40 protein-coding genes and 1 pseudogene are annotated in these 40,535 nt (G+C 73.8%); 24 read left to right on the forward strand and 17 right to left on the reverse strand.

Going from position 1 to position 40,535, the window contains the following annotated elements:
- Positions 1-80: 80 nt before the first annotated feature.
- From ACFPFQ_RS33060 to ACFPFQ_RS33090, 7 genes are all read left to right on the forward strand, one after another.
- Positions 81-506: an HIT family protein gene (locus ACFPFQ_RS33060; protein ID WP_379625965.1), complete on the forward strand. Its 426-nt coding sequence runs from the start codon at positions 81-83 to the stop codon at positions 504-506.
- Between the two features lie 9 nt (positions 507-515).
- Positions 516-1,148: a histidine phosphatase family protein gene (locus tag ACFPFQ_RS33065; protein WP_379625967.1), complete on the forward strand. Its 633-nt coding sequence runs from the start codon at positions 516-518 to the stop codon at positions 1,146-1,148.
- A 155-nt stretch (positions 1,149-1,303) separates the two neighbouring features.
- Positions 1,304-2,704: an MFS transporter gene (locus tag ACFPFQ_RS33070; RefSeq protein WP_379625968.1), complete on the forward strand. Its 1,401-nt coding sequence runs from the start codon at positions 1,304-1,306 to the stop codon at positions 2,702-2,704.
- Between the two features lie 105 nt (positions 2,705-2,809).
- A complete protein-coding gene (locus ACFPFQ_RS33075; protein ID WP_379625970.1) occupies positions 2,810-4,111 on the forward strand; it encodes a sensor domain-containing diguanylate cyclase in 1,302 nt (433 codons plus the stop codon).
- A 108-nt stretch (positions 4,112-4,219) separates the two neighbouring features.
- Positions 4,220-6,148 carry a 1-deoxy-D-xylulose-5-phosphate synthase gene (gene dxs, locus ACFPFQ_RS33080; protein WP_379625972.1) on the forward strand — a complete coding sequence of 643 codons (1,929 nt, stop codon included), beginning with the start codon at positions 4,220-4,222 and terminating at the stop codon, positions 6,146-6,148.
- Complete coding sequence (locus ACFPFQ_RS33085) at positions 6,148-6,813, forward strand: response regulator transcription factor (protein ID WP_379625974.1); 666 nt, start codon at positions 6,148-6,150, stop codon at positions 6,811-6,813. The genes dxs and ACFPFQ_RS33085 overlap by 1 nt, the downstream gene beginning before the upstream one ends.
- Positions 6,814-6,850: 37 nt before the next feature.
- Positions 6,851-7,933 (forward strand): sensor histidine kinase, encoded by a 1,083-nt coding sequence (locus ACFPFQ_RS33090; protein WP_379626028.1) that lies wholly within the window; start codon positions 6,851-6,853, stop codon positions 7,931-7,933.
- A 184-nt stretch (positions 7,934-8,117) separates the two neighbouring features.
- Here ACFPFQ_RS33090 and ACFPFQ_RS33095 read toward each other — a convergent pair whose 3' ends face one another.
- The 3 genes from ACFPFQ_RS33095 to ACFPFQ_RS33105 form a co-directional block, all read right to left on the reverse strand.
- Positions 8,118-9,362: an HRDC domain-containing protein gene (locus ACFPFQ_RS33095; protein ID WP_379626029.1), complete on the reverse strand. Its 1,245-nt coding sequence runs from the start codon at positions 9,360-9,362 to the stop codon at positions 8,118-8,120.
- Positions 9,359-10,012, reverse strand: coding sequence for a LuxR C-terminal-related transcriptional regulator (locus ACFPFQ_RS33100; RefSeq protein WP_379626031.1), 654 nt, complete (start codon positions 10,010-10,012; stop codon positions 9,359-9,361). Before ACFPFQ_RS33100 ends, ACFPFQ_RS33095 begins: the two co-directional genes overlap by 4 nt.
- Positions 10,013-10,320: 308 nt before the next feature.
- Entirely contained in the window at positions 10,321-10,926 is a 606-nt protein-coding gene (locus ACFPFQ_RS33105; RefSeq protein ID WP_379625976.1) for a DUF3000 domain-containing protein, read from the reverse strand.
- Between the two features lie 117 nt (positions 10,927-11,043).
- Between ACFPFQ_RS33105 and hemE the strand changes: the two genes are divergently transcribed.
- The 5 genes from hemE to ACFPFQ_RS33130 are packed head-to-tail and all read left to right on the forward strand — an operon-like array spanning position 11,044 to position 14,964.
- Positions 11,044-12,114 (forward strand): uroporphyrinogen decarboxylase, encoded by a 1,071-nt coding sequence (gene hemE / locus ACFPFQ_RS33110; RefSeq protein WP_379625977.1) that lies wholly within the window; start codon positions 11,044-11,046, stop codon positions 12,112-12,114.
- Positions 12,111-13,625 carry a protoporphyrinogen oxidase gene (gene hemG, locus ACFPFQ_RS33115; protein WP_379625979.1) on the forward strand — a complete coding sequence of 505 codons (1,515 nt, stop codon included), beginning with the start codon at positions 12,111-12,113 and terminating at the stop codon, positions 13,623-13,625. The genes hemE and hemG overlap by 4 nt, the downstream gene beginning before the upstream one ends.
- Positions 13,598-14,293, forward strand: a complete 696-nt coding sequence (gene hemQ / locus ACFPFQ_RS33120; protein ID WP_379625980.1) for a hydrogen peroxide-dependent heme synthase — start codon at positions 13,598-13,600, stop codon at positions 14,291-14,293. The genes hemG and hemQ overlap by 28 nt, the downstream gene beginning before the upstream one ends.
- 33 nt (positions 14,294-14,326) lie before the next feature.
- Positions 14,327-14,569 (forward strand): FitA-like ribbon-helix-helix domain-containing protein, encoded by a 243-nt coding sequence (locus ACFPFQ_RS33125; RefSeq protein ID WP_379625982.1) that lies wholly within the window; start codon positions 14,327-14,329, stop codon positions 14,567-14,569.
- Positions 14,569-14,964 (forward strand): type II toxin-antitoxin system VapC family toxin, encoded by a 396-nt coding sequence (locus ACFPFQ_RS33130; RefSeq protein ID WP_379625984.1) that lies wholly within the window; start codon positions 14,569-14,571, stop codon positions 14,962-14,964. Before ACFPFQ_RS33125 ends, ACFPFQ_RS33130 begins: the two co-directional genes overlap by 1 nt.
- Here the strand turns inward: ACFPFQ_RS33130 and msrB are convergent.
- From msrB to ACFPFQ_RS33145, 3 genes are all read right to left on the reverse strand, one after another.
- Positions 14,957-15,394 carry a peptide-methionine (R)-S-oxide reductase MsrB gene (msrB, locus tag ACFPFQ_RS33135; protein ID WP_379625986.1) on the reverse strand — a complete coding sequence of 146 codons (438 nt, stop codon included), beginning with the start codon at positions 15,392-15,394 and terminating at the stop codon, positions 14,957-14,959. The two genes, ACFPFQ_RS33130 and msrB, sit on opposite strands and share 8 nt — an antisense overlap.
- Before the next feature lie 79 nt (positions 15,395-15,473).
- Positions 15,474-15,779 (reverse strand): hypothetical protein, encoded by a 306-nt coding sequence (locus ACFPFQ_RS33140; protein ID WP_379625988.1) that lies wholly within the window; start codon positions 15,777-15,779, stop codon positions 15,474-15,476.
- Positions 15,780-15,801: 22 nt separating this feature from the next.
- The gene (locus ACFPFQ_RS33145) at positions 15,802-16,506 is read right to left on the reverse strand and encodes a TetR/AcrR family transcriptional regulator (RefSeq protein ID WP_379625990.1); all 705 of its coding nucleotides are present in this window, start codon (positions 16,504-16,506) and stop codon (positions 15,802-15,804) included.
- Between the two features lie 149 nt (positions 16,507-16,655).
- On the opposite strand from ACFPFQ_RS33145, the gene ligD reads away from it, so the two are divergent.
- The 4 genes from ligD (at position 16,656) to ACFPFQ_RS33165 (ending at position 22,422) form a co-directional block, all read left to right on the forward strand.
- Positions 16,656-17,699, forward strand: coding sequence for a non-homologous end-joining DNA ligase (ligD, locus tag ACFPFQ_RS33150; protein ID WP_379625992.1), 1,044 nt, complete (start codon positions 16,656-16,658; stop codon positions 17,697-17,699).
- A 62-nt stretch (positions 17,700-17,761) separates the two neighbouring features.
- Positions 17,762-18,487, forward strand: a complete 726-nt coding sequence (locus ACFPFQ_RS33155) for an ABC transporter ATP-binding protein (protein ID WP_379625994.1) — start codon at positions 17,762-17,764, stop codon at positions 18,485-18,487.
- Positions 18,484-20,064 carry a GAF domain-containing sensor histidine kinase gene (locus ACFPFQ_RS33160; protein WP_379625996.1) on the forward strand — a complete coding sequence of 527 codons (1,581 nt, stop codon included), beginning with the start codon at positions 18,484-18,486 and terminating at the stop codon, positions 20,062-20,064. The genes ACFPFQ_RS33155 and ACFPFQ_RS33160 overlap by 4 nt, the downstream gene beginning before the upstream one ends.
- A 12-nt stretch (positions 20,065-20,076) precedes the next feature.
- Entirely contained in the window at positions 20,077-22,422 is a 2,346-nt protein-coding gene (locus tag ACFPFQ_RS33165; RefSeq protein WP_379626033.1) for an ABC transporter permease, read from the forward strand.
- Positions 22,423-22,435: 13 nt separating this feature from the next.
- On the opposite strand, the gene ACFPFQ_RS33170 is transcribed toward ACFPFQ_RS33165, so the two are convergent.
- Positions 22,436-22,828, reverse strand: coding sequence for a response regulator (locus tag ACFPFQ_RS33170; protein ID WP_379625998.1), 393 nt, complete (start codon positions 22,826-22,828; stop codon positions 22,436-22,438).
- 176 nt (positions 22,829-23,004) lie between these two features.
- On the opposite strand from ACFPFQ_RS33170, the gene ACFPFQ_RS33175 reads away from it, so the two are divergent.
- Complete coding sequence (locus ACFPFQ_RS33175) at positions 23,005-24,549, forward strand: trypsin-like peptidase domain-containing protein (protein ID WP_379626000.1); 1,545 nt, start codon at positions 23,005-23,007, stop codon at positions 24,547-24,549.
- 54 nt (positions 24,550-24,603) lie between these two features.
- On the opposite strand, the gene ACFPFQ_RS33180 is transcribed toward ACFPFQ_RS33175, so the two are convergent.
- A complete protein-coding gene (locus ACFPFQ_RS33180) occupies positions 24,604-25,257 on the reverse strand; it encodes a LuxR C-terminal-related transcriptional regulator (protein WP_379626035.1) in 654 nt (217 codons plus the stop codon).
- A gap of 154 nt (positions 25,258-25,411) precedes the next feature.
- Here ACFPFQ_RS33180 and ACFPFQ_RS33185 point away from each other — a divergent pair, with 154 nt between their 5' ends.
- The gene (locus ACFPFQ_RS33185) at positions 25,412-26,143 is read left to right on the forward strand and encodes a hypothetical protein (protein ID WP_379626039.1); all 732 of its coding nucleotides are present in this window, start codon (positions 25,412-25,414) and stop codon (positions 26,141-26,143) included.
- Between the two features lie 474 nt (positions 26,144-26,617).
- Here the strand turns inward: ACFPFQ_RS33185 and ACFPFQ_RS33190 are convergent.
- The 3 genes and pseudogenes from ACFPFQ_RS33190 to ACFPFQ_RS33200 all read right to left on the reverse strand — a co-directional run.
- Positions 26,618-26,821, reverse strand: a pseudogene (locus ACFPFQ_RS33190) (histidine kinase dimerization/phosphoacceptor domain-containing protein); the annotation flags it as partial.
- A 30-nt stretch (positions 26,822-26,851) separates the two neighbouring features.
- Positions 26,852-27,274 (reverse strand): membrane protein insertion efficiency factor YidD, encoded by a 423-nt coding sequence (yidD, locus tag ACFPFQ_RS33195; protein WP_379626002.1) that lies wholly within the window; start codon positions 27,272-27,274, stop codon positions 26,852-26,854.
- Positions 27,275-27,347: 73 nt separating this feature from the next.
- The gene (locus tag ACFPFQ_RS33200) at positions 27,348-27,422 is read right to left on the reverse strand and encodes a hypothetical protein (RefSeq protein WP_379626037.1); all 75 of its coding nucleotides are present in this window, start codon (positions 27,420-27,422) and stop codon (positions 27,348-27,350) included.
- Here ACFPFQ_RS33200 and ACFPFQ_RS33205 point away from each other — a divergent pair.
- Positions 27,415-27,966, forward strand: coding sequence for a glycosyltransferase (locus tag ACFPFQ_RS33205; protein ID WP_379626004.1), 552 nt, complete (start codon positions 27,415-27,417; stop codon positions 27,964-27,966). The genes ACFPFQ_RS33200 and ACFPFQ_RS33205 overlap by 8 nt on opposite strands.
- Before the next feature lie 94 nt (positions 27,967-28,060).
- Complete coding sequence (locus ACFPFQ_RS33210; RefSeq protein WP_379626006.1) at positions 28,061-29,278, forward strand: thiolase family protein; 1,218 nt, start codon at positions 28,061-28,063, stop codon at positions 29,276-29,278.
- Between the two features lie 38 nt (positions 29,279-29,316).
- Here the strand turns inward: ACFPFQ_RS33210 and ACFPFQ_RS33215 are convergent, their stop codons facing one another.
- The 3 genes from ACFPFQ_RS33215 to ACFPFQ_RS33225 form a co-directional block, all read right to left on the reverse strand.
- Positions 29,317-29,973 carry a hypothetical protein gene (locus ACFPFQ_RS33215; RefSeq protein WP_379626008.1) on the reverse strand — a complete coding sequence of 219 codons (657 nt, stop codon included), beginning with the start codon at positions 29,971-29,973 and terminating at the stop codon, positions 29,317-29,319.
- Positions 29,970-30,719: a hypothetical protein gene (locus ACFPFQ_RS33220; RefSeq protein ID WP_379626010.1), complete on the reverse strand. Its 750-nt coding sequence runs from the start codon at positions 30,717-30,719 to the stop codon at positions 29,970-29,972. The genes ACFPFQ_RS33215 and ACFPFQ_RS33220 overlap by 4 nt, the downstream gene beginning before the upstream one ends.
- A gap of 191 nt (positions 30,720-30,910) precedes the next feature.
- Positions 30,911-31,612: a copper homeostasis protein CutC gene (locus ACFPFQ_RS33225; RefSeq protein WP_379626012.1), complete on the reverse strand. Its 702-nt coding sequence runs from the start codon at positions 31,610-31,612 to the stop codon at positions 30,911-30,913.
- 33 nt (positions 31,613-31,645) lie between these two features.
- Here ACFPFQ_RS33225 and ACFPFQ_RS33230 point away from each other — a divergent pair, with 33 nt between their 5' ends.
- Positions 31,646-32,545: an ROK family protein gene (locus ACFPFQ_RS33230; RefSeq protein WP_379626014.1), complete on the forward strand. Its 900-nt coding sequence runs from the start codon at positions 31,646-31,648 to the stop codon at positions 32,543-32,545.
- Positions 32,546-32,635: 90 nt separating this feature from the next.
- Here the strand turns inward: ACFPFQ_RS33230 and ACFPFQ_RS33235 are convergent, their stop codons facing one another.
- Positions 32,636-34,252, reverse strand: coding sequence for a serine/threonine-protein kinase (locus ACFPFQ_RS33235; protein ID WP_379626016.1), 1,617 nt, complete (start codon positions 34,250-34,252; stop codon positions 32,636-32,638).
- A 62-nt stretch (positions 34,253-34,314) separates the two neighbouring features.
- On the opposite strand from ACFPFQ_RS33235, the gene ACFPFQ_RS33240 reads away from it, so the two are divergent.
- The gene (locus tag ACFPFQ_RS33240) at positions 34,315-34,488 is read left to right on the forward strand and encodes a hypothetical protein (RefSeq protein ID WP_379626018.1); all 174 of its coding nucleotides are present in this window, start codon (positions 34,315-34,317) and stop codon (positions 34,486-34,488) included.
- A 387-nt stretch (positions 34,489-34,875) separates the two neighbouring features.
- On the opposite strand, the gene ACFPFQ_RS33245 is transcribed toward ACFPFQ_RS33240, so the two are convergent.
- The gene (locus ACFPFQ_RS33245; protein WP_379626020.1) at positions 34,876-36,222 is read right to left on the reverse strand and encodes a 6-phospho-beta-glucosidase; all 1,347 of its coding nucleotides are present in this window, start codon (positions 36,220-36,222) and stop codon (positions 34,876-34,878) included.
- A 10-nt stretch (positions 36,223-36,232) separates the two neighbouring features.
- Positions 36,233-37,009 carry a DeoR/GlpR family DNA-binding transcription regulator gene (locus ACFPFQ_RS33250; protein WP_379626022.1) on the reverse strand — a complete coding sequence of 259 codons (777 nt, stop codon included), beginning with the start codon at positions 37,007-37,009 and terminating at the stop codon, positions 36,233-36,235.
- Positions 37,010-37,163: 154 nt separating this feature from the next.
- Here ACFPFQ_RS33250 and ACFPFQ_RS33255 point away from each other — a divergent pair, with 154 nt between their 5' ends.
- Together ACFPFQ_RS33255 and ACFPFQ_RS33260 are read left to right on the forward strand one after the other, a co-directional pair.
- Positions 37,164-38,312, forward strand: a complete 1,149-nt coding sequence (locus tag ACFPFQ_RS33255) for a carbohydrate kinase family protein (RefSeq protein ID WP_379626024.1) — start codon at positions 37,164-37,166, stop codon at positions 38,310-38,312.
- A gap of 10 nt (positions 38,313-38,322) precedes the next feature.
- Positions 38,323-40,110: an IlvD/Edd family dehydratase gene (locus ACFPFQ_RS33260; protein WP_379626026.1), complete on the forward strand. Its 1,788-nt coding sequence runs from the start codon at positions 38,323-38,325 to the stop codon at positions 40,108-40,110.
- Positions 40,111-40,535: the final 425 nt, after the last annotated feature.

Consider the following 40,535-nt stretch of genomic DNA (forward strand, 5'->3'; position numbering starts at 1 on the left):
GGGGAAAGGGAGACTGCCGCAACTGATCTACCGCATCCCGTCCGAATACTAGCGGCGACACGCTACTAGGCTCATCGGCGATGAGCACCCTCTTCACGAAGATCATCAACGGCGAGCTGCCGGGCCGGTTCGTCTGGTCCGACGACCGCGCCGTCGGTTTCCTGTCGATCAACCCGCTCGGGCCGGGCCACACGCTGGTCGTGCCGCGCGCCGAGGTCGACCAGTGGATCGACGCCGATGCCGGGCTGATCGCGCACCTCACGGCCGTGTCGCGCGCCATCGGCGGGGCGGTGCGCACGATCTGGCAGCCCCCGCGCGTCGGGCTGCTCGTCGCCGGTTTCGAGGTGCCCCACCTGCACGTGCACGTGTTCCCGGCGTGGGACATGGCGGCGTTCGACTTCGCCAACGCGGCCCCGTCGGTGGACCAGGTCGAGCAGGACGGTCACCGCGACACGCTGCGGGCGGCGCTGCGCGACGCCGGGCACGGCGCGCACGTCCCCTCCTGAGGGCCTGACGTGCAGCTGGTCCTGATCCGCCACGCCCTGCCGGAACGCATCCACGGTCCCGCCGAGGGCGGTCCCGTCGCCGTCGGACCCGCCGATCCCGCGCTCACCGCGCTGGGGGAGCGGCAGGCCGCGCGACTGGTGGCCGCGCTCGGCACCGGCGTCGACGCGCTCTACAGCAGCCCGCTGGCCAGGGCGCGGGCCACCGCGGCGCCGCTGGCCGCAGCGCTGGGCCGCGAGCCCGAGATCGTCCACGACCTGCGCGAGTACGACGCCGACGCGGCGCACTACGTGCCGGTGCACGAGATGGCCGCGCTCGATCCGACCGCGTGGGACCGGATGCTCGCCGGCCTGCTCCCGGCCTCGGTCGACGTGCCCGCGTTCACCGCCCGCGTCGACGCGGCGCTGGAACGGATCATCGCCGCGCATCCGGGCCGCTCCACGGCCGTCGTGGTGGCGCACGCGGGCGTCGTCAACGCCTGGGTCGCGCACCTGCTCGGCATCGAGCGGCCGCTCGCGTTCCCGCTCGACTACGCCGGGATCACGCGCGTTCTCGCAGCTCGTGATGGTCGGCGTGTGGTGCGCACCGTCAACGAGACCCAGCACGTGGCCGACCTGCTCGACATGACAGCCGGTGTCGGGTAGCGCAGCGTCATCGGTGGCGCCGCGCTGCACCGATCGGTTGAGCCGCACCCGACTCTGCTGACCCGGCGCGCACGGGTGCCTACTGTCGGTGGACGCCCGGCTGGCAGGCCGGATTTTCGGGTCGAGGGGGGACACGGCCGGATGAGAAGCGCGGGATGAGACGCGGGAGCGCGAGCAGCGGCGGCATGGCGAAGGTCTTCGGCGTGCCCGAGTTCCGGGTGCTCTGGGCCGCCGAGCTGTTCTCGGTGGCGGGTGATCAGCTGGCGAGGGTGGCGCTGGCGGTGCTCGTGTACGGGCGCACGGGATCGGCGCTGTGGGCGGCGGTCACCTACGCGCTGACGTTCCTGCCCGCACTGCTGGGCGGCGTGCTGCTCTCAGGGCTCGCCGACCGGTTCCGGCGCCGCGAGGTCATGGTCGTGTGCGACGTGCTGCGCGCCGGGTTGCTCGCCGCGATGGCCGTGCCGGACCTGCCGTTGTGGGTCCTGTGCGCGCTGCTGGTGGTCGTCGTGCTGCTCGGCTCGCCCCACACCGCGGCGCAGGGCGCGCTGATGCCGGAGCTGCTGGCCGGGGACCTCTACGAACGCGGGCTCGCCGTCCGCCAGATCACCACCCAGACCGCGCAGCTCGCCGGCTTCGCCGCAGGTGGCGTGCTCGTCGCCGCGATCAGCCCGTCCGTGGCGCTGCTCGCGGACGCCGCCACGTTCCTGGCCTCGGCCGTGGTGGTCCGGCTCGGCATCACCGACCGGCCGCGGCCGGTGCCGCCCGACGGGCACCCCGAGGGGCCCTCCGGATGGCGGGGGGTCGTCGCGGGGCTCGTCGAGATCGTCCGGGACCCGCGGCGCAGCGCGCTCGTCGCGCTCGCGTGGATCGTGGGCTGCTACGTCGTCCCGGAGGCGCTGGCGGCGCCCTACGCCACCGAGCTGGGGGCCGGGGCGGCCGTCGTCGGGCTGTTGATGGCGGCCGATCCGCTCGGCAGCGTGCTGGGTGCCTGGCTGTTCGTCCGGTTCGTCCCGCCCGAGACGCGGGAACGGCTCGTCGGCGTGCTCGCCGTGGGCGCCGGGCTGCCGCTGGTGGCGTGCCTGCTGCGGCCCGGCCTCGCGGTCACCCTGGTGCTGTGGGGCCTGTCCGGGATGCTGGCCACCGCCTACCTCCTGCAGACGCAGGCCAGCTTCGTGCGGGCGACGCCCGACATCGGCCGCGGCCAGGCGATCGGGGTGGCGGCCTCGGGCATCATCGCCGCGCAGGGGCTGGCGGTGCTCGCCGCCGGGGCGTTCGCCGACGCGTGGGGTCCCGCCGTCGCGATCGCCCTCGTCGGGGGCGCGGGATCGGTACTCGCGCTGGTCGCCGCGGTGGCCTGGAGCCGGGCGCGCCACGGTGCCCACCGGTCGGACGGGAGCCGGAACGCGGGGAGCCGGGAGGTCGGCGGGGGTGGCCTCCCGAAAGGAGCCGTGAGCTCGGGGTTCCCCGCGGTCGTCCGCCCGGCGCCGGGGAACGGCCGCTCAGCGGCGGATTGCGAGAACGGCCGACCGTCACTGACGCACAGTGACCGATCGTGACCGCAGGACCACCCCCATGAGCGATCACCTCCCCCCTGACATGCCGGGCGGGCCTCACTAGCCTCGCAAACAACAACCGTGTGGCATGGCAGGAGGGACTCGGTCGTGGACGCTGCGCCGGGCTGGGCGCTCTGGAGGCTCCCCGTTCCCGCTGTCGCCGCCGTGATCGCCGTGGAGGCCGCGGCGATCGGGGTCGTGGTGCTCGCGGGCCGCGCGCCGCTGTCCTCCGCCCAGATCGGGCTCGCCGTCTTCCTGACGCTGCTGAGCATCGTGCACACGGAGCTCGCCACGGGCATCGAGCGGGTACGCAGGCGCACCGCCGAGACGTCCTACTTCGACCTCAGCTCGGTCTGGACGTTCGCGGCCGCGCTGCTGCTGCCACCCGCGCTCGCCGCCGCGGTGATCGTGGCCGTCTACGCGCACCTGTGGCAGCGGGTCTGGCGCCCGGCCAAGGTCCCGCTCTACCGCCACGTCTACACCACCGCAACAGTCGTGCTCGCGGCCGTCGCCGCGCACACGGTCGTCACGTTCGCCGGTGGACTGCCGCACGGTCCCGAGGACCTCGGCTCGGTCGTCGGCGTCGCGGTCGCCGTGCTGCTCTACGTGGCCGTCAACACCGCGCTCGTCGCACTCGCCATCTCGATGAGCGGGGTGAGCAGCGGCGGCAGCGCGGTGGGCCTCAAGGATCTGCTCGGCCGCTGGGACGACAACGCCCTCGAGGTGGCCACCCTCTGCATGGGCGCGCTGGCGGCCGTCGCGCTCGGGTCCGCGCCGGGGCTGATCGCGCTCGCGCTGCCGCCCATCCTCGTGCTGCACCGCGCGGTGCTGGTGCGCCAGCTCGAGGAGGTGGCCAGCACCGACTCCAAGACGGGGCTGCTCAACGCCGCGGCCTGGCAGCTGCAGGCCGGCCGCTCGGTGCGGCGGATGCAGCGCATGGGCGTCGGCGCCGGGGTGCTGATCCTCGATCTCGACCACTTCAAGGGTGTCAACGACGCACACGGCCACCTCGCGGGCGACGACGTGCTCAGCGCCGTGGCCGGGGAGCTGCGGGCCGGGGTGCGCGACAACGACCTGGTCGGCCGGTTCGGCGGCGAGGAGTTCGTCGTCATGCTCCCCGATCTGCCGATCGGGGCCGCGGGCCGCGCGGAGCTGCGCATGGTCGGGGAGCGACTGCGCGAGCGGGTGGAACGGCTCGATGTGGCGGTCGACACCCCCGACGGGATGCTCACCATCACCGGGTTGTCCGTCTCGATCGGCGGCGCCACCGTCCCGGCCGACGGCACGGTGCTCGAACAGGTGCTCAAGACGGCCGACGCGTCGCTCTACGCCGCCAAACGCGGGGGGCGCAACCTCGTGCAGATCGCCGGGCCCGTCGAGATCCCCGCTGCGCGCAAGCCCACGCCCTGAACGCGCAAGTGTGAGGGTTCGGTGTCGTGCCGAGCCGGCGTCCGGTCGCTTCCGTAAGCTGAGTTGGTGACCGATCCGGGTGCGGGAGAGCAAGGGAGTGGTCGTCGCGTGTTGCGATCCGTTCGGGGACCCGACGACCTCAAGGCGCTCGCACCTGAGCAGCTGGCGGGGCTGGCCGCGGAGATCCGCACCGAGCTGGTGGCGGCCGTGGCGCGCACCGGCGGGCACCTGGGGCCCAACCTCGGCGTCGTCGAGCTCACCATCGCGCTGCACCGGGTCTTCGACTCACCGCAGGACACGATCATCTGGGACGTCGGGCACCAGGCCTACGTCCACAAGATGCTCACCGGCCGCCACGACGGCTGGGAGCGGCTGAAGAAGGCAGGCGGCCTGTCGGGCTACCCGAGCCGGGCGGAGAGCCCCCACGACCACGTGGAGAACAGCCACGCGTCCACGTCGCTGTCGTGGGCCGACGGGATCGCGCGGGGCTACCAGCTCACCGGCCAGCACCGCCACGTCGTCGCGGTGATCGGCGACGGCGCGCTCACCGGCGGGATGGCGTGGGAAGCGCTGAACAACATCGCTGCCGCCAAGGACCGCAACCTCGTCATCGTCGTCAACGACAACGGGCGCTCCTACTCCCCGACGATCGGCGGGCTCGCCGACCGGCTCGCGTCCCTGCGGCTGCAGCCCGGCTACGAGCGGCTGCTGGAGGCAGGCAAGCAGGCCATCCGCCGCACACCGGTGGTGGGCGACGCGCTCTACGCGGGCATGCACGCGATCAAGGCGGGCGTGAAGGACGCGCTGAGCCCGCAGGAGCTGTTCGCCGACCTCGGACTCAAGTACTTCGGGCCGATCGACGGCCACGACGTCGCGGCGATGGAGTCGGCGCTGCGCCGGGCCCGGCGCTTCGGCGGACCGGTGATCGTCCACGCCGTCACCCGCAAGGGCGCCGGGTACGCGCCCGCCGAGAACGACGAGGCCGACCAGATGCACGGCCCGGCCGCGTTCGACCCCGAGACGGGGCTCCCCACCGCACCTCCGTCGGTGGGCTGGACCAGCATCTTCGCCGAGGAGATGCTCGAGCTGGGGGCCCGTCGCCCGGACGTCGTCGCGATCACCGCGGCGATGCTCGGCCCCGTCGGGCTCGCGCCGTTCGCGGAGCGGTTCCCGGAGCGCTGCATCGACGTCGGCATCGCCGAGCAGCATGCGGTCACGTCCGCAGCCGGGCTGGCCGACGCCGGCCTGCACCCCGTCGTCGCCCTCTACTCCACGTTCCTCAACCGCGCCTTCGACCAGGTGCTGATGGACGTCGCCCTGCACGACCGGCCCGTCACGTTCGTGCTGGACCGGGCCGGTATCACCGGCAACGACGGCCCGTCGCACAACGGGATGTGGGATCTGTCGATCCTCGGCGTCGTCCCGGGCATGCGGGTGGCCGCGCCGCGGGATGCGGCAACGCTGCGCGAGGAGCTCGCCGAGGCGGTGGCCGTCAGCGACGGTCCCACCGCCGTCCGGTTCCCCAAGGGCACCGTGATCGAGTCCGTCCCGGCCGTGCGCCGGGTCGGCGGGGTCGACGTGCTGCACGAGCCCCCCGCACTGGAGCACCCGTCGGTGCTGCTGGTCTGCGCGGGCGCCTTCGGTGAGCTCGGGGTCGCGGCCGCGCAGCGACTGGCGCAGCAGGGCGTTGCGGTCACCGTCGTCGACCCGCGCTGGGTGCTGCCGGTGCCGCCGGTGCTCGTCGCGCTGGCCCGCACCCACCGGCTCGTGGTCACCGTCGCCGACAGCGGCCGCCACGGCGGCTTCGGCTCCGCGCTCTCGGACGTGCTGCGCGCCGCCGAGTGCGACGTGCCGCAGCGCGATCTCGCGATCCCGCAGGAGTTCCTCGAGCACGGCAACCGGGCCGACCTGCTCGCCACCACCGGCCTCACCGCTCAGGACGTGGCGCGGCGGGTCACCGAGTGGGCTGCCGCGGTGGGCGCACACGGCAACGGGGTGCTGCGGCCGGTGGCCGAGCCGTCCGAACGGGCCCGCTGATGCGCGTGCTCGTGGTCGAGGACGAGCAGGCGCTCGCCGACGCGGTCGCCCGCGGGCTGCGCCGGGAGGGCATGGCCGTCGACGTCGCCTACGACGGCGACGACGGCAGCGAGAAGTCGTCCATCACGCGCTACGACGTGGTGGTGCTCGACCGCGACCTGCCCGGGATGGGCGGCGACGAGCTGTGCGCCCAGATCGTGGCGTCCGGCGCCACCACCCGGGTGCTCATGCTGACGGCCAGCGGCACGCTCGCCGACAAGGTCGACGGCCTGTCCATGGGTGCCGACGACTACCTGGCCAAGCCGTTCGACTTCCCGGAGCTCGTGGCCCGCTGCCGCGCGCTGGGCCGCCGCGCCACCCCCGCCGTGCCGCCGCTGCTGGTGGCGGGCGACGTCGCGCTCGATCCCGCCAAGCGCACGGTGCTGCGCGCCGAGCGGGCCGTGGATCTCACGCGCAAGGAGTTCGGCGTGCTGGAGGTCCTGCTCGCCGCCCGCGGTGCGGTGGTGAGCAGCGAGGAGCTGCTCGAACGGGTTTGGGACGAGAACGCCGACCCGTTCACCACCACCGTGCGCGTCACGGTCATGACGTTGCGCAAGAAGCTCGGTGAGCCCGGCGTGATCGAGACCGTGGTGGGCGCCGGGTACCGGGTGCCGGCCGCGGGGTAGCGAGACCGTGTGGTCCGGGCTGCGGCTCCGGCTGACGCTGGTGAGCACAGCGCTGGTCGCGCTGGTGAGCGCGCTGCTGCTGTGGCTGGGCTGGTTGCTGGTCGGGGGCGTGGCGCGGGCGGTCCCGGCGCTCCCGCCGGGCAGCGTGGTGCGCGTCGGTGACCGGGAGGTGCCCGCCGAACAGCTGTCGGAGGCCGTCGGCGCGGCCGCGCGCGGCGATGTGCTCGCGGCGGGGCTGGTGGCGTTCCCGCTCGTCGTGATCGCGGCCGGTGTCGTGTCGTGGTGGCTGGTGGGCCGCGTGTTGGGGCCACTGCACGCCGTCACCGCGACGGCACGGCGGCTCACGGTCGAGTCGTTCGACACCCGCACCGGCGTGCGCGGCGCCCGCGGTGAGGTCGCCGAGCTCGCCGCCGGTTTCGACGCCATGCTCGACCGCCTGCAGGCCGCGTTCGACGCGCAACGCCGCTTCGTCGCGAACGCGAGCCACGAGCTGCGCACGCCGCTGTCGGTGCTGCGCACCGAGGTCGACGTCACGTTGTCGGACCCGGCAGCCGACGTCGCCGAGCTGCGCCGGATGGGCGCGGTGGTGCGCGACGCCACCCGCCGTGCCGACGAGCTGGTCGCCGGCCTGCTGCTGCTGGCCCACACCGAGGGTGCGGAGCTGGCCGACGTCGCGCCCGTCGACCTGGCCGAGCTGCTGGTGTCGCCGCTGGCCGCCGTCCGGGCCGAGGCCGGCAGGCGGGGGCTGCGGCTGACGGTGCGCGCCACCTCCGCGCCCACCCGCGGCGACGCCGTGCTGCTGGAACGCGTGGCCGGCAACCTGCTGGAGAACGCGGTGCGCCACAACGTCTCCGGCGGCTGGGTGGACGTGTGCACCGGGGTCGTCGACGGCAGCGCCCAGCTGCGGGTGGCGTCGGGTGGACCCGAGATCCCGAAGGAGCGGGTGGCTGAGCTGTTCGAGCCGTTCCGCCGCGGGCCCGTGGAGCGCACGGCCGCGGTGCCGGGTGCTGGGCTGGGCCTGTCGATCGTGCGGGCCGTGGTGACGGCACACGGGGGCACGGTGGGGGCGGCACCGTCCGATGGTGGGGGGCTGTCGGTGACGGTGCGGCTGCCGGGCTGAAGGGTTGGCTGCTGGTGTTCGGGGGCCGGGCCGGTGGGAGCGCCTCATGGACCTTGGGGTTGTTGTCGGCGGGGGGTCCGGCCGCCTCATGGAACCGTGTGTCTGTTCTTGAGGGGGGTTCGACCGCCACATGGTTCCATGAGGCGCAGATTGAACCGCGCCGCCCACCGACCGCGATCGCGCCTCAGGCGTGCGCCGCGAGCGCCACCTCGAGGTGGGTGGCCAGCAGCTCGATCTGCCACTCCCGCGCCCCGCCCTTGCGCAGCGTCGCGGCGACGTCACCGTCGACCGGCGGCGTCCAGCACAGCCGGCGCAGGAGGTCGGGCTGCAGCAGGTTCTCCACGGGCACCGTCCACTGCTGCGCCACCGCGGCGAGGACGGCGCGGGCCGCGGCGAGGCGCGCCGCGGCATCGGGCGAGCGGTCGGACCAGCGTGCCACGGGCGGTGGCCCGTCGTTGGGCGGTGACGGGTGGGGCAGTGCGGCCGCGTCGAGCTTGGCCGCCTGCGCGACAGCGGTGAACCAGTAGTTGGTGAGGCGGCGTTGCGATCGGCCCCGGAAGACCGCCATCGACGCCAGCGCCTGCGGTGTCTCCGGAGCGGTGACGGCGGCGTCGACGATCGCGGCGTCGGGCAGCACCCGCCCGGGAGCGATATCGCGCTCGGCGGCGAGCCGGTCGCGGGCCTCCCACAGCGCCCGCACGATGGCCAGCGGGCGCGCCTTGCGGATCTTGTGGATCCCGGACGTGCGACGCCACGGCTCGGGACGTGGTGCCGGCGGGCCTGCCGTGCGCACGGCCTCGAACTCCTGCATCGCCCAGTCGAGCTTGCCCTGCTCGGCGAGCACACCCGCCAGCACGTCACGCAGCTCGACGAGCACCTCGACGTCGAGTGCCGCGTAGACGAGCCAGTCCTCGGGAAGCGGGCGGCGCGACCAGTCGGCGGCGCCGTGCCCCTTCTCCAGCGACAGCCCGAGCAGCTGCTCGACCATCGGACCGAGCCCGACGCGGGGGAGCCCGGCCAGGCGTCCCGCGAGCTCGGTGTCGAAGAGCTTCGACGGTGCGAGGCCGACCTCGGCGAGGCAGGCGAGATCCTGGTTGGCTGCGTGGAGCACCCACTCCGGCCCGGTCAGTGCCGGCGCGAGCGGCGCGAGGTCGCTCGCGAGCGGAATGGGATCGACCAGTGCGGTGCCGGATCCGGCACGCCGCAGCTGGACGAGGTAGGCGCGTTGCGAGTAGCGGAAGCCGGACGCCCGCTCGGCGTCGACGGCGATCGGGCCCGTGCCCGACGCGAACTGTTCCGCGGTGCGCAGCAGCGCGGTGGGATCGGCGACGACAGCGGGGAGCCCGTCGGCCGGCCGCAGCAGTGGAACTGCCGCGGGGGATTCCGGCTCGGCTGCCCCGCTGTCGTCGTCGAGTGGTTCTTCGGTCAGCGGATGACCCCGGCCCGCATCGCCAATGCCACCATCTGTGCACGATCACCCGTGCCGAGCTTGCGCCCGATCCGGGACAGGTGGCTCTTGACGGTGAGTGCGGAGAGGCTCAGCGCCTCGCCGATCTCCTTGTTGGACTGCCCATCCGCGACGAGCTGCAGCACCTCGACCTCGCGCGCCGAGAGCTCGCGCGGGGTGTTGTCGGTGCCCGGCACTCTGGTGCCCGTAGCCAGTAACGGCGCGACAGTGGGGTCTGCGTAGACACCGCCGTCGAGCACCCGCTTCACGCCGTCGGTGACGATCGCCGCCGACGCCGACTTGAGCAGGTAGGCCTGAGCGCCGGCCTGGAAGGCCGAGCGAACTGCATAGGGGTCGTCGGAGGAGGCGAGCACGACCAGCCGGTTCCAGCCGAGCGCACGAAGCTCCGTGACGAGATCAAGGCCGCTTCCGTCGGGGAGACCGAGATCCAGGATCGCGAGGTCACACGGCCCGTTGGCGTGTGCTCGTGCCCTGGCCTCAGCCACGGAGGAGGCTTCATACACTGTTCCCGCGCCCATGGAGCGCAACCGCGCGGCGATGGCTTCGCGCAGCAACGGGTGGGCGTCAACCACCAGTACCGAGAACAGCTCTTCCCGCGGGTGCGGGACCATCGCGGGCGACAGCACTGCACCCGGTGTGCCGCGCACTGGTGCGCCCTGGCCCACTACGGCCACGTCACTACCTCCCTGGAGTCGGTCGTTTGCCCCCCGACCGGCACCAGAACCCCGGTCGGATGAAGCTGTCGCCCTACCGCCCGAGGAGGTGTCGTCGAGGAAGCGTAGCCCCCCAAGCGGTCTAACGTCGTGTATCGGATCGAACTTGGACGGGTGAAAGTTACAGCGTTGTCGATCGCCGTCCACTCGTCCGAGTGACGCGGGTGATCACTGGGAGCACCGTCGTCGCAGGTGAACACCGGGATTCAGACCGTTCGATGAACGAGAGAAACTGCTCCGACCGGAGGAAGGCCTGCGGCCGACGCAACCAGCTGACAGAACGCCTCCGCATGGCGGGTCAGATCCATGCCGTCCGCTGAGCCGGTCGGAGTCCAGGACGCGCGCAGCTCGACGTCGTCGTCGCGGCGCGGTCCGGCGATGTCGCCGAAGCGCACCGAGGACGTCTGCGTGACGGTGCCGCCGAGCGCCACGTACTCGGCGCCGTTCTGCTCGAGCGCCTCGGTGAGCCACGACCAGCCCACCACGGGCATCATCTCGTCGCCGAGCTGCTCGCGTTCCAGCCGCGCCTGGATGAAGCAGACGAGCCGGAACGTGCCCTCCCAGGCATCCTGGCCCGACGGGTCGTGCAGCAGGATCAGCCGCCCGGAGGTGTCGGGCTCGTCGAGATCGGGCACCGGCTCGCCGGCACGTCCGGCGCCGGCGTCGGCCTCCACGCTGAACGCCCAGGTGTACGGCGCGAGCCGGGGCGGTGCGTCGAGCGGGGCGACGAGGAGCTCGGGGCGGGGGCGCATCAGCTGGAGCGAGGCAACAGCGCGCCGGAACTCTGGTGGTGGGGCGGTCGAGTCGGGCACGAGCGGGGACTCTAGGTTGCCGCCGCGGCGTCGACCGGCAGGCGCGCCGCACTCGCCCGTCCCAGACGACCCGCCGCCGTTCGGCGCATCGCGCGGGCGTGGCAGGATGGTCGGGCCATGGCTGCACACCCTGCCTCACCCGCCCCCGTTTCCGTCCGGCGCGATCTGCACTCCGCCCCGTTGCTCGTGGCCGCCCGCGGCGGAGCACCCGAGCGGGTACCCGTGTGGTTCATGCGCCAGGCCGGTCGATCGCTCCCCGAGTACCGCGCGCTGCGCACGGGCCACCCGATGCTCCCGTCGTGCTTCGACCCCGCGATGGTCTGCGAGATCACGATGCAGCCGGTGCGCCGCCACCGGGTCGACGCGGCCGTCCTGTACAGCGACATCGTCGTGCCGCTGTACGCGGCGGGCATCGGCGTGGAGATCATCGCGGGCACCGGCCCGGTGGTGGCCGAGCCCGTGCGCACCGCGGCCGACGTGGAGCGGCTGCCCGATCTCGAGCCCGAGCAGGTCGCCCCCATCGTGGCCGCCATCGGGCTGTTGCTGCGCGAGCTCGGCGACACCCCGCTGATCGGGTTCGCCGGTGCGCCGTTCACGCTGGCCTCCTACCTCGTCGAGGGCGGCCCCAGCCGCAACCACGAGCGCACCAAGGCGCTGATGCGCTCCGAGCCCGACCTGTGGCACGCGCTGATGCGCAAGCTGGCGGGCATCACTTCGGTCTTCCTGCAGGCGCAGGTCGAGGCCGGCGTCGATGCCGTGCAGCTGTTCGACTCCTGGGCGGGCGCGCTCTCGGAGCGTGACTACCGCGAGTACGTCCTGCCGCACTCGGCCGGGGTACTGGCCGGGCTGGCCGATGCGGGTGTCCCGCGCTTCCACTTCGGGGTCGGTACCGGGGAGCTGCTCGGTGCCATGGCCGAGGCCGGGGCCGACGTCGTGGGCGTCGACTGGCGGGTGCCGCTCGACGTCGCCGCACGCCGCGCCGGTGGCACCCGGCCGGTGCAGGGCAACCTCGACCCGGCCGTCCTGTTCGCCGACCGGGCCTCGATCGAGTCCGAGGTACGGCGCATCCTCGACGAGGGCCGCCGCACCCCGGGGCACGTGTTCAACCTCGGCCACGGGGTGCTGCCCGACACCGACCCGGACGTGCTGACGCGCCTCGTCGAGCTGGTGCACGCCCGAACTCCGTGAGCCCAGCAGTACGGGTCGCCGTCGTCGGCGCCGGCATCTCCGGCCTCGCCGGTGCGCACCGGCTGCGCACCCTGCTGGGGCCCGCCGCGCAGATCACGGTGCTGGAGCAGCGCGACCGCATCGGCGGGGTGCTGCGCACCGTCGACCTGGCCGGCGTGCCCTTCGACGTCGGCGCCGAGGCGTTCCTGGCCCGCCGTCCCGAGATCCCCGCGCTGCTGGCCGAGCTCGGGCTCGACGACGTGCTCGTGCACCCGACGGGTGCCTCGGCCTCCATCCGCGCAGCCGGTCGCACCGGGCCGCTGCCGGGCGCCACGCTGCTGGGGGTGCCCACGAGTGCCGCGCGGCTCGACGCGCTGCTCTCGGCGGCCGGCCTGGCCGCGGTGGCCGCGGAGCCGGAGTCGCCCCTGCGCTGGGAACCCGGGTCCGACGTCGCGCTGGGCAGGCTGCTGCGCACCCGGTTCGGCGCCGAGCTGCCCGCGCGGCTGGTCGACCCGCTGCTGGGCGGGGTCTACGCGGGCCGGGTGGACGCGCTGGGCCTGCGTCCCACCGTTCCCGCGCTCGCCGCTGCACTGGACGCCGGTGCGCCGTCCCTGACGGCTGCGGCGGACCGCGCCACGGCCCCACCCCCGCGAGTCGGGATGGAACGGCCCGCGAGTCGGGAGGGAACGACCCCCGAGTCGGGACCGGCGGCCACCGGGCCGGGTCGCGGTCCAGCGGCAGGCGGACCGGTCTTCGGCGCGATCCGGGGCGGCTACGGCGTGCTGCTGGGCGCGCTCGCCCGCGCCGCCGGCGCCGACATCCGCACGCAGACCACCGTGCGGACGCTGGAGCGCCGGGAGCGGGGCTGGCGGCTCACGCTGGGCCCCACCACCGCGCCGGAGGTCCTCGACGTCGACGCGGTGCTGCTGGCCGTCCCTGCCCCGGCCGCGGCGCGGCTGCTGGCCGCCACCGCGCCCGCGGCCTCGCGGGCGGCGGGCGAGATCGAGCTGGCGTCGTCGGTGGTGGTGGCGCTGGCGTTCGAGCCCGCCGCCGCGGCGACGCTGCCCCCCACCTCGGGCGCACTGATCGCGGCCGACGAGCCGCTGGCCGTCAAGGGCTTCACGCACTCCACGAACAAGTGGGCCCACCTCGCGCCCGACGGCCTGGTGCGCCTGCGGGCGTCGCTGGGCCGGTTCGGGGAGGCCCCCACCCTGCAGGTCGACGACGCGGAGCTGGTGGCGCGGGTGCGTGCCGACCTGGCCATGCTCACCGGTGTCACCGCCGACCCCGTCGCGGTCGTGGTGCAACGGTGGGGCGGCGGGCTGCCCCAGTACGGCGTCGGTCACCTCGACCGGGTGGCGACGCTCGAGGGCGGGTTGCCCGCCGGTCTCGCGGTGGCAGGCTCGGCGCTGCACGGCGTCGGCGTGCCGGCGTGCGTGGGTACCGCGCGGGAGGGTGCGGAGCGTCTCGTCGCGGATCTGACGGCGAGTGGCACGATAGGCACATGGCACGCCTCGACTACGCCGAGCTGAACAACACCATCCGCTACACGATGTGGTCGGTGTTCCGCGTCGAACCCGGACGGCTCGGCGACGACCGGGCCGCTGCGGCCGGCGAGATCACCGAGTTCCTCGACGCGCTCGAGGGCAAGGGCGTGGTGGTCCGCGGCGTCTACGACGTGGCGGGCCTGCGCGCCGACGCCGACTTCATGATCTGGTGGCACGCCGACAACGTCGAGGCTCTGCAGGGCGCCTACGCCGACTTCCGCCGCACCACCGCGCTCGGCCGGGCCAGCGTCGCCGTGTGGAGCCAGGTGGCGCTGCACCGGCCCGCCGAGTTCAACAAGAGCCACGTGCCGGCGTTCGTGGCGGGCGAGGAGCCCAAGGGCTACCTCTGCGTGTACCCGTTCGTCCGGTCGATCGACTGGTACCTGCTGCCCGACGCCGAGCGCCGCACGATGCTGGCCGACCACGGCAAGGCGGCCCGCGCCTACGCCGACGTGCGCGCCAACACCGTGCCAGCGTTCGCGCTGGGCGACTACGAGTGGATCCTCGCCTTCGAGGCCGACGAGCTCGACCGCATCGTCGACCTGATGCGCGACCTGCGCGCCACCGAGGCCCGCCGCCACGTGCGCGTCGAGATCCCGTTCTTCACCGGCCCGCGGGTACAGGCAGGCGACCTGATCGCCCGGCTGCCCTGAGGAGTAGCGCTGAATCAGCGCTAAACTCGGGGCATGGCCACGATCCAGATTCGTGACATCCCCGATGACGCCTACGACGACATTCGTCAGCAGGCGCACGACGCCGGTCAGTCGCTGCAGGCCTACATGCGGGCGCAGGTGGTCGAGATGGCTCGGATTCGCAAGCGTCGAGCCGCCATGCTCGCTGAGCTGGAGCAGTTGCTCCAACGCGACAGGGGGAGCGGCGTGCTGATCGATCAGGTTCTCGCCGATCTCGACGAGGACCGCCGACGCTGATGGAACTCGTGCTGGATGCGTCTGCTGCGGTGTCGGCACTCACCGGTGTCTCCGACCCCGAGCGGGCACTGCGAGCAAGGCTGGTCGGAGAGATCTGTTTCGCGCCGCATCTGATCGATGCTGAGGTGGGCAGCGTCCTGCGAAGACGGGTATCGGGCGCCGCGCTCGAGGCCACCACGGCGGAGGCCGCGCTGCTCGCACTGAACGTTCTGGTGAACGAGCGCTATCCGCACGGGCCGCTCGCGTTCGCGGCGTGGGCGCTGCGCCACACCATCACCTACTACGACGCCCTCTACGTCGCGCTCGCCGCGCGGCTGGGTATCCCGCTGCTCACCGCCGACGCCCGGCTGGCGAAGGCGCCCGGGCTCACCTGCGAGGTCGAGCTGATCAGCTAGCGGCGCCGCCGGTGTCGGGCAGCAGCCGCATCGAGATCGAGTTGATGCAGTAGCGCAGGTCGGTGGGGGTGCCGTAACCCTCGCCCTCGAAGACGTGGCCGAGGTGGCTGTGACAGGTGGCGCACAGTACCTCGGTGCGCTTCATGCCCATCTCCATGTCGACGCGCTCGATGACGGCGTCGCCGGCGAGCGGGGTGAAGAACGAGGGCCAGCCGCAGTGCGAGTCGAACTTCGTGTCGCTGCGGAACAGCTCGGCGCCGCAGGCGCGGCACGCGTAGACGCCCTGGGTCTTGGTGTCGGTGTACTCGCCGGCGAAGGGGCGCTCGGTGGCGGCCTGGCGCAGCACCTGGTACTCGGCGGGGGAGAGCTCCGCGCGCCACTCGGCGTCGGTCTTGACCACCTTGGCGGCGGGTTCGGTCACGGGATCCATGCGTTCCAGCCTATGTCGGTGTGGGCCGGTACCGCAGCGGATCGGCCGACGCGTTCGCGGGCCGTCATTCCCGTGCGGTTCACAGCCAGGTGAGCACGACGAAGGCCAACGCCTTCCACACCACCCAGGCGACCCCGATGAGCAGCAGCACCACGACGAGCACCGCGCCCCACCGGCGGCCGCCCTCGGCCCGGTTGGCGGAGTCGGCGAAGTCGCCGATGCCGTGGAGGTAGCCCTCGACCGTGAACGCGGGCCGCGTCTGCTGCATGTGGTCGAGGTGGGCGGCGAACGCCTGCGCCTCCGGATCGTCCGGGTCGAGCCCGAGCAGCTCGTCGTCGAACTGCCGGGACCAGTCCGGAAGGTCCGGTTCGGGGCGTTCGGGCACTCGCCGAGCATAGTGGTCACCACTAGCCGGTCAGCTGTTCGGAGGCCGAGACGTCACGGGTCGGGTGCGACGGGGCCTCCTGCAGGAGGGGGCGGGTGATCGCGGCCAGCATGAGACCGCGCAGCTCGGCGCCGATCGCGGCGGCGGCCAGCGGCGGATCGTGGGCCTGCCATTCGCGCAACAGGCCGGTGGCGGCGCCGACGAGCCCGATCGCGGTGAGACCGAAGTCGCGGACCGGTGCCACCCCCTGGCGGGCCGCGAGGTCGGCCTCGGCCTCGATGAAGTCGGCCCACCGGATGACCCACTCCTGGTGCTGGCGCTCCAGCTGGGCGGACACGCCGACGGCCTCGACGTAGTTGAGGCGCGGCAGGCGCGGGTCGGAGGTGATCGCCCCGACGAAGACGTCGAGCAGCGCGGAGATCCGCCGGACCGGGTCGGTGTCGGAGAGCCGGTCGCGGGCCCCGGTGACCCGCTGCATGGCGAGGGAGTTGATGTGGTCGTGCAGGATCAGCAGCAGGTGCTCCTTGCCGCCGCGGAACTCCTCGTAGAAGTTGCGCGTGGACACCCCGGCCAGCGTGCAGATCTCCACGATCTTGGTGTGCTGGAAGCCGCGCGAGGTGAACAGCTCCAGCGCCGCCGAGAGCATCTGCTGGCGACGCTCGGCGCTACGCTGGGCCGCGGGAACCCCCGCATAGCCTCGGCGGGCCTTTCCCGTCCCGTCCGCCACCCGACCTCCTCGTCGTCACGGTTGTGGTAACGGTTGTCGCAGACCGTAGCGGTGGACCCTACCGTGCGGAAATCACGGTGACCACTACTGGTCCCCACCGGCACGCCGCGCCAGGGTGCTGTCGGTCCGAACCGGTAGCGTCTGGCCCCGTGGCGAGCAAGAGCGCAGCGACACTGCTCACGGTCCCCGGCCCGCACGGGGATCGGGAGGTCCGGCTGACCAGCGCCGACCGGATGCTGTTCCCGGAGCCGGGTATCACCAAGGGCGAGGTGGTGGAGTACTACCGCGCGGTCGCCGAGCCGCTGCTGAAGGTGCTGCACCTGCGCCCCACCAACCTCAAGCGCTATCCCGACGGCGTCGAGGGCGAGCCGTTCTACGCCAAGCGGCTGCCCAAGGGCGCTCCCGACTACGTGGAGACGGCGCAGGTCACGTTCCCCAGCGGGCGCACCGCGCAGTCGCTGTGCCCCACCGAGCAGGCCGTCATCGTCTGGGCGGCCAACATGGGCACGTTCGACTTCCACCCGTGGCCGGTGCGCCGCGACGATCCCGACCGGCCCGACGAGCTGCGCATCGACCTCGATCCGCAGCCGGGCACCGATTTCGCCGACGCCGTGGTCGTGGCGGCCACGCTGCACGAGGTGCTCGACGAGGCCGGGCTCGTGGGCTGGCCCAAGACGTCGGGCGGGCGCGGCGTCCACGTGTTCGCCCGGATCCGCCCGGAGTGGGATTTCATCGCGGTCCGCCACGCCGTCATCGCCATCGCGCGGCGGGTCGCGCAGCGCATCCCCGAGCGCGCCACCGTCGACTGGTGGAAGGAGGAGCGCGGCGAGCGGGTGTTCCTCGACTACAACCAGGCGGCGCGCGATCGCACCGTCGCCTCCGCGTGGTCGGTGCGTGGCAGGCCGCGGGCCACGGTGTCGATGCCCGTCACCTGGGAGACGCTGCCCGACGTCACGCCGGAGGACTTCGACGTGCGCACGGTGCCGGGCCTGCTCGCGGCGCACGGCGATCCGCACGCCGCCATGGACGAGGCCGTCGGCGGCCTGGAGACCGTGCTGGAGTGGTACGCCGCCGACGAGCGCGACCGCGGTCTCGGCGATCTGCCCTACCCGCCCGAGTACCCGAAGATGCCGGGGGAGCCGATGCGGGTGCAGCCCAGCCGGGCCCGCCCGGTCCCCGACGGCGAACCGTAGATACATCACGATCCGGACATTCGCGCTAACGCCGGCCCGGCCCGGGCCGACCCTCCCGGCGTATGGACGCATCCCGACCCGATCTCGCCCTGCGCGGCGTGCGGAAGACCTTCGACGCCGGCTCCGCGCCGGTCCGGGCGCTGCGCGGCGTCGACCTCGTCGTGGCACCGGGCGAGTTCGTGGCGTTGCGGGGCCCCTCGGGCAGTGGCAAGTCGACGCTGCTGCACCTGATCGCCGGCCTGGAGCCCTCCGACGAGGGCACCATCGAGGTGGCGGGTGCCCGCGTCGACGGTGCCGGGCGGGCCGCGCTGGCCCGGCTGCGCCGCCGTCACATCGGGCTGGTGTTCCAGTTCTTCCACCTGATCGAGCACCTGTCCGCGCTGGAGAACGTGGCGCTGCCCGCCCTCATCGCCGGAGCCCGCGCCACCGAGGCCACCCAGCGGGCCCGTGACCTGCTCGACCGGCTCGGCATGCTGGAGAAGTCCGGTGAGCTGCCCGGGGCGCTCTCGGGCGGCCAGCGCCAGCGCGTCGCCATCGCCCGGGCACTGGCCAACCGGCCCACGCTGCTGCTCGCCGACGAGCCGACCGGTGCACTCGACTCCGCGGGCGCCGCCGAGGTGCTCGACCTGTTCACCCGCGCCAACGACGGGGGCCAGACGATCCTCATGGTCACCCACAGTCCCGAGGTCGCCGCCCGCGCCCACCGCGAGGTGCACGTCCGTGACGGGCGGGTGGTCGCCGGGGAATCGGGCGTGTTCGAGGCCGCCATCACCGGGGACGCGCGGTGAGGGCCGCCCCGGCGCGGCGCACGTTGCTGCTGGCCGGCCTGGTCGTCGCGGCCGGGATCGCCTCGGTCGGGGTGTGCGCGGGGCTGCTCGGCGGCGGACCACCGCTGCCGGTCACCGAGGTGCTGGTGCTCGCCCCGCTCGTGCTGGCCGCGATCGCGTGCTGCAGCGTCCGGGCCTGCCGGGCCGCCACTGTCGTGTTCGTCGCGGCCGCCGACTTCGCCGCGCTGGCCGTGGCGGTGGATCTCGGCCTCCTGCTGATGCTGCTGGTGCTCGGCCGGGTGCCGGCCGGCACGCAGCGCGATCTCGTCGACGCCGCGCTGCTGGGCGTCCTGCTGGTGGCGGTGCTGTCCGGGCCGCTCGGCCGCCGCGCGGGTCGCTCTGCGCGCGCGGCGCTGCGCGGGGTCCGCCGCACGCCCGACGAGCTGCTGGCCGAGTTCGCGGACCAGTCCGGCCCCGACACCCGCGTCGAGGAGCAGCTGCGCAGGCTGGCCGAGTCGATGCGCCGCGACGGGGATCTCAGCGCCGTGCGCATCTGGTCGTTCGGTGATGCCGGGTCCGGCGGTCAGGACGCCGGGCCCGGGCACAGCGTCGTGGTGCCGGCCGCGCGCGGCGACGGCGGGGCGGCGCTGCGGTTCGACCCGGACGAGCTCGAGCTGCTGGGCCGGGTCGGGGTGGCGGGCAACGGATGGCTGCGCGAGTGGCTGCCGCGGATGGTGTCGCCGTCGGACGGCCCGGCGCCGCAGCTGCGGATCGCCCCCGCCGTGCACGGCGGCCGCACGCTGGGCCTGCTCCTGGTGGAGCGGCCCGCCGACGCCGTCGCGTTCTCGGCCGCCGACGAGCGGATGCTCGCCGAGGTCGCGCGCCGGCTGGGGATCGTGCTGCGCAACCGGGCGCTCGACGAGGCGCTGCAGGCGACGCTGGCCGATCTGCGCCGCAGCAACGCCGCGCTGCAGGCGTCCCGGACGCGCCTGGTCACCACGGCCGACGCCGAGCGCAGGCGGATCGAGCGTGACCTGCACGACGGGGCGCAGCAGCACCTGGTCGCGCTGGCCGTCGGGTTGCGGCTCCTGCGCGACGTGCCGCCCGGGGCCGGGCCGGACCTGGCGCTGCTCGACGAGCTCGACACCGGCATCCGCGACGCCGTCCGGACGCTGCGCGAGCTCGCGCACGGGATCTACCCGCCGCTGCTGCGCGATGCCGGGCTCGTGACGGCGCTGCGGGCCGCGGCGAAGCGCAGCCCGCTCGCCGTGACGGTGACCGACACCGGTGGCGTGGGGGAGCTGCCGGAGCCCGTGCAGTCCGCGGTGTACTTCTGCTGCGTCGAGGCGCTGCAGAACGCCGCGAAGCACGCGGCGGGCGCCGCGGTCGTGGTCACGCTGGGCCGGGACGGGTCCGGGGCGCTGCGCTTCGAGGTGGCCGACGACGGCCCCGGCTTCGACATCGCGTCTGCGGGGTCGGGGACGGGCCTGCAGAACATGTCCGACCGGGTCGGTGCGATCGGCGGCACCGTGGAGCTGCGTTCGACGCCCGGCGCGGGCACCGTCGTGGCCGGGCGGCTGCCCGTGGCAGCGGTCTGACGCGTGTCCGGGATGCGGCGGTGGGCCGGGGTGCTGGCCGTCGCGCGGACCGAGCGCAGGCGCGGCGGTCGCGGCCTCCTGCTGCTGGCGGTGCTGTTCGGGCTGGTCGGCGGCGTGGTGTCGGGTGCGGGCGGCATCGCCGAGCGCACGGCCACGGCGTACTCGCGGCTCGTCGACGCCGTGGCGCTCGACGACGCGCGGGTCATGGTGGCGGCCGACCAGCCGGAGCTGGCTGCCGCCGTCTCGCGCATGGCGGGCGTGGACCACGTCGTCACTGCCCCGGGCTGGGTCGGCCAGGTGCTCGGGCCCCGCGTGCAGTACCTGTCGTTCGCGGCGGCTGCCGACCCGGGCTCGGACGTCGTCCGGCCGGTGGTGGTGGCCGGGCGCGCCCCGGATCCGGCGGCTCCCGACGAGGTGCTGATCGGGGAACCGCTCGCCGAGCAGAGCGGCCTGCGGGTCGGCGACGAGCTGCCGATGAAGCTGCTGACGCTCGCGGAGTTCGCGGCGTTCGACGTCGGCTTCGGAGAGCCCGACGGGCCCAGCGTGTCGCTGCGGGTGGTGGGGATCGGCCGCATGCCGGCCTGGGGCGGCGCGCTGTCGCAGGCGCTGACGACACCCGCGTTCGGCAGGAGGTACGCGGCCGGCGCGCCGGCGACCGCGGTGTTCGTCCGGCTCACCGACGCCCCGGGTGCCGCGGCGGCCTTCGACGCCGCCTTCCAGCAAGCCGTGCGGACGCTCTCGCCCTCGATCGCCGCGAAGTACCTCGCCCCCTTCGCGGAGCTGCCCCGGGCGGCCGTCGACCCGGCGATCGAGGCCGCCGTGCGGACCACGGTCGCGAGCCTGGCGATCTTCGCGGTCGTGCTGGGCGGCGGCGGGCTGCTCGTGGTCGGGCAGGGACTGCTCCGCAGGCACGCGGCGGGCCGGGCGACCCAGCGCGTCGAGTCGGCACTCGGGATGACCGCGGCGGAGCGGGTCGCCGCACGCGTCGTCGCGGCCGGGCCCGCCGCGCTCGGCTGCGGGGCCGTCGCGGTGGCCGGGGCGATCGCTGCGGGGTGGGTGGAGCCGCTGGGCAGCCTGTCGCGGTTCGAACCGACGCCGGGCTTCCGCGGGCCGTGGGCGCTGGCCGCCGTCGCCGGCGTCGGGGTGGCGCTGCTGTTCCTCGCCGTCGCGGGCGCAGCGGCCGCGGCAGCCGGCCGGACCGGCCACCGCCGGGCGCGGACCGACCGTCCGCTCGGCATGACCTGGCGTGGTCGTCGCCCGGCGCTGCTCGTCGGGATCCGGCTGGCCGCCCGGGGCCGGGCCGGGCTGCCGGGTGTGGTGCCGCTGCTCGCCTCGACGGCCGCTGTCGCCGGGATCGTCGGCGCGCTGGTGTTCGGCGCGAGCCTCGACCGGCTCGTCGACGAGCCCGCACGCTACGGGCAGGCGGCCGATCTCACGCTCGTCGACGCTCGTGCCGCCGACATCGAGCGGCTCGTCGCCGACCCGCGGGTCGCGGCCGTGGATGTCGGGTTCAGCGCGTCGGTGCAGCTCGCCGGTTCCACTGACAGCAGCACCGTGGGGGCGGTCGCTCGCGAGCCCCGCTCCGGCACGTTCCCGTCGCAGCTCGTGACCGGGCGCGAGCCCCGGACCGACGGGGAGGTGGCGATCGGCCCGCACCTGGCCGCGGCCGCCGGGATCGGGGTGGGCGACGTACTGACGGTCGTGGGGCGCGACGGTGGCCCGCTGGCCCTGACCGTCACCGGCATCGAGGCGACCGACCCGGAGGACCGCGGCTACCTCGGCGACGGGATCGTCCTGCCCGTGCGGAGCCTGCGGGAGCTGGCGATCGGCGTGCCGCTGGTGTCCGCGCGGGTGCTCGCGGTGCCCGGCGCGGCCGACGCGGTCGCGGCCGAGCTGGGCAGCGCGCTCGAGATCGTGCGCCGGGCGGTGCCCGACGAGGTCCGCACCCTCGCCGACCTGCACTACCTGCCCGACGTCCTCGCCGCGGTACTCGGTGTCGTGGCGGGCGCGGCGATGGTGCACACGTTGCTGGCCGCGGCGCGCCGGCACGCGCGGGAGATCGCGGTGCTCGCCGTCGTCGGCGCCACTCCCGGCCAGGTGCGGGCGACGCTGGCCGCGTTGGCGGCCGTCACGGTGGCCCCGGCGTTGCTGCTGGGCGTGCCGATCGGGATCGGGCTCGGCCGCGTGCTGTGGTGGCAGGTGGCGTCGGCGACGGGGGTGGGCACCGGCATCGTCGTTCCGGTCGGCCTGCTGGCAGTGATCATCCCGGCGGTGCTGCTGGCTGCGGTGCTGGTGGCCACGGCGCCCGCGCTGCGCACCGAGCGGCGCTCCACGGCGACGCTGCTGGTGGAGGCCTGAGCCCCGGGCGCGCTCAGGTGGTGGCGACGGTCGGACCCAGCTGCTCCCAGAGCTCGCGCAGCGCGTCCGTGCTCAGCGCCTCCTTGTTCAGGTACCCGGCGACGCCGCTCGCGCCTGCCGGTACCGCGAGGTCGTCGATGTCGTAGGTGGAGCAGAGCACCACCACGGTGCCGGGCGCGATCCGGACGACCCCGGCCGCGGCCTCGATGCCGTCGATCCCGGGCAGGTGGACGTCCATCAGCACCATGTCGGGGCGGAGGACACCCGCGGCGGTGACGGCTTCCTCCCCGGAACCGGCCTCGCCGGCGAGCTCGAAACCGGGCAGCCGGGCGAGCACCCTGGCGACGACGGCGCGGAAGGCGGGCTGGTCGTCCACCACCAGCAGCCGCACCGGATCCCCGTCCACGACGTCCAGTGTGGCCTGCGCGGGCACGGGCGACCAGTGCGCCCGCCCGCACCTGCGGGGTGGTACTGGCCCCACCCCCGTCGGCTGGGTGCTGCCCTCGTGGCCGACCCCGGTCGCGCTGCAGGGTTGGGCCACACCGCCGGACGGTCCGGCGACAGACCTGGAAGGCGCCCCCGATGGCCCCGAAGCCGACCACCTCGCCCGCCCGCCGCATCACCGCCGGACTGGCGACCGGTGTCGCCGTTGTCGCGATGACCCTCGCCGGCACCGGCACGGCGTCCGCCCAGACCGCACAGCCCCCACCCCCGACCGTGTCTCCCCAGCAGGCGTCCCCGCAGAACGCCACCCCGACGGAGCGGGCCGCCGCGCAGGTCCGGCCGGCCATCGTCTACGTCACGGAGTCGTTCTCCGCGTTCGTCTCCGACGAGACCGGCACGTTCTTCAACAACGGCAGCCCGTACCAGCTGTCGGCGACCTGCACCGGTTTCGGCGTGAACCCGGCGGGCTACATCGCGACCGCGGGGCACTGCGTCGACATCACCAGCCCGGACGGCATCCGGCTCGCGTTCGTCACGGCGGCGGCCAAGCAGGTGGCGCCCCTGATCGCGCTGCCGCTCGCGGACATCGTGGAGTTCGGGCTCGCGAACTGGTCGGTGGAGGGCAAGGCCAAGGGCTCACCGATCGACAGCACGATCACCGTGGTCTCCGGGTCGACGGCGCCGGGCAGCAAGGGCCAGGCGCTGCCGGCGCGGGTCGTGGACTTCCGGCCGTTCACCCAGGGCGACGTCGCGCTGCTCAAGGTGGAGGCCACGGACCTGCCCACGGTCTCCCTCGCGAGCGACGCCGACGTGCGCATCGGCACGCCGCTGCTGTCGGTCGGCTACCCCGCCAGCGCCGACGCCGTGACCGACCCCAGCCTGGAACCGTCCAACAAGGACGGTCAGGTCAGCTCGCGCAAGACGGTCGGTGGCGTGCCGGTCTACGAGACCAGCGCCGCGCTGACCCCGGGGATGAGCGGCGGCCCGACCGTCGACCTGACCGGCCGCGTGCTCGGCGTCAACAGCTTCATGCCGGCGGGGGAGTCGCAGGCGTTCAACTTCATCGCCCCGGCCACCGGGCTCTCGGAGCTGCTCACCCGCAACGGCGTGCGCAACGAGGCCGGTCCCGACGACACGCTCTACCGTGGCGCGCTCGACTCCTACTACGCGGGGCGCTACTCCGAGGCGATCGCCGGGTTCGACCGGCTGCTCCAGGTCGCGCCGCAGCACGCACAGGCCGCGCAGCTGCGCGCGGAGGCCGCCAAGGCCAGGGAGCGGTTCGGCGACCCCGTGCCGCCGCCCGCACCCGGCTCCGGGCTGCCGCTGGGCCTGTCCCCGCTGGTGTTCTGGTCGATCGCCGGTGGCGGGGGTGCGCTGCTGATCGGGCTGGCGGTGCTGCTGGTCGTCCTGCGGCGCCGGCGTTCGGTGCCGGCTGTGCTGGTCGACAACGCCGGGCTCGCCCACAATGCCGTGCCGCAGCAGCGGCCGGGTGCCGTCCCGATGTGGGACCCGGCCGGGCCCCAGGGTGGGTACTGGCAGCCGTCGGCGCCGCCCGCCGCTGCGATCGACCGTTTCGCGGCGACCGTCGTCATGGCCCGGCCCGCGGTGCAGAGCTGCCCGCGCTGCGCCACGTTGCTCGACGCCACCGCCGCGACCTGCCGGACGTGCGGTCTGGACCGGTAGTACGGACAGGAGAAGGGGCTCCCGCTGCGGCGGGAGCCCCTTTCGTCGTGTGGCCTATCGGTTCTGCAGGTAGACCAGCACCGCGCTCACCCGGCGGTTGAGGTCGCGCTCCTCCGAGAGCCCCAGCTTCGAGAAGATCGAGTTGGTGTGCTTCTCCACCGCGCGTTCGGAGAGCACGAGGGTGGCCGCGATCGACGCGTTCGACTTGCCCTGCGCCATCTCGCCGAGCACCTCGGTCTCCCGCGGGGTGAGCGCATCGAGCTCGGAGGGCTTCGTGCGGTTGGCCGCGACGAGCCCGTCGACGACAGCGGGATCGATCACCGACCCGCCCCCGGCGACCCGGCGGATGGCGTCGGCCAGCTCGTCGCCGTCGGCGACGCGTTCCTTGAGCAGGTAGCCGCGCCGGGCCGTGCCGTCGGCCAGCAGCGTGAGCGCGTAGGTCGCCTCCGCGTACTGGCTCAGCAGCAGCACCCCGGTGCCGGGCCGGCTGCGGCGCAGGCCGGCCGCGACCGAGATCCCCTCGTCGGTGTGCGTCGGGGGCATCCGGATGTCGGTGACGACCACGTCGGGGTCGTGTTCCTCGATGAGCGCCGTGAGGCCGGGCAGGTCGGGGGCCGAGCCGAGCAGTTCCAGGTCGTCGGCCGCCTGGATCAGCCGGACGAGCCCGTGGCGCAGCAGGGCGTTGTCCTCGGCGAGCACGACTCCGATCGGCACGGCTGCACTGTAGTGCGACGAATCCGCACCCCGGCATGCGTACTACCACCACCCCCCACTGGCCTGGAGACACGATCGAACTCGGCGCCCCGTCCGAGCAGAGTTCTCCTCATCAGCAACGGCTGATCACGACCGAGGAGATCCCCCGATGAGCACCACGACCGCCACCACCACCGCCACCGCAGCCCTCACCCCCGCCCCGACGAGCGTGGCCGTGGCGCCCGCCACCCGGTTCCGCCGCAAGGCGCTCGGGACCGCCGCCGTCGCCGGCGGGGTGCTCACCGCGGCCGGGTTCGCGGCGACGGTCTGGGAGACGGCGCCGGACAAACTGAGCTACCTGGACTCGCTGGTCGCGGACCCGATCCGCAGCCAGATCGCGGCGCTGCTGCTGCACTACGGCTACTACGGGATCGTGCCGGTCCTGCTCGCGCTCGGCATCATGACCCGGCGCACGTGGCGGGTCGGGGGCAACATCGGGTTGGCGCTGAGCATGGGCGGCGCGCTCGCGCTGCCCGGGCTGCTGGTCACCGACTTCTACGACATGGCCATCCGGCAGAACCTCCCGGCCGATCAGGCCGTCGCCGTCAGCGACGCCGCCGGGAACCTGCCACTGGCGGGCTTCGTCGGCGGCCCGCTGATCATGCTGACCTTCCTCGGCATGACCATGCTGGGCGTCGCGGCCTGGCGGGCCGGGTTCTTCCACTGGGCGCTGGTCCTGCCGGTGCCGGTGTCGGTCGCGAGCGTCCTGCTGCCCATCGGCGCCGCCACCGGTATCGCGCAGGGGGCGCTGCTGGGGCTCTTCATGATCACGGTCGGGATCGCGGTGTTCCGGATGACCGACCAGGAATGGGTGAGCGGCGCGCGGGGAGCCGGCCGCTGACCCGGCGAGGGGAGGGAGCGGGCCGGGTCGCTGACCCGGCCCGCTCCCGCGTATCCGTTCCACCGGTGTCCGTCCTTGTCGGGTCGTCGGCGGCGTGTGACCGCTACGACGGATCGACGCCAGTCCCGACTGTCCGTGCGCCTGCAGACCGACTTCGCATACCGTCGCCAGTCCTCGCACACGTTCCACACCCTGCGAACACGGGTAACGACGTGCGAAGTCGGGAAGTGGTCTGCGAAGACGGCGGTGGCGCCCGGCCACGCCAGCGTCCAGAGCCGTGGTGGCGTCGGCGTGCTTGCGCACGTTGGTGAGCCCCTCCTGCGCGACGCGGAACAGCGACTCCTTGGCGGCGGCCGGCAGCTCTCGCACCTCGCCCACGACCTGCAGCTCCGTCGCGATGCCTGCGGCCGAGCTGTCGGCCACCAGTGCGGCGAGCGCCTCCGGCAGCGGCGCCACCACCCGCTGCTCGCGCAGCGTGGCGACCGAGCGGCGGACCTCGGCCAGGGCAGCGCTCGCCTCGCGCTGTGCCTTCTCGAGCACCGCGTCGGCACGCGCGGGATCGGACGCGAGCACCGCGCGCGCCGCCTGCACCTGCATCTGGACGACGGTCTGGTGGTGGCCCAGCCCGTCGTGGATGTCGCGGGCGACGCAGGTGAGCAACGCGAGCGCCCGGGTCACCCGCTACTGTGCTGCGCGTGCCGGATCCGGTCAAACCGCCGGGTACCGCCCGCACCGGGCCACCCGACGCGCGGCCAGCCGCAGCCCCGACCGCGCCCCGCGCCTGCTGACGACGTCCACGGCGTAGGCGCTGCACGACGGCGTGCCCGGGCAGCGGGGCGCCCAGCGGCTCAGCCACCGCCGGTAGCCGCGCAGCCCGAGCCCCGCGACCGCGGTGCCGACCGGGCCGGGCAGCAGCGCGGCGACCACCACGAGCAGTGCCGAGACCCGGATGAGGCCCAGCAGTGGCAGGTCGCAGCCGCTGCAACCGTCGCACCAGCCGGTCGCCTCGCTCGCGGCACCCAGGCCGTCCGCGGCGACCAGGCCGGCGTCGGCGACGTTCGTCGTGCTCGCGTCGTCTGCCCGCTCGTCGTCTGCCCGCTCGTCGTCTGCACCGTGCTTCTCGAGATCCACCACCGGTCCGTCCCCTCTACCCGATCGGACCGATCGTCGCGGCGGGGAAGGGCTGACCACTATGACCGAATAGTCAGCTTTCTGTACCCATGCGCCGGGCGAGCTCGGCTCGCGACCGGATGCCGACCTTCGCGTAGCCGTTGCGCAGGTGGTACTCGACCGTCTTCGGGCTGCTCGGCTACCCGCAGGAGGAGCCGCTGTGCGTCGTCACGGTCGGCGGCTCCGGCGTCGGGACGGCGCTGCTGCACCGCGTGCTCGACGCGGTGTCGCTGGCCCGGATCGTCTCCGGCCTGCGGTTCGTCGTGGTGACCGGGCCGCGGATCGATCCCCGGTCGCTCCCGCGGCGGCGCGGCGTCACCGTGCGCGGCTACCTGCCGGACCTGTACCTGCACCTCGCCGCCGCCGACCTCGCGGTGGTCCAGGGCGGGTTGACCACCTGCATGGAGCTGACGGCGGGCGCCACCCCGTTCCGCTACGTGCCGCTGCGGCACCACTTCGAGCGGAACTTCCACGTGCGGGCCCGGCTCGAACGCTACGTGGCGGGCCGGTGCCTGCCCTACGACCAGGCGGTGGACCCGCACGCGCTGGCGGCGGCGATCGGGGAGGAGCTCGGCCGGAAGGTGGCCTACCGGCCGGTGGAGCCGGGTGGGGCGGCGGCGCGCGCCGCCGCGCTGCTCGCCGAGCTGCTGTGAGACGTCGCTCTCCTCGAACGGACATCTACGTCCTGAGTCCTATGATGAGACCATCTGGATATCAGAGACGTATCCAGCTTGACGAGGAGATCTCATGCGCGATGCAGTGATCGTCGAAGCGGTCCGGACGCCGGTGGCGAAGGGCAAGGCGAACGGGGCCTACGCCGACGTGCATCCCGTCGACCTGCACGCACACGCGCTGCGCTCCGCCGTGGAGCGGCTGCCCGGCCTCGACCCGGCCGAGATCGACGACGTCATCGGCGGCGCGGTCGGCCAGGTCGGCGAGCAGAGCGGCAACACCACCCGGTTCGCGGCGCTGGCGGCAGGGTTCCCGGAGTCGGTCGCGGGCGTCACCGTCGACCGGCAGTGCGGCAGCAGCCAGCAGGCACTGAGCTTCGCGGCCCAGGGCGTCGTGGCCGGGGCGTACGACATCGTCGTCGCCTCCGGGGTGGAGTCGATGAGCCGGATCCCGATCGGCAGCTCCGGGTTCGGCAGCGACGGTCAGCGGGCCGACGTGGCCGGGCCGTCGATCGCGCGGCGCTACCCTGGTGGGCTGATCCCGCAGGGTGTGAGTGCCGAGCTGATCGCCCGCAAGTGGGGGCTGAGCCGGGCACAGCTCGACGAGTTCGCGCTGGCCAGCCACCGGAAGGCCGCGGCGGCCTGGCAGGAGGGCCGGTTCGCCGGTGAGGTCACGCCGCTGAAGGTCACCCACGCCGATGGGAGCGTCACGCAGCTCGACGTCGACGAGACGGTGCGGCCCGGTACGTCCCTCGACGCGCTGGCCGGCCTGCGCCCCGCGTTCGCGGACGAGCGGTGGACCGAGCGGTTCGGCGACATCGACTGGCGGGTCACGGCCGGCAACTCCAGCCCGATCAACGACGGCGCGGCGGCACTGGTCGTGACCACGAGCGAGATCGCGCAGCAGCGCGGCTGGCGCCCGCGGGCCCGGATCCACACCGCCACCGTGGCGGGCGACGACCCGATCTTCATGCTGACCGGGGTCATCCCGGCCACGGCCAAGGTGCTGGCCAGGGCCGGGCTGACGATCGCCGACATCGACGCCTTCGAGGTGAACGAGGCGTTCTCCTCGGTGGTGCTGTCCTGGATCGCGGAGACCGGTGCCGACCCCGCGAAGGTCAACGTCAACGGTGGCGCCATCGCGATCGGCCACCCGCTGGGAGCCAGCGGCGCGCGGCTGGCCACCACCCTGCTCGGCGTGCTCGAGCAGACCGGTGGCCGCTACGGGCTGCAGACGATGTGTGAGGCAGGCGGTACCGCCAACGCCACCATCATCGAACGGATCGGTGCCTGAACCGGTCGAATTCCTCCAGGTGAATCAGCCCGGGTGAATCAGACCGAAAGAAGGCGATCGAAGAAACTGCGGTAACGGCGCAGCGCGAGTCGCAGATCCTCGGTGGACGTCGTGTCGGAGTCGATTCCGCGCTCGATGTCCTGGCGCTGATTGTGGAACAGCGACTGCAGTTCCTCGAGCAGTTCACCGACCAGCTGGTCGGCCTTGGCGACGGCCTGGCGCGGCTCGTCGACGAAGTCGCCCTTCACCGCGTCCCAGCGGCTGCCGTACTCGGCGGCGCGCTGCTGGGGCACGAGCTGCTCGCGGGTGCCGTCGTCGGCGCTCGTCGCGCCGGCGGCGGTCGTCTCAGCGGGGGTCGCAGCTGCAGGGGCCGAGGCTGCGGGACGGCCCGCACCGTTCGTCGGGACCCCGGCCGGGTCCACACCACGACCCGGGTCGGTGTGGCTCGGGGTTTCGGTGTGGCGGGGGTCGGTGCCCACTTCCCCGGTGCCAATTCCCCCGGTGCCCAGGTCCCCGGTGCCCAGGTCCCCGGGTGCGAGATCGCTGCGCCCGGGACCGTTGCGGTCCAGGTCGCCGGGTCCCAGGTCGTCGTTCCCGCGGTCCCGTCCCAGGTCGTCGCGTCCCAGGTCGTCGCGTCCCCGGTAGCTGTGGTTGACGTCGGTGCCGGTGCCGGTGTGCTCGGTCGGTCGGGTCATCGTGTGCGCTCCTCGGTCGGGCGGGCGGACTCGGTGTACTCGTCGGCGCGGTGCCCGTTCTCGGTGTGGCGGTCGGCCGGGTAGTGGAGGCCGTCCGGTGTGTCGGCGGGGGCATCGCCGTCGGCGTGCCGCCCGTTGGTGCGGTTGTCGCGTGCGGTGTTGTCGCGTGCGGTGTCGTCGTGCGCGGTGTCGTCACGATGTGCGGTGTCGTCGCGACCCAGCAGGGCCTCGACCAGCGACCGGTAGGACGTGAGGGCCGTGCGCTGGCGCTCGGTGTCCATCTCGCGTCCGACCGACTCCTCGCGGACCGTGTGGGCCTCGCGGTAGTGGCGGACGACGTCGGCGTGGTCGACGGAGATGTCCTCGGCGCGGCGGTCGAAGTCGTCGACCGGGTAGCCGCGGGCGTGCATCACGTCGACGACGAGCTTGTCGGCGTCGTGCAGCGCCCGGGTCGGGTCGTCGACGAAGCCGCGCTGCACGGTGTCCCAGGTGTGCTGGAACCCGCTGCGCTCCTGCGACGTCAGGTCGCGGATGTCGAGCTTGTCGCGGCGCTGCTGGCGGGCGCGCAGGTCGGACTCGGCCTGGCGACGGTCACCGGTCTCGGTCACGCGGTGCTCGTACTCGGGCCCGAACTGCTCCTGCAGGCGTTCGGACTGCCGCTTGCGCATGAGCATCACGCCCATGGCTGCCACGGCAGCGACGAGCACCACCGCGACAATGATCAGAATGACTACGGTGGTGTCCACCGTGGAACCTCCCGGATTCGCATCACTCGAGCGAGTGATGGTCTGGGAGTCGGATGCCCGATCGATCTCCGGTGTGAAACATCCGGACCCGACCCGCGGCGAATTCATGGTGATTCGACGCGAATGCGCCGCGGGACTGCTCCGATCGGTGGTAGATCGGTCTGTTATCGGAGCATCCGGGGTACGGCCAATCAGCGCGTGAGCCTGCGCAACTGCGCCACGGCGTCCGGGTCGGTGTCGAAGCGGTCGAACCCGGCGGGGACCCCGATGCCCGCGTAACCGCGACCGGCGCCGACCGGCGCCCGGGGCGCGGCGTGCACCGCGGGCGCCCCGGTGCCTGCCAGCACCGCGCGCACGTTGTGCGCCCGCACGCCGCCGCACGCCATGACCGTCAACCGGGCGGTGGCGACGAGCGCCGCCACCACCGCGACGTCGACGTTCGCGGGCCCACCCGAGGTGAGCACGCGGTCCACACCCAGCTCGGCCAGCTCGTCGAGGCCCTTGGCGAGGTCGGGGAGCTGGTCGAACGCACGGTGGAACGTCACGGGCGCACCGCCCGCGGCGGCCACGAGACCGGCGGTGGCCTCCTGGTCGAGCGTGCCGTCGGCGGTGAGTGCGCCGACCACCACCCCGGTGGCACCGGCGTCGAGGCTGCACCGGACGTCGTCGCGCATCACGGCGAGCTCGCCCGGTCCGTACGCGAACCCGCCGGGGCGCGGGCGCACCAGCACGTGCACCTGCGCGGCGCCGGCGAGCGGGACGGCCGCGGTGACCAGGCCGATACTGGGTGTCAGGCCGCCCTCGGCCAGCGCCGCACACAGCTCGATACGGTCGGCGACGGCAGCGACCTCGACGCCGTGGAGGGTGTCGACGCTGATCTCGAGCTCGGCCACGGCAGGAACGGTAATGACGCACGGGAGCACCGCATGAGTTGGCTCGGCATCGACATCGGCGGCACGAAGATCGACATCGTGCTCTGCGACGACGAGCTGCGGGAGATCGACTCGCTGCGGGTGTCGTCGGACGCCGGCCAGGGCGGGGACCGCCTGCTGGACAACGCGATCGGCGCGGCGGCCCGGCTGACCGGCGCGGCCGTCCGCGGTATCGGGGTGGCGGCCGCAGGTGTGATCGATCCGGACACCGGCGAGGTCCGGCTGGCCAGCGACACCTTCCCGCGCTGGTCGGGCACGTCGCTCGCGACCGAGCTGGGCAAGCACTTCGCGGTGCCCGTGACGGTCGACAACGACGCCAACGCGTTCCTGTTCGGCGAGGCGCGCAGCGGGGCCGCGGCCGGGACGCCGGACGCGCTGGCGATCACCCTCGGCACCGGGGTCGGCGGCGCGATCCTGCTCCGGAACCGGATCTGGCGCGGCGCCCACGGCTTCGCCGGGGAGATCGGGCACACCCCCGGCTACAGCGACGACCTGTGCACGTGCGGCGCGGTCGGGCACCTCGAGACGGTTGCGGCGGGCCCGTCGATCGCCCGCCGGTACGCCGCGCGCAGCGGCCGCTCGGAACGGCTGGCGGAGATCGCGGCCCGCGCGGCGCAGAGCGACCCCGCCGCGCGACAGGCGTTCGACGATGCGGGCACGGCCGTCGGGAAGGCGATCGGCACGGCCGCGGTGCTGCTGGACTGCCCGGTCGTGGTGCTGGGCGGCGGCGTGACCCGGTCCTGGCCGTTGCTGACCGAGGCGTGTGCCGCGGCGTTGCAGACGTTCACGCTCGGGCACGGTGCCGGCATCGCCGTGCGGCTCGGGGTGCTGGGGGAGCGGGCCACGGCGCTCGGGGCGGCGGCGCTGGCGGCGGCCGATCTTCCAGCGGGGTGACATCGCTGACGTCCGCCGACGACCGCGCCGACCCCGTGGCCACCGCGCCGATGTCGAGACGTTGGCGCGGTGGCGATTTGGTTGGCGCGGTCAGTCGGCGGGGACGGCGACGTGCGCGGTCGGGCCGAACGTGGTCGCGACGACCAGCGTGCCGCCCACCCGCTTGCACGACGCGACGGCGACGTGGCAGGGCCGGGCGACGGAGCCGGGCAGCAGGAGGCCGCCGTCGAGCTGGTAGCGCATGTTGGTGATCTTCCACGAGGTGGCGGCCGGATCGGTGGGCGTCTCCGGGGCCCGGTCCGCGCGCACCACCACCATCGCCTCGGTGGTCCCCGCTGGCCACGCGAACTCCAGCACCCCCGTTGTGGAGAGTGTGAGGTCCCCGATGGCGGGGAAGTCGAGCGCCGCCGGCGCCACCGCCCGCGGCGCGGTGCGCACCATGTCCGACACCGTCGACCCGGACCGGGCGACGACCCCGTACACCGGGACGTCGGCGCCGGGCGCGACGGCCCCGTCGACCATGATGGTCGACGCGGTGCGCCCCAGCACCTGCCAGCGCCCGTCGGGGGCGAGCCGGGAGACCTTGTACTCGACCGGCTGCGCACCCCCGGGCGTCCAGGAGATCGTGATCGACGAGTCGTCGGTGCTGCGCTCGGCGTGCACGTCGACCGGTGCCGGTGCCGATTCGGGCGCAGCTGCCGGTAAGGGCTCAGGTTGGGGCCCGGTCCGGCGGGTCGGCTCTTCTGCTTCCACCGGGGGTTCGGGGAGCGGCAGCGTCGGGGGCAGGGGACGCCGGGCGGGTGCGGCCGGGGGAGCCGGTCGCGGGCGGGGCCGTGGCGGGGCGACGAGGGCGGCCCGCAGCGCGGCGACGAACGCCGCGCAGTTCGGGAACCGGTGATCGGGGTGCTTCGCCGCGGCCCGCACCACGGCGGCGTCGACCGCGGGTGGCAGGTCCGGTCGCAGCAGGCTCGGTCGCGGCGGGTCGGCGGAGAGGTGCGCGTAGATCACGGCGGCGGTCTCGTCGCGGGGGTAGGGCGCCCGGCCGGTGAGGCAGCGGTACGCCAGGCAGGCCAGCCCGTACTGGTCGGAGCGCCCGTCGAGCCACCGGCCCTCGATCTGCTCCGGTGAGCAGTAGTGCACCGTGCCGAGGAAGTAGCCGGCCGAGGTGAGGTCGGTGCCGCCCGCCGCCGCGCCCTTGGCGATGCCGAAGTCGCACAGGTAGACGTGCCCGTCGTCGCGCGGGCGACCGGTTCGCGAGATCAGGACGTTGCCCGGCTTGACGTCGCGGTGGACCAGCCCGGCCTCGTGCACGGCGTCGAGTGCATCGGCGATCGGGCCCAGCACGGCGCACACCCGCTCGATCCCGAGCCTGGTCTCGCGCCGCAGCACGGCGTCGAGGTCCTCGCCCTGGACGAACCGCATCGAGAGGTAGAGGACGCCGTTGGCGTGCCCGGCGTCGTAGATCGGCACGACGTTGGGGTGCTCCAGGCTGGCGGCGATGGCGGCCTCGCGCTCGAACCGGCGCCGGTAGTCCTGGTCGGCGGCCAGCGGCGGGGGGAGGACCTTGAGCGCGACCGTGCGCCCGAGGCGCAGGTGGGTGGCCCGGAAGACCACTCCCATGCCGCCCTCGCCGATCAGCGCGTCGATGCGGTGCCCGGCCACCACGTGCCCGACCCAGCCCGCGGCGGTGGCGCTCTGCTGTGGCACGGGCGGTCCGTCCTCCTCTCGGGCGTCGACGATGCCTTCGACCGGCTTGGAGCCTACGGGGCGTGACCGCGGTGGCGCCGTGGCGTGCCGTGCTCCGCCACGGCAGGGGTGCGCACCACATCCGGTTGCCCGCGCGCCGGACATCTGCTGGTGTGTGGACCGTGATCGGGGAACTCCTCACCCGCCGCCGGCACGTCGACTTCTGCCGGTTGGGCACGGGCGCGTGCCGGGGCTGAGCAACGCCCCGCCACCCGATCATCGCGTCCGAAAGGCTCTGCCGTGCTCACAGCACACTGGTTCCTGCCCACCTACGGCGACGGCCGCGAGCTCGTCGGGGGAGGGCACGGGGTCGGCGTCGGCTCCGCGGGCGGCGTCCGGCCAGCCTCCATCGGCTACCTCACGCAGATCGCCCGCGCCGCCGAGCAGGTCGGTTTCGCCGGCGCGCTGACACCGACGGGCGCGTGGTGCGAGGACGCCTGGCTCGCCACCGCGATGCTGGTGGCCACAGACCGAGCGGCTCGACCGCGTCGAAAGTCGACTTCAGACCGACTTCGCACGGTTTCGCACGTCGTCGCACACAGTGGACGGTGTGCGACGACGGGTGTGGGTGTGCGACGTGGAACTCAGGAGCCCAGCACGGCCGCCACCCCGGGGAGGGTGGCTCGGTAGCCGTCGAGGAGTTGCCGGGCGACGTCGAGGGAGTCGACGAGCGGGTGCTGCGCGAACGCGCGCAGCGCCACGGCGGCCGAGCCGGTGACGGCGGCCTCGATCGTGTCCTGCTCCACGGCCTTGACCTGCTGGAGCAGCCCCAGCTTGGCGCCGTCGAGCGGCGCGGTGGCCAGCGGTGCGACGCCATGGGCGCCGACCACGCAGGGCACCTCGACGACGCCGTCGGCGGGCAGTCCGGGCACGGCGGTGCCGTTGCGCACGTTGAGGATCATCGTGCGGGGGCTGCCGCCCGACAGCGCGTCCATCAGGTCAAGCGCCACCTGCTGGTAGCCGCCGGCCTCGACGTCCGCGGCGGCGCGTTCCTCGCCCGCGTCGCGGCTCTCGGCCATGTAGCTGGCGTCGCGGGCCGCGCACGCCTGCGACCAGGACTCGAGCGCGGTGGCCGGGGCGGCGGCGACCGCGGCGTAGAAGGCCTCCTGCTGGATCTGCAGGTACTCCCCGCGGGTGCTCGACGCGGCCTTGATCGCCTCGACGGCCTCGCGGTTGCGGTAGAAGTAGTAGAGGTACTCGTTGGGCAGTGCGCCGATGCTGCGCACCCAGTCGGCGCCCACGAGCGCGGCCTCCTCGATGCCGGCCAGCGCGCGGTCGTCGGCGAGGAGCGCGGGTAGCCGATCGACGCCGTGGACCCGCAGTGCGCGCAGCCAGCCGAGGTGGTTGAGCCCCACGTAGTCGGCGACGGGGGCGGTGCCGGTGATGCCCAGTGCCGTGGCGGCCCGGCGGATCAGCCCGACGGGGGAGTCGCAGATGCCCACCGCGCGCTCGCCGAGCACGCCCTGCATGGCCTCGGTGATCATGCCGGCCGGGTTGGTGAAGTTGATCAGCCAGGCGTCCGGGGCGACGGCGGCGACCCGCGTGGCGACGTGCAGCGCCACGGGGATCGTCCGCAGGCCGTACGCGATGCCACCGGGCCCGGTGGTCTCCTGACCGAGCACCCCGAGATCCAGTGCCACCCGCTCGTCGGCGATGCGTCCCGCGAGCCCGTCGACCCGGATCGCCGAGAACACGAAGCGGGCGTCGCGCAGGGCGTCGTCCAGGTCGGTGGCGATGCGGACGGCCGGCGCCCCTGAGACCGCGGCGGCGAGTTGCCGGAGCACGGCGTCGATGGCCGCCAGCCGCGACGTCGACGGATCGTGCAGCACCACCTCGGTGACCCTGCTACCCGCTACCGAGTTCGATGCTGCCAGCGCCCGATAGACGAGCGGTACCCGGAACCCGCCGCCGCCCAGGATGGTCAGCCTCACTGCCGCCCCGTCATGTCAGCCTGATCTCCGTACCCGCCTGCGCGCAGGCGGCGAGCGTCGCCGTATCGGCACCGTCGTTGGTGATGATCATGTGTACCCGCTCCGGTCCGCACACGGGGGACAGGCCGGAACCGGGGAACTTGCCGCGGTCGGCGAGCACCACCGTCTGCTCGGCCGAGTCGATCATCTTGCGCTTCACCGGCACCTCGACCAGCGTGGAGTCCATGACCTGCCCGTCGGGCCGGATGCCGCTGGTGCCCAGGAACAGCCGGTGGGCACGGACCTCGCACAGCGCCTGCTCGGTGAGCATGCCGACGAACGAGAGGTAGTTGCGGCGCAGGATGCCGCCCAGCACGAGCAGCTCGACGGCGGGATCGTCGCGCAGCTCGTCGACGACGGCGAGGCTGCTGGTGATCACCGTGATCCGCCGCCCGCGCAGCAGCCGCGCGAGCCGGGCGGTGGTGGTGCCGATGTCGAGCAGCACGACGTCGCCGTCGGAGACGAGCTCGGCGGCGGCGCGGGCCACCCGCTCCTTGTCGTCGGCGTCGATCCCGGCGACCTCCTGGAACGTGGTGGGGTGCCCGCAGTCGCACTCGGCGCCGCTGCCCGCCAGGCTCCCGGCGCCGCCCCGCACGCGGCGCAGCACGCCGTCGGCGTCGAGGCACTGCAGGTCGCGGCGGATCGTGGAGCGGCTGACGCCCAGCCCCGCGGCCAGTGCCTCCACGGACACGACGCCGGAGGACCGCACCATGCGGATGATCTCCCCGTGACGGCTCGCCGGCAGCACGCCGATCACGGTAGCCGCCTGGGCCCGGCGCGAACAACCAGTTGCGCGCACAACTGCGCAGCAACGCCCAGGAACGTGCACGCACTGTTGCCAAGACCCGGGGGAACGCGCACGATGCGGAGACCGGCAAGTCGGACGTGGCGGGAGGTCGCCGGTGACACAGGCACTACCGCCCGACGCACCCCACAAGCCCGTGTGGTGGGACCCGCTGGCACCCACCCGCGGCACCGACGGCCCCGCCGTCGACGTGTTCATGGCCGGCACCGTGTTCCTGGACATCGTCTTCACCGGCCTGCCGACATCGCCGAAGGCCGGCACCGAGGTCTGGGCCGCGGGGATGGCGTCGTGCCCCGGCGGGATCGCCAACCTCGCCGTCGCCACGTCGCGGCTGGGCCTGCGCACCAGCCTCGCCGCCGGGTTCGGCGACGACGTCTACGGCGACTTCTGCTGGCAGACCCTCGCCGGCCAGGAGCGCGTCGACCTCTCACGCTCGCGCCGGTTCGCGCAGTGGCACTCACCGGTCACCGTGTCCATGGCGGTGGAGCGCGACCGGAGCATGGTGACCCACGGGCACGAGCTGCCCGTCGCCTACGACGAGCTCATCGGCAGGCCACCGTCGTGCCGCGCCGTGATCACCAGCATCGGCGAGGGCGGCGGTGATGCGGCGCTGGCGGAGTGGGTCGGTGTCGCCCGCAGGCGCGGAGCGCTGGTCTTCGCCGACGCCGGCTGGGATCCCACCGGGGTCTGGGACCGCGGCCTGTTCGCGGCGCTGCGCGGCTGCGACGTCTTCATGCCCAACGCCGTCGAGGCGATGAGCTACACCCGCACCGACAGCCCGCGCGCGGCACTGCACGCGCTGGCCGAGCACGTGCCGCTCGCCGTCGTCACGTGCGGTGGGGACGGCGCCATCGCGCTCGACGCGGCCACCGGTGACGAGGCGGCCGTGCCCGCGCTGCTCGTCGACGCGCTCGACCCCACCGGTGCCGGCGACGTGTTCGGCGCCGCGCTCGTGCTGGGCACCATCGCCGGCTGGCCGCTGCGGCAGCGGCTCCTGTTCGCCGGGGTGTCGGCCGCGCTGGCCGTCCAGGAGTTCGGCGGCTCGCTCGCCGCACCGGGCTGGGGCGACATCCGCGACTGGTGGCTCGGCGTGCGCCTGCGCGCCGCGGCCGGGGAGCCCGACGCGGAGGTCCTGCGCGCCCGCTACGGGTTCCTCGACACCGTCGTGCCCAGCACGCACGTCTGCGGCGTACGTCGCGCGGTGGCCACGATCGCCCGCCTCGGAGACCTGACGCGACCGGCCTGATCGTCGTAGCGTGACCGGCGTGACGCTGCGCAGCCAGGCCTGGTTCGACAACCCCGACAACCCCGCGATGACGGCGCTCTACATCGAGCGCTACATGAACTGGGGACTCACCAGGGAGGAGCTGCAGTCCGGGCGTCCGATCATCGGCATCGCCCAGACCGGCTCCGATCTCTCCCCGTGCAACCGCCACCACCTGCAGCTGGCCGACCGGGTGCGGGAAGGGATCCGGGAGCAGGGCGGCCTCGCGTTCGAGTTCCCGGTGCACCCCATCCAGGAGACCGGCAAGCGCCCCACGGCGAGCCTGGACCGCAACCTCGCCTACCTCGGGCTCGTCGAGATCCTCTACGGCTACCCGCTCGACGGCGTCGTGCTCACCACCGGCTGCGACAAGACCACCCCGGCCTGCCTGATGGCCGCGGCCACCGTCAACATCCCGGCGATCGTGCTCTCGGGCGGGCCGATGCTCAACGGCTGGTTCAACGGGGAGCGCACCGGCTCCGGCACCATCATCTGGAAGGCTCGCGAGCTGCTGGCCGCTGGCGAGATCGACGACGCCGGGTTCGTCGAGCTGGTGGCGTCGTCCGCGCCGTCACCGGGGCACTGCAACACGATGGGCACCGCGTCCACGATGAACGCGCTGGCCGAGGCGCTCGGCATGAGCCTGCCCGGCTGTGCCGCCATCCCGGCCCCGCACCGCGACCGCGCGCGCATGGCGTACCGCACCGGCCGTCGCATCGTCGAGATGGTGCGCGAGGACCTCAAGCCCTCCGACATCCTCACGCGCGAGGCGTTCGAGAACGCGATCGTGGTCAACTCCGCGATCGGCGGCTCCACCAACGCGCCCGTCCACATCACCGCGATCGCGCGCCACATCGGCGTCGACCTGCCGCTCACCGACTGGCAGCGCGTCGGGCTCGAGGTGCCGCTGCTGGTGAACATGCAGCCCGCGGGGGAGTACCTCGGCGAGGAGTTCCACCGGGCAGGCGGTGTGCCCGCCGTGGTGCACGAGCTGATGGCACACGGGCTGATCCACGAGGACGCACCCACCGTCAACGGCACGACGATCGGGGAGAACTGCCGCGCCGCGGCCAGCGGCGACGCCGACGTGATCCGCCCGTTCGCCGAGGCCCTGCTGCCCGATGCCGGGTTCCTCGTGCTGCACGGCAACCTGTTCGACAGCGCGATCATGAAGACGAGCGTGATCTCGCCGGAGTTCCGCGCGCGCTACCTCTCCCACCCCGACCACCCCGGCGTGTTCGAGGGGCGCGCGATCGTCTTCGACGGCCCGGAGGACTACCACCACCGCATCGACGACCCCGAGCTGAAGATCGACGACGACTGCATGCTGTTCATCCGCGGCGCCGGCCCGCTCGGCTACCCCGGCGCCGCCGAGGTGGTGAACATGCAGCCGCCCGCAGCGCTGATCAAGCAGGGCGTGCACGCGCTGCCGTGCATCGGCGACGGCCGCCAGTCCGGCACGTCCGGATCGCCGTCGATCCTCAATGCCTCACCGGAGGCTGCCGCAGGCGGTGGACTGGCCCTGCTGCGCACCGACGACCGCGTCACGATCGACCTGGTCGCCGGCACCGCCGACATGCTGCTCTCCGACGAGGAACTCGCCCGGCGCCGCGCCGAGCTGGACGCCGCAGGCGGCTATCCCGTCCCGCCGTCCCAGACCCCGTGGCAGGAGATCCAGCGGGGGATGGTGGAGCAGCTCCGTGACGGGATGGTGCTGGGGCCCGCGGTTGCCTACCAGCGGGTGGCGCAGGCGATGGGGATCCCGCGGGACAACCACTGAGGTCCCCCGTTTCGCCGGGAATGGGGCGGTGCTAGGTGGGTCGGGGATGGCTGATTTCGCCATACAGGCACGGTGATTTCGCAGTCCCGGCACGCTGATCTGGCAGCCCCGACACGCTGAGGAGAGGGGCCGCAATGGGCTGCGGTGCAGGTCAGGACCCGAGTCGCGACAGATGGCCCGCGAGTTGGGACGGATGGGCCCGCGAGTTGGGACGGATGGGCCCGCGAGTTGGGACAGATCGACCCGCGAGTTGGGACAGATCGACCCGCGAGTTGGGGCGGATGGGCCCGCGAGTTGGGACGGATGGCGCTTGTTGACGTGCTTCCGATGGCGCGGGCGGATGATTTCGCCGTTTTGACACGGTGATTTCGCGATCTCGGCACGGCGATGAGGGGATCCGTCGCGCCGGCGGTGGGGGGTCACGG

The sequence above is a fragment of the Pseudonocardia sp. GCM10023141 genome (assembly GCF_042653605.1).

What these genes read in the sequence shown, in the direction of transcription:
- ACFPFQ_RS33060 (WP_379625965.1), top strand. Translation starts at nt 81, where the DNA reads ATGAGCACCCTCTTCACGAAGATCATCAACGGCGAGCTGCCGGGCCGG.
- ACFPFQ_RS33070 (WP_379625968.1), top strand. Translation starts at nt 1,304, where the DNA reads ATGAGACGCGGGAGCGCGAGCAGCGGCGGCATGGCGAAGGTCTTCGGC.
- ACFPFQ_RS33085 (WP_379625974.1), top strand. Translation starts at nt 6,148, where the DNA reads ATGCGCGTGCTCGTGGTCGAGGACGAGCAGGCGCTCGCCGACGCGGTC.
- ACFPFQ_RS33100 (WP_379626031.1), bottom strand. Translation starts at nt 10,012, where the DNA reads ATGGTCCCGCACCCGCGGGAAGAGCTGTTCTCGGTACTGGTGGTTGAC.
- hemE (WP_379625977.1), top strand. Translation starts at nt 11,044, where the DNA reads ATGGCTGCACACCCTGCCTCACCCGCCCCCGTTTCCGTCCGGCGCGAT.
- hemQ (WP_379625980.1), top strand. Translation starts at nt 13,598, where the DNA reads ATGGCACGCCTCGACTACGCCGAGCTGAACAACACCATCCGCTACACG.
- ACFPFQ_RS33125 (WP_379625982.1), top strand. Translation starts at nt 14,327, where the DNA reads ATGGCCACGATCCAGATTCGTGACATCCCCGATGACGCCTACGACGAC.
- ACFPFQ_RS33130 (WP_379625984.1), top strand. Translation starts at nt 14,569, where the DNA reads ATGGAACTCGTGCTGGATGCGTCTGCTGCGGTGTCGGCACTCACCGGT.
- msrB (WP_379625986.1), bottom strand. Translation starts at nt 15,394, where the DNA reads ATGGATCCCGTGACCGAACCCGCCGCCAAGGTGGTCAAGACCGACGCC.
- ACFPFQ_RS33155 (WP_379625994.1), top strand. Translation starts at nt 17,762, where the DNA reads ATGGACGCATCCCGACCCGATCTCGCCCTGCGCGGCGTGCGGAAGACC.
- ACFPFQ_RS33165 (WP_379626033.1), top strand. Translation starts at nt 20,077, where the DNA reads ATGCGGCGGTGGGCCGGGGTGCTGGCCGTCGCGCGGACCGAGCGCAGG.
- ACFPFQ_RS33175 (WP_379626000.1), top strand. Translation starts at nt 23,005, where the DNA reads ATGGCCCCGAAGCCGACCACCTCGCCCGCCCGCCGCATCACCGCCGGA.
- ACFPFQ_RS33185 (WP_379626039.1), top strand. Translation starts at nt 25,412, where the DNA reads ATGAGCACCACGACCGCCACCACCACCGCCACCGCAGCCCTCACCCCC.
- ACFPFQ_RS33210 (WP_379626006.1), top strand. Translation starts at nt 28,061, where the DNA reads ATGCGCGATGCAGTGATCGTCGAAGCGGTCCGGACGCCGGTGGCGAAG.
- ACFPFQ_RS33215 (WP_379626008.1), bottom strand. Translation starts at nt 29,973, where the DNA reads ATGACCCGACCGACCGAGCACACCGGCACCGGCACCGACGTCAACCAC.
- ACFPFQ_RS33230 (WP_379626014.1), top strand. Translation starts at nt 31,646, where the DNA reads ATGAGTTGGCTCGGCATCGACATCGGCGGCACGAAGATCGACATCGTG.